The 57,671-nt window shown below is 37.4% G+C and carries 57 protein-coding genes (2 of these 57 cut by a window edge); 17 read left to right on the forward strand and 40 right to left on the reverse strand.

The genetic code is table 11. The annotated features are described in order from the left end of the window. From WC707_05450 to WC707_05470, 5 genes are all read right to left on the reverse strand, one after another. Positions 1–2,687, reverse strand: partial view of a tail fiber domain-containing protein gene (locus tag WC707_05450; GenBank protein MFA6066596.1) — the 5' portion only. The gene continues 43 nt to the left of window position 1, outside the view; the window shows 2,687 of its 2,730 coding nt (coding positions 1–2,687); its start codon is at positions 2,685–2,687; its stop codon lies beyond the left edge, outside the window. Between the two features lie 88 nt (positions 2,688–2,775). Further along, positions 2,776–5,466, reverse strand: coding sequence for a tail fiber domain-containing protein (locus WC707_05455; protein ID MFA6066597.1), 2,691 nt, complete (start codon positions 5,464–5,466; stop codon positions 2,776–2,778). Positions 5,467–5,561: 95 nt separating this feature from the next. Beyond that, positions 5,562–8,165 carry a tail fiber domain-containing protein gene (locus WC707_05460; GenBank protein ID MFA6066598.1) on the reverse strand — a complete coding sequence of 868 codons (2,604 nt, stop codon included), beginning with the start codon at positions 8,163–8,165 and terminating at the stop codon, positions 5,562–5,564. Positions 8,166–8,260: 95 nt separating this feature from the next. Further along, the gene (locus WC707_05465; GenBank protein ID MFA6066599.1) at positions 8,261–10,681 is read right to left on the reverse strand and encodes a tail fiber domain-containing protein; all 2,421 of its coding nucleotides are present in this window, start codon (positions 10,679–10,681) and stop codon (positions 8,261–8,263) included. A gap of 20 nt (positions 10,682–10,701) precedes the next feature. Beyond that, entirely contained in the window at positions 10,702–11,565 is an 864-nt protein-coding gene (locus WC707_05470; GenBank protein ID MFA6066600.1) for a thioredoxin family protein, read from the reverse strand. Between the two features lie 359 nt (positions 11,566–11,924). On the opposite strand from WC707_05470, the gene WC707_05475 reads away from it, so the two are divergent. Then, a complete protein-coding gene (locus tag WC707_05475; protein MFA6066601.1) occupies positions 11,925–14,405 on the forward strand; it encodes a ribonucleoside-diphosphate reductase subunit alpha in 2,481 nt (826 codons plus the stop codon). Between the two features lie 20 nt (positions 14,406–14,425). Then, positions 14,426–15,445 (forward strand): ribonucleotide-diphosphate reductase subunit beta, encoded by a 1,020-nt coding sequence (locus WC707_05480; GenBank protein ID MFA6066602.1) that lies wholly within the window; start codon positions 14,426–14,428, stop codon positions 15,443–15,445. 38 nt (positions 15,446–15,483) lie between these two features. Here the strand turns inward: WC707_05480 and WC707_05485 are convergent, their stop codons facing one another. The 5 genes from WC707_05485 to WC707_05505 all read right to left on the reverse strand — a co-directional run bounded on the left by WC707_05485 (position 15,484) and on the right by WC707_05505 (position 16,844). Next, positions 15,484–15,702 carry a hypothetical protein gene (locus tag WC707_05485; GenBank protein MFA6066603.1) on the reverse strand — a complete coding sequence of 73 codons (219 nt, stop codon included), beginning with the start codon at positions 15,700–15,702 and terminating at the stop codon, positions 15,484–15,486. An 8-nt stretch (positions 15,703–15,710) separates the two neighbouring features. Further along, positions 15,711–15,923: a hypothetical protein gene (locus tag WC707_05490; protein MFA6066604.1), complete on the reverse strand. Its 213-nt coding sequence runs from the start codon at positions 15,921–15,923 to the stop codon at positions 15,711–15,713. Between the two features lie 10 nt (positions 15,924–15,933). Continuing rightward, positions 15,934–16,134, reverse strand: a complete 201-nt coding sequence (locus tag WC707_05495; protein ID MFA6066605.1) for a hypothetical protein — start codon at positions 16,132–16,134, stop codon at positions 15,934–15,936. 20 nt (positions 16,135–16,154) lie between these two features. Further along, positions 16,155–16,370: a hypothetical protein gene (locus WC707_05500; protein ID MFA6066606.1), complete on the reverse strand. Its 216-nt coding sequence runs from the start codon at positions 16,368–16,370 to the stop codon at positions 16,155–16,157. Between the two features lie 108 nt (positions 16,371–16,478). Next, on the reverse strand, positions 16,479–16,844 hold the full coding sequence (locus tag WC707_05505; protein ID MFA6066607.1) for a hypothetical protein: 366 nt from the start codon (positions 16,842–16,844) through the stop codon (positions 16,479–16,481). 147 nt (positions 16,845–16,991) lie between these two features. Between WC707_05505 and WC707_05510 the strand changes: the two genes are divergently transcribed. Continuing rightward, complete coding sequence (locus WC707_05510) at positions 16,992–17,603, forward strand: hypothetical protein (GenBank protein MFA6066608.1); 612 nt, start codon at positions 16,992–16,994, stop codon at positions 17,601–17,603. Positions 17,604–17,621: 18 nt separating this feature from the next. On the opposite strand, the gene WC707_05515 is transcribed toward WC707_05510, so the two are convergent. Continuing rightward, positions 17,622–18,239, reverse strand: coding sequence for an OmpA family protein (locus WC707_05515; protein ID MFA6066609.1), 618 nt, complete (start codon positions 18,237–18,239; stop codon positions 17,622–17,624). 146 nt (positions 18,240–18,385) lie between these two features. Between WC707_05515 and WC707_05520 the strand changes: the two genes are divergently transcribed. Genes WC707_05520 through WC707_05530 form a run of 3 tightly spaced genes read left to right on the forward strand, consistent with a single transcriptional unit; the run spans position 18,386 to position 22,240 of the window. Then, on the forward strand, positions 18,386–19,900 hold the full coding sequence (locus WC707_05520) for an Rne/Rng family ribonuclease (protein MFA6066610.1): 1,515 nt from the start codon (positions 18,386–18,388) through the stop codon (positions 19,898–19,900). 6 nt (positions 19,901–19,906) lie between these two features. Then, positions 19,907–21,061: a hypothetical protein gene (locus WC707_05525; GenBank protein ID MFA6066611.1), complete on the forward strand. Its 1,155-nt coding sequence runs from the start codon at positions 19,907–19,909 to the stop codon at positions 21,059–21,061. Between the two features lie 30 nt (positions 21,062–21,091). Beyond that, positions 21,092–22,240 (forward strand): hypothetical protein, encoded by a 1,149-nt coding sequence (locus WC707_05530; GenBank protein MFA6066612.1) that lies wholly within the window; start codon positions 21,092–21,094, stop codon positions 22,238–22,240. 7 nt (positions 22,241–22,247) lie between these two features. Here WC707_05530 and WC707_05535 read toward each other — a convergent pair whose 3' ends face one another. From WC707_05535 to WC707_05605, 15 genes are all read right to left on the reverse strand, one after another. Further along, a complete protein-coding gene (locus WC707_05535) occupies positions 22,248–22,799 on the reverse strand; it encodes a GNAT family N-acetyltransferase (protein ID MFA6066613.1) in 552 nt (183 codons plus the stop codon). Continuing rightward, positions 22,792–23,544 carry a tRNA pseudouridine(38-40) synthase TruA gene (truA, locus tag WC707_05540; GenBank protein ID MFA6066614.1) on the reverse strand — a complete coding sequence of 251 codons (753 nt, stop codon included), beginning with the start codon at positions 23,542–23,544 and terminating at the stop codon, positions 22,792–22,794. The genes WC707_05535 and truA overlap by 8 nt, the downstream gene beginning before the upstream one ends. A 41-nt stretch (positions 23,545–23,585) precedes the next feature. Then, a complete protein-coding gene (locus WC707_05545) occupies positions 23,586–23,909 on the reverse strand; it encodes a hypothetical protein (GenBank protein MFA6066615.1) in 324 nt (107 codons plus the stop codon). Beyond that, on the reverse strand, positions 23,893–24,558 hold the full coding sequence (locus WC707_05550) for a hypothetical protein (protein ID MFA6066616.1): 666 nt from the start codon (positions 24,556–24,558) through the stop codon (positions 23,893–23,895). Before WC707_05550 ends, WC707_05545 begins: the two co-directional genes overlap by 17 nt. Positions 24,559–24,673: 115 nt before the next feature. Further along, on the reverse strand, positions 24,674–25,081 hold the full coding sequence (locus tag WC707_05555; protein ID MFA6066617.1) for a hypothetical protein: 408 nt from the start codon (positions 25,079–25,081) through the stop codon (positions 24,674–24,676). A gap of 70 nt (positions 25,082–25,151) precedes the next feature. Further along, on the reverse strand, positions 25,152–26,948 hold the full coding sequence (gene typA, locus WC707_05560; protein ID MFA6066618.1) for a translational GTPase TypA: 1,797 nt from the start codon (positions 26,946–26,948) through the stop codon (positions 25,152–25,154). Positions 26,949–26,962: 14 nt separating this feature from the next. Further along, complete coding sequence (locus WC707_05565) at positions 26,963–27,475, reverse strand: hypothetical protein (protein MFA6066619.1); 513 nt, start codon at positions 27,473–27,475, stop codon at positions 26,963–26,965. 67 nt (positions 27,476–27,542) lie between these two features. Further along, a complete protein-coding gene (gene rpsR / locus WC707_05570) occupies positions 27,543–27,827 on the reverse strand; it encodes a 30S ribosomal protein S18 (GenBank protein MFA6066620.1) in 285 nt (94 codons plus the stop codon). Between the two features lie 2 nt (positions 27,828–27,829). Continuing rightward, the gene (gene rpsF, locus WC707_05575) at positions 27,830–28,312 is read right to left on the reverse strand and encodes a 30S ribosomal protein S6 (protein MFA6066621.1); all 483 of its coding nucleotides are present in this window, start codon (positions 28,310–28,312) and stop codon (positions 27,830–27,832) included. 169 nt (positions 28,313–28,481) lie between these two features. Then, complete coding sequence (locus WC707_05580) at positions 28,482–29,447, reverse strand: AAA family ATPase (protein MFA6066622.1); 966 nt, start codon at positions 29,445–29,447, stop codon at positions 28,482–28,484. A 230-nt stretch (positions 29,448–29,677) separates the two neighbouring features. After that, positions 29,678–30,256 carry a hypothetical protein gene (locus tag WC707_05585; protein MFA6066623.1) on the reverse strand — a complete coding sequence of 193 codons (579 nt, stop codon included), beginning with the start codon at positions 30,254–30,256 and terminating at the stop codon, positions 29,678–29,680. A 25-nt stretch (positions 30,257–30,281) separates the two neighbouring features. Further along, the gene (locus WC707_05590) at positions 30,282–30,872 is read right to left on the reverse strand and encodes a hypothetical protein (protein ID MFA6066624.1); all 591 of its coding nucleotides are present in this window, start codon (positions 30,870–30,872) and stop codon (positions 30,282–30,284) included. Between the two features lie 38 nt (positions 30,873–30,910). Beyond that, positions 30,911–31,540: a hypothetical protein gene (locus WC707_05595; GenBank protein ID MFA6066625.1), complete on the reverse strand. Its 630-nt coding sequence runs from the start codon at positions 31,538–31,540 to the stop codon at positions 30,911–30,913. A 235-nt stretch (positions 31,541–31,775) separates the two neighbouring features. Continuing rightward, positions 31,776–32,237, reverse strand: a complete 462-nt coding sequence (locus WC707_05600; protein MFA6066626.1) for a hypothetical protein — start codon at positions 32,235–32,237, stop codon at positions 31,776–31,778. 155 nt (positions 32,238–32,392) lie between these two features. Further along, complete coding sequence (locus WC707_05605) at positions 32,393–33,127, reverse strand: hypothetical protein (protein ID MFA6066627.1); 735 nt, start codon at positions 33,125–33,127, stop codon at positions 32,393–32,395. Between the two features lie 128 nt (positions 33,128–33,255). Between WC707_05605 and WC707_05610 the strand changes: the two genes are divergently transcribed. Next, a complete protein-coding gene (locus tag WC707_05610; protein ID MFA6066628.1) occupies positions 33,256–34,542 on the forward strand; it encodes an Nramp family divalent metal transporter in 1,287 nt (428 codons plus the stop codon). On the opposite strand, the gene WC707_05615 is transcribed toward WC707_05610, so the two are convergent. From WC707_05615 to WC707_05645, 7 genes are all read right to left on the reverse strand, one after another. Further along, positions 34,517–35,383 carry a hypothetical protein gene (locus WC707_05615; protein ID MFA6066629.1) on the reverse strand — a complete coding sequence of 289 codons (867 nt, stop codon included), beginning with the start codon at positions 35,381–35,383 and terminating at the stop codon, positions 34,517–34,519. The two genes, WC707_05610 and WC707_05615, sit on opposite strands and share 26 nt — an antisense overlap. A gap of 119 nt (positions 35,384–35,502) precedes the next feature. Then, the gene (locus WC707_05620) at positions 35,503–36,480 is read right to left on the reverse strand and encodes a hypothetical protein (GenBank protein ID MFA6066630.1); all 978 of its coding nucleotides are present in this window, start codon (positions 36,478–36,480) and stop codon (positions 35,503–35,505) included. Positions 36,481–36,563: 83 nt separating this feature from the next. Then, complete coding sequence (locus WC707_05625; protein MFA6066631.1) at positions 36,564–37,634, reverse strand: hypothetical protein; 1,071 nt, start codon at positions 37,632–37,634, stop codon at positions 36,564–36,566. Between the two features lie 47 nt (positions 37,635–37,681). Then, the gene (locus WC707_05630; protein MFA6066632.1) at positions 37,682–38,731 is read right to left on the reverse strand and encodes a hypothetical protein; all 1,050 of its coding nucleotides are present in this window, start codon (positions 38,729–38,731) and stop codon (positions 37,682–37,684) included. Positions 38,732–39,151: 420 nt separating this feature from the next. After that, a complete protein-coding gene (locus WC707_05635) occupies positions 39,152–40,114 on the reverse strand; it encodes a hypothetical protein (GenBank protein MFA6066633.1) in 963 nt (320 codons plus the stop codon). A gap of 205 nt (positions 40,115–40,319) precedes the next feature. Then, entirely contained in the window at positions 40,320–41,342 is a 1,023-nt protein-coding gene (locus WC707_05640; protein MFA6066634.1) for a hypothetical protein, read from the reverse strand. A gap of 87 nt (positions 41,343–41,429) precedes the next feature. Continuing rightward, positions 41,430–42,104 carry a S24 family peptidase gene (locus WC707_05645; GenBank protein MFA6066635.1) on the reverse strand — a complete coding sequence of 225 codons (675 nt, stop codon included), beginning with the start codon at positions 42,102–42,104 and terminating at the stop codon, positions 41,430–41,432. Between the two features lie 112 nt (positions 42,105–42,216). On the opposite strand from WC707_05645, the gene WC707_05650 reads away from it, so the two are divergent. The 4 genes from WC707_05650 (at position 42,217) to WC707_05665 (ending at position 45,089) form a co-directional block, all read left to right on the forward strand. After that, the gene (locus WC707_05650; GenBank protein ID MFA6066636.1) at positions 42,217–42,894 is read left to right on the forward strand and encodes a ribonuclease HII; all 678 of its coding nucleotides are present in this window, start codon (positions 42,217–42,219) and stop codon (positions 42,892–42,894) included. Further along, positions 42,885–43,487 (forward strand): hypothetical protein, encoded by a 603-nt coding sequence (locus WC707_05655; protein MFA6066637.1) that lies wholly within the window; start codon positions 42,885–42,887, stop codon positions 43,485–43,487. The genes WC707_05650 and WC707_05655 overlap by 10 nt, the downstream gene beginning before the upstream one ends. A gap of 81 nt (positions 43,488–43,568) precedes the next feature. Further along, positions 43,569–44,381: a pentapeptide repeat-containing protein gene (locus tag WC707_05660; protein MFA6066638.1), complete on the forward strand. Its 813-nt coding sequence runs from the start codon at positions 43,569–43,571 to the stop codon at positions 44,379–44,381. A gap of 27 nt (positions 44,382–44,408) precedes the next feature. Then, the gene (locus WC707_05665) at positions 44,409–45,089 is read left to right on the forward strand and encodes a pentapeptide repeat-containing protein (GenBank protein ID MFA6066639.1); all 681 of its coding nucleotides are present in this window, start codon (positions 44,409–44,411) and stop codon (positions 45,087–45,089) included. A gap of 7 nt (positions 45,090–45,096) precedes the next feature. Here WC707_05665 and WC707_05670 read toward each other — a convergent pair whose 3' ends face one another. The 5 genes from WC707_05670 to WC707_05690 all read right to left on the reverse strand — a co-directional run bounded on the left by WC707_05670 (position 45,097) and on the right by WC707_05690 (position 49,813). Next, positions 45,097–46,347 carry an oligosaccharide flippase family protein gene (locus WC707_05670; protein ID MFA6066640.1) on the reverse strand — a complete coding sequence of 417 codons (1,251 nt, stop codon included), beginning with the start codon at positions 46,345–46,347 and terminating at the stop codon, positions 45,097–45,099. Between the two features lie 21 nt (positions 46,348–46,368). Next, positions 46,369–46,665, reverse strand: a complete 297-nt coding sequence (locus tag WC707_05675) for a hypothetical protein (protein ID MFA6066641.1) — start codon at positions 46,663–46,665, stop codon at positions 46,369–46,371. 2 nt (positions 46,666–46,667) lie between these two features. Next, complete coding sequence (locus WC707_05680; GenBank protein ID MFA6066642.1) at positions 46,668–47,873, reverse strand: glycosyltransferase family 2 protein; 1,206 nt, start codon at positions 47,871–47,873, stop codon at positions 46,668–46,670. Between the two features lies 1 nt (position 47,874). Continuing rightward, positions 47,875–49,035: a nucleotide sugar dehydrogenase gene (locus tag WC707_05685; GenBank protein ID MFA6066643.1), complete on the reverse strand. Its 1,161-nt coding sequence runs from the start codon at positions 49,033–49,035 to the stop codon at positions 47,875–47,877. A 79-nt stretch (positions 49,036–49,114) separates the two neighbouring features. After that, positions 49,115–49,813, reverse strand: coding sequence for an SGNH/GDSL hydrolase family protein (locus WC707_05690; protein ID MFA6066644.1), 699 nt, complete (start codon positions 49,811–49,813; stop codon positions 49,115–49,117). Between the two features lie 187 nt (positions 49,814–50,000). On the opposite strand from WC707_05690, the gene WC707_05695 reads away from it, so the two are divergent. After that, positions 50,001–50,798 (forward strand): FkbM family methyltransferase, encoded by a 798-nt coding sequence (locus tag WC707_05695; GenBank protein ID MFA6066645.1) that lies wholly within the window; start codon positions 50,001–50,003, stop codon positions 50,796–50,798. On the opposite strand, the gene WC707_05700 is transcribed toward WC707_05695, so the two are convergent. Continuing rightward, positions 50,795–51,577: a hypothetical protein gene (locus WC707_05700; GenBank protein MFA6066646.1), complete on the reverse strand. Its 783-nt coding sequence runs from the start codon at positions 51,575–51,577 to the stop codon at positions 50,795–50,797. The genes WC707_05695 and WC707_05700 overlap by 4 nt on opposite strands. A 29-nt stretch (positions 51,578–51,606) precedes the next feature. On the opposite strand from WC707_05700, the gene WC707_05705 reads away from it, so the two are divergent. From WC707_05705 to WC707_05725, 5 genes are all read left to right on the forward strand, one after another. Then, positions 51,607–53,043 (forward strand): NAD-dependent epimerase/dehydratase family protein, encoded by a 1,437-nt coding sequence (locus WC707_05705; GenBank protein MFA6066647.1) that lies wholly within the window; start codon positions 51,607–51,609, stop codon positions 53,041–53,043. A 63-nt stretch (positions 53,044–53,106) separates the two neighbouring features. Next, entirely contained in the window at positions 53,107–54,465 is a 1,359-nt protein-coding gene (locus tag WC707_05710; GenBank protein MFA6066648.1) for a UDP-glucose/GDP-mannose dehydrogenase family protein, read from the forward strand. Further along, complete coding sequence (locus tag WC707_05715; GenBank protein ID MFA6066649.1) at positions 54,459–55,322, forward strand: hypothetical protein; 864 nt, start codon at positions 54,459–54,461, stop codon at positions 55,320–55,322. Before WC707_05710 ends, WC707_05715 begins: the two co-directional genes overlap by 7 nt. A gap of 6 nt (positions 55,323–55,328) precedes the next feature. After that, on the forward strand, positions 55,329–56,432 hold the full coding sequence (locus WC707_05720) for a GDP-mannose 4,6-dehydratase (protein ID MFA6066650.1): 1,104 nt from the start codon (positions 55,329–55,331) through the stop codon (positions 56,430–56,432). A gap of 22 nt (positions 56,433–56,454) precedes the next feature. Beyond that, positions 56,455–57,387 carry an NAD-dependent epimerase/dehydratase family protein gene (locus WC707_05725; protein ID MFA6066651.1) on the forward strand — a complete coding sequence of 311 codons (933 nt, stop codon included), beginning with the start codon at positions 56,455–56,457 and terminating at the stop codon, positions 57,385–57,387. On the opposite strand, the gene WC707_05730 is transcribed toward WC707_05725, so the two are convergent. Continuing rightward, positions 57,341–57,671 carry the 3' portion of a hypothetical protein gene (locus WC707_05730; protein ID MFA6066652.1) on the reverse strand. The gene runs 587 nt beyond the window's last position, so 331 of the gene's 918 nt are visible here — the last part of the coding sequence; its start codon lies off the right edge, out of view — the gene reads right to left on this strand; it ends in the stop codon at positions 57,341–57,343. The genes WC707_05725 and WC707_05730 overlap by 47 nt on opposite strands.

Genomic DNA, 57,671 nt, shown 5'->3' on the forward strand with positions numbered 1-57,671 from the left:
TACTCTATTTTCTTTTCATGTTTTTTCATTTCTTCCACGATGAATGGTAAAAATTCGCTATACAGCAATGAGTAAGGCTTTTCATCTTGATATACAACCATGTCGGGATTTAACTTATCGACGTCTTCAGAAATCCAGCCGAATGATATATGTTCTTTTGGATCTTGACCAATAAAATTAAATTGCTTGCCATCAAGTTTATAAATCCAAGAGCTATCGGATAAGCCAGTAATATTTTCTTTGTAGTTTCGTGAAGATGGGACGGTAACAAGTTGTGCACCGCTTATACTTAGTGCGGTCCCAACACCTACCGGAATACTTTGCATAAATATACCGCCCGTGGCATTTACATTGAATGTATTAATACCATTGCTAGATGCCGCTATGCCAGCTGCCCACACAAATGCGCCATCTAGATCGGCAGTAGCATTAGTTCCCGCAGCAAAAGAGTTTGCACCAGCAGCAGTATTTTTGAGCCCGCCAGGAACAACAGATTGAATGCCTGATGCAATATTTGATGATCCGCCTCCTATAAAACTATAATCACCAGACCCTGTATTATTAGTACCGCCACCTATGGTAGAATTTGTACCGCTAGCACTATTGTTTGCTCCGCCACCAACAAAGCTGAATGTCCCGGAACTAGTATTGCCTTGACCGCCACCAATGGTGCCAGTATTGCCAGAAACCGCATTATTGCCACCACCGCCGATAACAGAACCATTGCCGCTCGTGAAATTACTATCACCGCCAGAGATTGTTGCAAAGCGGCTGTTGATAAAATTGTCACCCCCGCCGCCAATAACGCTGTAAGCATTCGCTACTTGGTTGTGTTGACCACCACCTAAAACTGCGTATCTTGTGCCTAGACTTATTGAGTTAATTTCCCCACCACCGATAATACTGAGTGATCCTAAAGCTGTATTATTGTTACCACCACTAATAACAGAATAATCGCCAGAGGATGTGTTGTTTTGTCCACCGGCAATAGTGCTTGTATTACCAGAAGCTGTGTTTGTAACGCCGCCACCTATGGTAGAACTTGTACCGCTAGCACTATTGTTTGCTCCGCCACCAACAGAGCTGAATGTTCCGGAGCTAGTATTGCCTTGACCGCCAACTATAGCGCCAGTATTGCCAGAAACGATATTGTTGCCACCGCCACCAATAAATGAACCGATAGTTGAGGCATCATTATTGAGACCGCCACCGACAACGCTGTATGTACCAGCTCCGGTATTATTGAGACCGCCGACAACTACTGAATTTGCGGCAGTTACAATATTACTGTTGCCACCGCCTACAACTGACTCAAGACCAGAGGCGATATTATTTTGTCCGCCACCAATAAAGGTGTGATCGGCTGATGATGCATTGGTAGCACCACCACTAATTACAGCGGCTCTTCCGGTAATGATATTGGTATCTCCGCCACCAATAAATGCTGCATCAGAAACTGCATTTATTAAGTTATGAGTACCGCCACCTATGACAGTATCTGCGCTTAATGTATTATTAATTTCACCACCGCCGACGAAGCTAAAATTACCTGCGCCGGTGTTGTTCGAACCACCGCCAACAACTGATCCCGTATTGGTAATATTATTATTTGTGCCAGCGCCAATAAAACTGAATGTTTGAGAGATAGTATTATTTTGTCCGCCGCTGATAGTACTTCTATCTCCGCCAGCTGTTATAAGATTACCTTGTCCACCACTGATGACGCTCGCATCACCTGATCCAGTATTAGAAATGCCTCCGCCTATTGCGGTAGCAACGCCATTAGCAGTATTGTTTTGGCCGCCACTGATGACAGTGCGCGATCCAGAGGCAACTTGTGCAGCGTCCGTTCTTGTTGTTTGCCAATCAACGGCGTTATTGCCACGAATATTGCCGCCGGCACTACCATTATCTGGGATATTGCCAATAAGGCCGCCGGTTCCTGATGGAGAAATAACAAAAAAAGTATTATCATCTTCTACTTTTAAGGCAATATAATTTTGTGGGCTGGTAGTAAAGTCAGAAAGTGTCATGCGAGAGTTTTCTATAACATCGCTATTGTTGCCTGTGTAACGAGCTATTTCAAAATTATTGCCGGGATTAATATTTGCAGCACTGCCTGCAGGACCAGTTGCGCCCGTCGCGCCTGTTGGACCCGTATTATTAAGTGATAAATTAGAGTTTGCCGCATTTAAAAAACCGTTTACGGTTAAGTTGCCGTCAATAATAACATTGTCTTCAACAAGTATATTGCTTGCGGTTAAGAGACCGAGAAAATGAGCATCATCAAGCACTGTTAGATGTGATGTGATGAGTCTATTTTTGACAATAACATTGTTGAATGTTTTTTTTGTTGCACGAGTTGCGTCTTGATCTACTGCATGTATTTCTGCATCATAGTCTGAGAACATTGGGAGTAATTCTGCGTATTGATTAGGGGCTTTGTTGTTATGTAAAAAATCGAGCGCTTCTTTAACTGCCTTTTGTAAGAGCTTTTCGCTGATTGGTTGGTCAGAATTTTTAAGATGTTTGAAAATTTTTTCTAGAGCAGGTGCATTATAATTGTCTGCTCGGACGAGTTCACGCAGTGTATTAAAATTGTCTTGAACATCAGTATTTAATTGATAAAAATTATCCGCCCGCGCCATTAATGCATGAAGTAGTAAGATTAATAATTTTTTTTTCATTAAATCTCCTGTATAGTGACGATGTTTTTTTGCAACAAAGAGGGGATGGTCAACCATCCCCTCTTTGTTGTCGTTACTACTCTAACAATTATTTAATTTTGCTTTCAAGAGCCTTGATTTTTTGCATTAAAGTTTGTATTTCTTTTGTTTGAGATTGCTTAAGATCGTTAAGTTTATGCTGATAATTTTGTATGTCTTGTACTCGTAACTGCTGTAAGCTTTTTATAGTATTTTCATGTTTTTTCATTTCTTCGACGATGAATGGTAAAAATTCGCTATACAGTAGTGAATAAGGTTGTCCATCTTGATATATAACCATATCGCGATTTAATTTATCAACGTCTTCAGAAATCCATCCGAATGATATATGTTCTTTGGGATCTTGACCTTTAAAGTTAAATTGCTTGCCATCAAGTTTATAAATCCAAGAACTATCGGAGAGGCCAGTAATATTTTCTTTATAGTTTCGTGAAGATGGGACGGTAACAAATTGTGCACCGCTTATACTCAATGCAGTCCCAACACCTACTGGAATACTTTGCATAAATATACCGCCCGTGGCATTGACGTTGAATGTATTAATACCATTGCTAGATGCTGCTACGCCAGCTGCCCATACAAATGCACCATCTACATCGGCAGTAGCGTTAGTTCCTGCAGCAAAAGAGTTTGCACCAGCAGCAGTATTATTGAGACCCCCAGGAATAGAGCTGAAAGTACCTGATGCAATGTTATGTTGTCCGGCACCAATAAAACTAAGGGTTCCGGATCCAGTATTTGAGGCTCCGCCACCAATCACCGAACTCGCACCGCTAATTTGATTATTTGTTCCGGCACCAATAAACGCATTGGTCCCTCCGACAGTATTATTAGTACCGCCGACGATAGATGCTTCACTAACAGATGCAATATTATGTGTTCCGCCACCGATAACGCTGAGTGATCCGGACCCTGTGTTGTTTGTTCCACCACCAATAAACGCGGTTGCGCCAATCGCATTGTTGATTTGACCGCCACCGATAAAAGATTGTGCACCTGAAGCAGTATTAGCTAATCCACCAACAATTACCGCTTCATTAGCGGAGGCAATATTGTTGTTACCACCACCTATAAAAATCGAGGTACTTGAGCCGGTATTGGAAGAACCGCCAGCAATGGTAGCATTTGTGTTGGTAGCATTATTAAGTGTACCACCTCCAATAGTAGAGTTTGTTCCAGATGCGGTATTGGTTGAGCCGCCAGCAACAGTGGCATTACCACTTGATGCAATATTATGTACTCCACCACCAACAAAGCTGAAGTTGCCTGAGCCGGTATTATTTTGTCCACCGCCAATAGTAGAGTCTAATCCAGATACGGTATTTGTTGAGCCACCACCAATCGTGCCTGTATTACCAGAGGCGGTGTTATTGTCGCCGCCGCCGATAAAATTACCGATACTTGTGGCAGAGTTATTAAGACCTCCAACAATAATAGCATTTGTTGCGGTGGCTTGGTTTGTATCGCCGCCGCCAATAAAAGACAAGCTTCCGGAAGCTGTGTTAGTGACACCTCCAACAATTGCGGAATTCGCGCCTACTGCATTATTGCCATTGCCGCCACCAATAACAGAAGCTAAGCCAAAAGCTTGATTGCTAGTGCCGCCACCAATAGTAGCATACACATTTGATGCGACATTATTATCGCCACCACTAATAGTGGAGCTTAAGTTGCTAGCAATGTTTGAATTGCCGCCACCAACAGTGGAACTTACGCCAATCGCCTGATTATCAACACCACCACCAACAAAACTTTGAGATCCGCTTGCGGTATTATTATCGCCGCCACTAATAACAGAATTTATTCCAGAAGCAACTTGTGTTGGGTCAGTTCTTGTTGTCTGCCAGTCAACAGCGTTTGCTCCACGAACGTTACCGCCAGATATGAGATTATCTGGAACATTGCCTATAAGAGCCCCAGTTCCTGACTGAGAAAGAACCAAGGAAGTATCAGTATCTTCAACTGTTAAGGCTACATAGCGTTGCGGGCTGGTAGTAAACTCAGAAAGGGTTATGCGAGAATTTTCTATAATTACGCTACTATTACCCGTGTAACGTGCTATTTCAAAATTATTGCCGGGAATAATATTATTGGCAGGGCCTGTTGCACCCGTTGCGCCCGTCGCTCCTGTTGCTCCTGTAGGGCCTGTTGCACCCGTTGTGCCCGTCGCTCCTGTTGCTCCTGTAGAACCCGTTGCGCCTGTTGGTCCAGTATTATTAAGTGATACATTAGAGTTTGGTGCGTTTAAAAAACCGTTTACGGTTAAGTTGCCGTCAATAATAACATTATCTTCGACCAAGATATTGCTTGCGGTTAACAGGCCAAGAAAATGGGCATCATCAAGTACGGTCAAGTTTGATGTTATAAGTCTATTTTTGACAATAACATTGTTGAATGTTTTTTTTGTTGCACGAGTTGCTTCTTGGTCAACTTTATTTATTTCGGCGTCATAGTCTGAAAATACTGAAAGCAATTCTGTATGGTGATCAGGAACTTTGTTGTTATGTAAAAAATCGAGCGCTTCTTTTACTGCTTTTTGTAAGAGTTTTTCGCTGACTGGTTGGTCAGAATTTTTAAGATGTTTGAAAACTTTTTCTAGCGCAGGCGCATTATAGTTGTAGTCCCGCACAAGTTCACGCAGTGTATTAAAATTATCTTTGACATCAGCATCCAGCTGGTAAGCATTATCCGCGCGCGCCATTAACGCTGGCAGCAATAACAGTAAAAATATTTTTTTCATAGAATCTCCTACGTTCGTTTTTTGCGTGAGATAGTTTCTTCTTAAAAGAGGGTGCATATTATGCGCCCTCTTTTAAGTGTTAGTAATCTTAGAAACTATTTAATCTTGCTTTCAAGAGATTTGATTTTTTGTACTAAAGTTTGTATTTCTTTTGCTTGCTCTTGTTTAAGATCATTAAGTTTATTTTGATAATTTTGCATATCTTGTTGTAATTGTTTGCACAATTCTTGATTCTTTTTAAGTTCTTCAAGCGTTATCTGGTGTTTTTTCATCTCTTCGACAATAAATGGCAAAAATTCAACATGTTGTAATGCAAATGGTTTGCCATCATGATAAATAACGAGATTATCATTGATTTTTTCGACATCTTCCGCAAACCAACCAAAAGAAACATCTTCTACCGGATCAGTATTTATGTAATTGTATTGTTTGCCTTCTAGCTGGTATATCCAAGAGCTATCAGGAAGTTCTTTAACGTTTTCTTTAAACTCTGCACTAGAAAGAAGAAGGCCTAGTTGAGAAGTTGCTGCATTATAAGCCACCGTCGCTCCGCCTACAGCGCCTGTTAGCGATCGCATAAATATACCGCCCGAAGCTAAAATATTAAAACTATTTGCAGGATTTGCTGCAAAATCATTAAGAGAGCCATCGCACCAAACAAACATATTTGAACGGGCAGTGGCAGCATTTTGCCCTAAGGCAAAAGAACTTACACCCAAAGCGATATTTCCTTGACCTATTGCTATAGAATTAGCAGCTCCTGCTATATTATTTGTTCCAATAGCAATAGCTTGACTTTCTGACGCGATGTTGCCATTGCCAGCTATAAAAATTGAAGCGTTAGAGCCGGTATTTGAAGAACCTCCAACAATTGTTCCATTTATATTATCAACAATGTTAAAAGATCCGCCCCCAATAGTAGAATTTTGTCCTGATGCGATATTGTTATTACCACCAGCAATAGTTGCGTTTAATCCAGAGGCAATATTATGTTGGCCGGCACCGATAAAACTGAAGTTTCCTGATCCAGTATTTGATGCTCCACCACCGATGACCGCGCTTGCACCACTAATTGTATTATTTGTTCCGGCACCAATAAAAGAGTTAGTACCTCCGACAGTATTATTGGTTCCGCCGACGATGGATGCTTCACTAACGGATGCGCTATTATTAGTTCCAGCGCCGATAAAACTGAGAGATCCAACGCCCGTATTGTTTAAACCACCACCAATAAAAGAATTTGTGCCTTGCGCCGTATTATTTGTTCCGCTGACGATAGCTGATTCGTTACCAGATGCAATATTATTTTGCCCGCTACCGATAAAGCTGAGAGTTGCGCTTCCAGTATTGTTTTGACCCCCGATAATTACTGAGCCAGCGCCAATGGCGTTATTATTTAAACCACCGCCGATAAATGAATTTGGACCACTAGCTGTGTTTTGAAGGCCACCTATAATAGTTGCTCGAAAGTTTGATGCAATATTATTGTTGCCACTACCAACAAAGCTTAATGAGCCTGAGCCAGTATTAGAGGATCCGCCAACAACCGTGGCATTATCGCCGCTTGCAGTATTACTTAAGCCACCACCAACAAAGCTTTGCTGGCCAGAGCTTGTATTATTGTCTCCTCCGCAAATGACAGCTTCAATATTGCTCGCAGTATTCCCAAAGCCGCCGCCAACAAAAGCATTCTGATCTGAGGCAGTATTGCTCCCGCCACCAACAACGACAGTTTCTTGATCTAAAGCCCTATTTAATGCGCCACCACCAACAAAACTTTGAGATCCGCTTGCGGTATTATTATCGCCGCCACCAATAACACTTAACGCACCAGAAGCAACTTGTGTTGAGTCAATTCTTGACGTTTGCCAATCAACAGCGTTTGCGCCGCGGGCATTACCACCAGCAGCAGTACCATCGGGAATATTGCCTATAAGAGCTCCAGTGCCTGACCGAGAAAGAACCAAAGAAGTGTCAGTGTCTTCTACTTGTATGGCAATATAACGTTGTGGAGTTGTTGTAAACTCAGAAAGTGTCATGCGAGAGTTTTCTATAATATCACTATTGGTGCCGGTATAACGCGCTATTTCAAAATTATTGCCGGGATTAATATTTGTAGTACCACCTGTCGCGCCCGTTGCACCTGTTGGTCCTGTCGCGCCTATTGCACCCGTCGCGCCTGTTGGCCCAGTATTATTAAGTGATAAATTAGAGTTTGGTGCGTTGAAAAAACCGTCTACGGTTAAATTGCCGCCAATAATAACGTTGTCTTCAACGAGCATATTGCTTGCGGTTAAGAGGCCAAGAAAATGAGCATCATCAAGTACGGTCAAGTTTGATGTTATAAGTCTATTTTTTACAATAACGTTATTGAATGTTTTTTTTGTTGCCCGAGTTGTTTCAGCATCATAGTCTGAGAATATTGAAAGCAGGTCCGTGTATTGATCAGGAACTTTGTTGTTATGCAAAAAATCGAGCGCTTCTTTTACTGCTTGTTGTAAGAGTTTTTCGCTGACTGGTTGGTCAGAATTGTTAAGATGTTTAAAAAATTTTTCTAGAGCAGGCGCATTATAGTTGTATTCTCGCACAAGCTCACGCAGTGTATTAAAATTATCTTTAACATCAGCATCCAGTTGATAAGAGCTATCCGCGCGCACCATTAATGCAGAGAGCGATAAGATTAATAATTTTTTTTTCATTAAATCTCCCGTATGGTGACTATGTTTTTTGCGATAAAAAGATAAAGAGGGGATGGTTTCCCATCCCCTCTTTATTGTTGTTAATACCCTAACAATTATTTAATTTTGCTTTCAAGAGCTTTGACTTTTTGTATCAAGCCTTCCAAGCGTTGCATATCTTGCACTCGTGACTGCTGCAAGTTTTTTATAGTATTTTCATGCTTCTTCATTTCTTCCACAATGAATGGTAAAAATTCGGTATGTTGCAGTGCATAAGGCTTATTTTCATGATAAATAACGAGATCGTCATTTATTTTTGCAACATCTTCAGCTAACCAACCAAAAGAAACATTTTCTACCGGATCAGTATTTATGTAGTTATATTGTTTGCCGTTGAGCTTATATATCCAAGAACTATCAGGAAGCCCTTTTACGTTTTCCTTCAGGTCTTGAGTAGATGGAAGTAAGGTCAGTTGGTTTGTTGTTGTGTCATAAGTTACTGTCGTTCCTGCAGCAGCTGGTAATGTTTTCATGAAAATGCCATTTGAGGCTATTACACTGAAGCTATTTCCTACATCTGCTCCTACTGAGAGTGAGGAACTGCCATCTGAAATAACGAATTGACGAGTGTTAGTTGCGATAGCAGTTTCACCTATAGCAACAGAACTTGGGCCAGATGCTTTGTTGCTGAGGCCACCAAGAACAGCGCTGTGTAGGCCCGATGCAATATTGTTTTGCCCGCCGCCAACAAAGCTAAACGCTCCAGAACCGGTATTGCTTTGGCCACCAGCTATAGCACCGGTATTGCCAGAAACGATATTGCTGCCACCGCCACCAATAAATGAACCGATAGTTGAGGCATCATTGTTTTGCCCGCCACCAACAACGCTGTACGTACCAGAAGCAATATTACGGACTCCGCCACCTATAAAGCTGAGCAATCCAGAACCGGTATTACTTTGGCCACCAACTATAGCACCAGTATTGCCAGAAACGATATTATTGCCACCGCCACCAATAAATGAACCGATAGTTGAGGCATCATTATTGAGACCGCCACCGACAACGCTGTACGTACCAGCTCCGGTATTATTGAGACCGCCGACAACTACTGCGTTTGCAGCAGTTACAATATTACTGTTGCCACCACCTATAACTGACTCAAGGCCAGAAACGGTATTGATTTGTCCGCCACCAATAAAGGTGTGATCGGCTGATGACGCATTGGTAGCACCACCACTAATTACAGCGGCTCTTCCGGTAATTATATTGGTATCCCCGCCACCAATAAATGCTGCATCAGACACTGCATTTATTAAGTTATGAGTACCGCCACCTATGACTGTATCAGTGCTTAATGTATTATTAATTTCACCACCACCGACGAAGCTAAAATTACCTGCACCGGTGTTATTAGAACCACCGCCAACAACTGAGCCCGTATTAGTAATATTATTGTTTGTGCCAGCGCCAATAAAACTGAATGTTTGAGAGATAGTATTATTTTGTCCGCCGCTGATAGTACTTCTATCTCCGCCAGCTGTTATAAGATTACCTTGTCCACCACTGATGACGCTCGCATCACCTGATCCAGTATTAGAAATACCGCCGCCTATTGCGGTAGCAACGCCATTGGCAGTATTGTTTTGGCCGCCACTGATGACAGTGCGCGATCCAGAGGCAACTTGTGCAGCGTCCGTTCTTGTTGTTTGCCAATCAACTGCATTTGCGCCACGGGCGTTACCACCAACAGCAGTACTATCGGGAACATTGCCAATAAGACCGCCGGTGCCTGATGGAGAAATAACAAAAGAGGTATTATCATCTTCTACTTTTAAGGCAATATAATTTTGTGGGCTGGTAGTAAATTCAGAAAGCGTCATACGAGAATTTTCTATAACATTGCTACTATTGCCTGTATAGCGAGCTATTTCAAAATTATTGCCGGGATTAATATTTGCAGCACTGCCTGCAGGACCAGTTGCGCCTGTCGCGCCTGTTGGACCCGTATTATTAAGTGATAAATTAGAGTTTGCCGCATTTAAAAAGCCGTTTACGGTTAAGTTGCCGTCAATAATAACGTTGTCTTCAACGAGCATATTGCTTGCGGTTAAGAGGCCAAGAAAATGAGCATCATCAAGAACGGTTAAATTTGATGTGATGAGTCTGTTTTTGACAATAACGTTATTGAATGTTTTTTTTGTTGCACGAGTTGCTTCTTGGTCAACTTTATTTATTTCTGCATCATAGTCTGAGAATGTTGAGAGCAATTCTGTGTGGTGAGCAGGAACTTTGTTGTTATGTAAAAAATCGAGCGCTTCTTTTACTGCTTTTTCTAACAATTTTTCGCTGACTGGTTGGTCAGAATTTTTAAGGTGTTTAAAAACTTTTTCTAGCGCAGGCGCATTATAATTGTATTCCCGCACAAGTTCACGCAGTTTATTAAAATTATCTTTGACATCAGCATCCAGCTGATAAGAGTTGTCTGCTCGCGCCATTAACGCTGGCATCAGTAACAGTAAAAATATTTTCTTCATAGGATCTCCCTTTTTTGTGGTTAATTACTACATTTTTTTGCAACATGTTTTTTATGAGTTGCAGAATCTTTTATAAAATCTTCTACAATTTTTTTGAATGCGCTTTGTGGATATGCGCCTGTTTTTTTCAGCTTAATGTCACCATTTTTTACAAAAAGCGTTGCAGGTATACCATCTGGGGCATGTTTGCGTGCGAATTCGATAAATTCTTTATTTTCTATATTTATTGTTACAAATTCTGCTTGATGTTTATATTCTTGAGCAACCGCTTCAAATGCTGGGGTGAACATCGTACATGCGCCACACCATGTTGCCCATAATTTTATAATGACCGGTTTTTTCCCAGCGATCAGTTTTTTATATTCTTGCATTGTTGCAACTTCTCGCACCCCATGATCTCTTTTTTTGTTGTCTTTTTTAACTTCTTGTTTTTTTTCAATTTTTTTTGGAGCCTTTTTATCTAAAAGACGTTCTACGTTTTTTTCAAATTTTTCTTGTGATTCAGCACCAACTTGGGTGTCAACAACAACACCGTCTTTTAAAAATATAATGGTTGGTATGCCATCTTTGGCATATTTATCACTGATATGATCAAGTGCTTTTGTATCAACATCAATTTTTAAAAATTGGACTTTGTCTGTAAATTTGTGCGCAGATTTTTCAAAAACAGGCCCCATCATTTTACAAGCACCACACCATGTAGCCGAAAACATTACTACGGTTGGTTTTTTTGATGCAAGTGCCCGATCATATTCCTGTGTAGTTTTTATGAGCGTATAAGCAGTTGCTGTTGGCGCTTTTTGCTTGCGAGTTGCAAGACTATCGGTACTTGTAAGAACTGATGCTATAATCAAAAAAGACAAAAACGAATGCAAAAAAATCATATATACTCCTTAATTATGCACAGAAATGAGCATTCAAAATTATTCACATCTACACTAGCATCGCGCGTACATCTCTTGTCAAGTTATTTATTTTTTTTAATAATAATATTTTTTTCATATATTTAATAATAAAAAAATTCAAAAAGCGTTTTATAAAAAAATGCGACTTTTGTTGATTCTCGGGGGTTAACCTGTTACATTAATTTAATGCTCAATGCATTTCATGTATTATTTAAAAAATGTATAACTCCTGAATAGTCGAGCATAAATTTACACGATTTGTAGCGGGGGAATCGTTGTGGTTGTAAAAAAAACATTATATTTTTGAGATACAAAACTTATTATAAGGAATAATTACTATGGAATTACAAAATTCTTTAAGGGGTTCTAACGCTTCAATTCCATTATATGATAAGCAGCAACCACTTTTTTATGTTATAAAACGAGATGGGCTTACGGTAGAACTCAGCGATGCTAAAATGAGAACGGCATTTATGAGAGCATCTTCTGGGCATGAGCAGGATATCAATATAGATTTGTTAATAAAGGAACTTTATAAACTTATTTTTGATGGAATAACTACTCAAGAACTTGAAAAAGCCTATTGTATGGCGGCGTGTACGTTTATTGAGGTTGATCCGAGCTATGATCATGTTGCTACACAATTATTATTGCAACGATTAGTGCGTGAAGTTGTGGGTAAAAAATATCCACATGCTCAGCGTGAAAAAATGTATAGACAATCATTTATTGATGCTATTCAGTGTGGGGTAAAAAATAATTATTTTGATCAACGTATGGCAACATTTGATCTTGATAGACTTGCCGCTCATCTTGTGCCTGATCGCGATAATATGTTTGTGTACACAGGCATGTTTACCTTGTATGAACGCTATCTTCTTAAGCATGAAGGTCGCAGATTAGAAGTTCCGCAGACCTTTTGGATGCGTATAGCAATGGGTCTTGCGTTATTGGAAAAAGATAAGAATGAACGAGCGTTACAATTTTATGAAGTACTTTCAACATTGTCATATACGCCATCGACTCCAACGCTGTTTCATGCCGGATTTCCTGTTGCGCAGTTAAGTTCTTGTTATCTTAATGTTGTTGATGACGACTTGAGCAAAATATTTAAATGCATGGGTGATAATGCGCAACTATCAAAGTGGGCTGGTGGCATTGGTACGGATTGGACAAACATTCGTGGCACCGGTTCTTATATTAAAAGTATTAAAGCAACAAGCCAAGGCGTTATTCCTTATCTTAAGATAGCCAATGATATAGTCGTTGCAATTACACGCAGCGGTATTAGGCGTGGTGGAAGTTGTGCGTATCTTGAAACATGGCACATTGATATCGAAGATTTCTTGGATTTAAGAAGAAATACGGGCGACGATAGGCGTCGTACACATGATATGAACACTGCTCATTGGATCCCGGATCTTTTTATGAAACGTGTTATTCATGATGGTGTATGGACGCTATTTTCACCCCATGAAGTTCCTGATTTACATGATTTATACGGACATGCATTTGAAGCGCGTTATGAATTTTATGAACGCGAGGCTACCGAAGGACGTATAAAGCAATATCGTGTCATGTCGGCAAAGCAGTTATGGCGTAAAATGTTAACACGTCTTTTTGAAACAGGACATCCTTGGATAACATTTAAAGACGCGTGTAATATACGCTCTCCGCAGGATCATGTTGGCGTTGTTCATTGTTCAAATTTATGTACAGAAATTACTCTTAATACATCATCTGATGAAACGGCTGTATGTAATTTGGGATCCATCAATTTATCTGAACATATGATTAATGGGCAGCTGGACGAAGAAAAATTACATCGCACCATTTCTACTGCATTACGTATGCTTGATAATGTTATTGATTTAAATTTTTATCCTATTGAAGAAGCGCAAAATTCTAATACGCGTCACCGTCCTGTTGGTCTTGGGCTTATGGGTTTTCAAGACGCTCTCTTTAAAGCAAAAATCCCATTCTCCTCACAAGCTGCATTAGATTTTGCTGATTCAGTGATGGAGAAAATTTCTTATTATGCTATTTATGCATCGTCGTGTCTTGCTCAAGAACGTGGTGTTTATTCATCCTATTATGGTTCAAAATGGGATCGTGGTATTTTCCCGCTTGATACTATTGATTTATTGGAGCGTGAGCGCGGTCTGCCTATAACTGTTTCACGATTAAAACGTCTCGATTGGGATTTTTTAAAGAATTACGTTAGGCAGCATGGAATGAGAAATTCAAATATAATGGCTATTGCTCCAACGGCAAGTATTTCTACTATTGTTGGTTGCTATCCATGTATTGAACCAATTTTTAAAAATATGTATGTAAAAGCGAACGTAACGGGCGAATTTACTAACATTAATACCTATCTTGTGAAAGATCTTAAAGAATTGAATTTGTGGAATCAGGATATGCTGAACCAAATCAAATATCATGATGGCGATATTGGAGCAATAGTAGGAATCCCAGATGATCTTAAAGAAAGATATAAAACCGCTTTCGAATTAGATGCGCAATGGTTGATCGCGCTTACTGCTGTTAAGGGTAAGTGGATTGATCAATCGCAATCACATAATGTTTTTTTGAAGGGCGTTTCTGGGCAAAAATTGCACGATGTATATATGACGGCGTGGAAGAGTGGCCTTAAAACAACTTATTACTTGCGTACGTTAGGTGCAACGCAGATAGAAAAATCAACGTTGGATGCAAAAACATTTGGATATACTCAAAAAAGAAATTATGATTCCGGTACAACGGTTGCTGCATCTGCATGTTCTATAGAAAATACAGATTGCGAGTCATGCCAATAACAAATTAAGGAGCCTTTATTATGTCACGTATGATGTATACAAAAAATGGAATTATTAATGATTCTAAAACCGATCCCAATAAAATTTTACCTATGAAATATCTTTGGGCGCGGCAGCATTATAAAGATGGAGTTGCAAATAATTGGACTCCTGAAGAAATACCTATGCAACTTGATGTTGAGCAATGGAAATCATCAACCGTATTAAGTGCATCAGAACGTCGTATGATTTTGTGGAATTTAGGATTTTTTGCCACAGCGGAATCTTTAACTGCGAATAATTTGGTACTTGCGGTATATAGACATGTTACCAATCCAGAATGCCGTCAGTATTTACTGAGGCAAGCATTTGAAGAAGCGGTTCATACTGACACGTTTATTTATTGTTGTGATACATTAGGTTTGGATCCAGAAGAAATTTATACTATGTATTTGACCATTCCATCTATTAAAGAAAAAGATGAGTTTGTTGTTAATCTAACTAAATCTATTTTTGATCCACTATTTACGACAGACACTATCCAGAATGTCCAACGTTTTGTGCACGATCTTATTGGTTATTATGTGATCATGGAAGGCATTTTCTTTTATGCGGGATTTGCCATGATGCTTGCGCTTAAAAGACAAAATAAAATGACCGGTATTGGGCAACAATTTGAGTATATTATGCGGGATGAAAGTATTCATTTAGCATTTGGATGTGATCTGATTAATGCTATCACCTCAGAAAATCCAGAAATATGGACAGAGGCGTTTAAGGCAGAAATTAGTCTTTTAATTAAAAAAGCTGTTGTCTTGGAACAAATGTATGCCTATGATGCTTGCCCGCAAGGTTTTTTGGGTATTAATGCGCAGCAATTTTCCGACTATGTTGAGTATATAGCAGACCGTAGATTAGAGCGCATTGGCCTTGATAAATTGTATTTTAAAGAAAATCCATTCCCTTGGATGAGTCAGCAAACTGATTTAACTAAAGAAAAGAATTTCTTTGAAACGCGTGTTACTGAGTACCAAACGGCCGGTTCTCTTAAGTGGGATTAAAAATTAAAGCAGGCCTGTATATTTGTACAGGCCTGCTTTTACGTATCTACGTTAACTCTATTAGGCTGATCAGTAAAACCGCATTGATCGATATCGCACCGTCGTTGCCACATTTCTGACAATGGGTATTTTAATTTACATATCGCTCTGCATTGTTGTTCTTCTTGATAATTTTCTGGTTTTGAATAAGCAGAAGCGCACGCTACGCTCACCAATAGCAGTACCATATTAATATATTTTTTTGGTTTTTTTTGCATATCAAAACCTATATATTAACATCGGCCGTTGTGAACGGCTCATTGATATAACCGCATCTTTCTAAACATTTTCGTCGGCCCATTTCATCAGATGCCGATACCGTCTGCGAACAACACATCATACATTCTTGTTTATCAAGTGATTTACAAACTTTTACTACTGATGTCGCACACACGCGGGCGCCCATTAAAAATACGAGCATTATTATAATTTTTTTCATAGCCATACCCTTATTTATCAAAATATTCGCAACATTCAATATCTTCATCTTCATCTTCCTCATGCTCGTGCTCTTCAGCACACTCACATGAGTGAAACTCGGACATAATCTCTGCTAATTCTTCAAGTTGCTCTTTGAGCAACATAATATCTTTATGCAAATGTCGATTTACTTTTTCCTGACGATCATTATCAAAATTTTTTGTACACATACCATTCCCCCTTTTATTTATTAATCTTCTGAACTTTCTAAGATATCTTGCATGTCGCTAACTTTTTTTGAAAGCTTCTGATATTTCTCTTCCAGAGCTGATACGCGACTATCAATCTTTTCAAGGCGCTCATGAAGAGTTACATGCGGTACCTTTTGCTTATGCGCGGTATGAACCACGCCAACATATACAACAGTCACAAAAGCCACATAAAAAGCCTTTAGCTTATAATTCATATCAACCTCTTTAGTTGTAGCGCCTATCTAATATTAATAGTATCATGAATGCGTTAAAAAAATCAATAAAATTTCTATTATAAAACTTATCTTGATGGAGTATCGAGTTTATTTAATGGGCATTGCCGGCTTGAGAGTTGCAATTGGCTGGAGTAATTGCGGTGTTATATTACTAGTTGGAGCCATTAACACGCTACTTGCTAAGACCGGCTCTTTTTGTCCCGTTATTTTATTTACTGATATAGCTAGGCCTGTTACGTGTTTAAGTATATTATCTAGAGCGGTTTCATGTGATCTATTCATACTAATGAGTTCATTTTTTATTTTTTGAAGGTCATTCACCACGGCATCAATTTTAGTCTCTACAGATATTAATCGGCTTGAGTCATCACTCATAAGGAGCGATGAGCACGTTCCAATAGCTATATAGGCTATATAACCAATTCTTTTTTTATATTTTTTTTTGTAATTCATATATGCCCCTATCGTAATTATTATATTTAAAAATATATCATAAAATAGTTCAATTAGGCAATAATTTTATTTTTTTATAAAATCTTGATTATAGTATTATGCGCATTCTATACCTGTATTCAAATTACAAAGATATGAGGGATTACGATGAAAAAAGTGCATGTCATAATAATAATGAGTTGTTTATTGTTGTCACAACATATAGAATCGGGCCAGCGATGGGATTTTCCTATAGGAATCCATGTTGTGGCGGGTTATTTTTTTGGAGCTGCTACTACGGGATTAATTTTTCGTTGGTATGCTGGATATACACGGCGAAAATTGGAAGAAAAGCATGCTCGGTTGATGGCTGATCAGCAATCACATAATAGAGCTTTAGCGCAGTTACTTGAGCAAGAAAGAGATAAAAACGTGCTGGTGCATAAAGAAAAAAGTAAGATACACCAAGATCTCATAAACAAAGAGTTGTTACTTGAGCAGTCATGTCGTCTCAAAAAATGTTGCGAATTACAGAATGAAACATTGCGTAAAGATATTCAAAGCATGCATCCATTGGTGCAAGTTCTTGGTGTTCTGGCTCCAATATTTGACTATCGAATTAATGATGCATATAAAATCGTAGACAAGAATAACAGTGAGTGTTCTCCGGAGGCAATACCAAACGCCATTAAAGAGATTATGAAAGAACGTGATGAGCTTATGATAGGTTGTTTAACCACCACGCAAAAGGCCCAGTCCTTATGGCTGAGCCCTTATTAATTAAATATCTAATGTTTTTTAAACTTTTGGACTAAGAACGTGCATTTCAACACGGCGGTTTGGAGCCTGCTGTTCACGCGTTCCACCTTGAACAACGCACATTTCATTGCCGCGACCAACAACTTTAAGTTTATTGGCAGGAATGCCATGCTTGATTAAGTAATTATATAAATGCTGAGCTCGTTTGTGTGAAAGTGCCATATTGTATGCTGGAGAACCTGCAGAATCACATGCATGCCCCTCGATCACTATAATTTTACCTTCTGCCGCAATGGAGCGAATGTTTTCAAGATTATAGGAAAGTGCTGATTGTTGATCTTGACGAATAACATATTGGTCAAAATCAAAATATATTGTTTTTAAAATATGATTGTCATTTTCTAACAAACTATTGTCTGCTATATCAGAAAATTTTAGATCTCCGCCCTCTTGAATATATGAAGAATATGGATCAACCTCTTCTTCAAAAACAAAAGCATCAATATCATCGACAAAAAGGCTCTTGCCGTCTCCATCCTGATAGTCAACTTTAATCTCGCATGTTTTATTTTCAGATATGCATGATTTTTTCTTTTTTAATCCGCATGAGGGAAGCAAGAAAAGGACAATTGTCAAAAAAAATAATCCATTTTTCATAAAATATCTCCGTTTGGGCCTACTAAAACGCATGAATAGTAGCACATTTTTTGCAAATGTTCCACTTAATTATCGCAGAAGGGCTACATTGTGTTATACTAAAAAAATATAATAGCTTAAAGGCTTAAAAAATATTTGGACTTATTATGAAAAAAATTCTTATCAATGACAGTTTGTGGCAAACGAGGATCGCTATAACTCGCGATGATCTCTTGCAAAATATCTATTTCGGTGCCCATGCGACGCATACTTTGGAGCGAAGCTATATAAAGGGGATTGTCACCAAAATATTACCGGGGATTCAGACAGCCTTTGTGGATATCGGACAGGAGCGGTCTGGGTTTTTACATATCTCTGAAATCGATCGTGAGCTGGCGATACAGCGCATGGCTGGTCCTGATCAATTAGAGGATATAGAAGAAGATGATTCTCAAGAACGCGGGGAATTTACGCGCAAAGAGCTTGATATTAGTAAAATTCTGAGCGAAGGCGAAGAAATTCTTGTACAAGTCAGCAAGGAGCCTGTTTATGAAAAAGGGGCCAAACTGACAACCTGCTTTACGCTTCCTGGAAGATTTATTGTACTCATGCCCAACATTCCAAGAATAGGCATCTCTAAAAAGATAGAAGAGCGCGAAGAGCGCCAACGATTGCGAGAGCTCTTGTTGAATAATTTACCAGAAGGCATGGGAGCAATTATTAGAACAACTTCTGAAAATCAGGGGGCCAAAGAAATTTTGCAAGACGTTGAATATCTTACGGGTGTTTGGGAAAATTTGCAGCAAAAATTCAAACAAGCTAAACCATGCGAAGTCTTGCATGAAGATATAGATTTAGTTTTGCAAGCAGTAAGAGACCATCTTGATAATGACGTTGAGCTTGTTGTGTGTGATAAGGCCGATACTCAAAATCGTATTTATAAATTTGTTAAGAGTATAGCGCCGGAACATACTCAAAAAATCCGACTATATGAAGGACAGTCGCCGCTGTTCGAAAAATATGATATAGAAAAACAGATTAAGCAGGCATTGCAGAAAAAAGTTATTCTCAAGTCTGGTGGATCATTAGTAATAGAAGCTACTGAGGCGATGACCGTTATTGACGTTAATACTGGTCGATATATTGGTGCAACTAATTTAGAAGAAACTATTTTAAAGACTAATTTAGAGGCGGCAGAGGAAATTGTCAGACAATTGCGGCTCCGTAATATTGGCGGGCTCATTGTTATCGACTTTATTGATATGGCAAGTGGCCACAATAAACAAAAACTATTTAGATTTATAGAAAAAACACTTAAAGAGCGTGATAAATTCCAGTCAGTTGTTTTACGTGTTTCAGAATTCGGTCTTGTGCAAATGACACGTAAGCGATCTGGAAAAACATTAACGCAGCAGATGATGGAAACATGCGCAGAATGCCGTGGGTTGGGCTATGTTAAGTCGGTAAAAACAGAATCTTATGAAATATTGCGCACGTTGAAGCGCGATTTGGTAGAAAATAAAATCGGCGATGATATTACTCTTTCTGTTCATTCAAAAATATTAGAGTATATTACATCGGTTGAGTATAATTCTATTTTAGATTTGGAAAAAACATATGGATGCAAAATTACATTGCTGAGCGAAAATCAATGTTCCATGGGCCTTTATTCTATAGAGTAATTTTGTATGTACTATAAAAAAGTAATAATTCTTTTATTTGTATGTACAGGCGGCAATATTTTATATGGTTCTGGAGAGCGTTCTTTTTTTGAAACGTATCGTTATAAGCAAACAATATTAGAAGCAAAAATTAATGCAATTTTTTCTCCTAAATTTATAATTTGTTCTGCATTAGGGCTTTCTGCAATTGCTGCCCTGACCTTTAGTCCTTCTGCAGATGTAAAACAATATTTTTTAGGTGGAGCTTTAGTAAATACATGGTTGCATTATTACGCATTTCCTGTGGTTAATTATTTTTCTAAGTACCAAGTATTATATCACGATATATCGCAAAAAATTGTTGATGCGGCAGAAGCCACTTGTCTTGTTCCTGTTGATAAAGCATTGTTTGAGAAGATGAAACAAAAAGCATGTGAAAGTAGCGAGCGTTTAGGCGTATACAGAGAGGATCTTTTTACGTTAAGTGATGCAGCCGATACAAGCGCAAAAAAATCCAACTTAGTAATATCAATGCTGAGTAAAAAGCTTGTTGATAAGCGTACCCCTGTACTCGATGTTATCAAAGAAACGCTGTATCAGGCAGATATAAAACCTTTACCAGATAGACTAGTATACATAACTGAAAAAGATGTCGTGCAATTTCTTCCTTATCTTAAACATCATGAAATCTTAGAACTATCACAACAAGAAGCCCAGCTGCCGGAACCCCCAATACGAACAGTTAACACTCTTTTGGATGCATTTGCGCCATCCCCGCAACATGTGGAAGCAGATAAACGTAGTGACGTTCGAAGGGCAAATATTGGTGATATAATTGAAGCTTATACTTATTATGATGATCTATTAAAAAAGAAGTACATTACGTGTGATAATATTAGTACCAATAATAATATTTACAGACCTAGGTTTTTTGGCTTTACTCACCCCAAGTATAATATTTTTTATAAATCTTTTGGTCCACCATTTCAATTCAGTGGTCATTACCAGACTTCTGAAGAACAAGAAATTATGAAAGCCTATTGTTTTTACAATGATACAAAATATAATGGTCAATCTACAGAATTGTCTCATGATTTTTTTTCCCCCACAGTAGACCATGGGCGGAATGTCAGGGTTTTAACTGATTATTACAATAGGAAAAAAATAATTCACGAAGTATGATTTTTAACTAAAATCGAGAGTAGAATGGGTATGAGCTATAAGCAAAATATAATAATATTTTTTTTATATATATATTCTTGTAGTCTTCTATGCGGTGGGTATGGTTTTTGTAAAGATATACCAAGGGAACATGTAAGTCGTAATTTTAGATGTCCATCTTCCGAACAATATCGTGATGCGTGGATGGTGATAGAAAAGCTTCCAACGCATCATAGTTTTTCTCACAATATAGTTATGCTTCCCCTTGTTCCAATTTCTGTGATTTGTTATTTTGCTTCAAATTCATATAGCGCCCGAGCAGTTTCATTGGCAGCAGCGCTGACCCCAGTATCTTTTTATGGGGCATCACTCGTTCGTTTTTATAATCAACAATATCATCATATGCCGCAAGAAATAATTGATGCAGCTGATGATATTGATCTTATTCCTGTCGATAAAGAATTATTTTTTAAAATAGTTGATAGGGCCAATAACAATAGAATTGGCGGTGCGTTGCGTACAAGCTTATTTCAGCCTAGTAATAGAGCTCAGCGCAAAGAACACTATTTAATTGCAGCACTGCTCAAACGAAAACTTAAGTTGAAAACCGGTGACCCTGTTATGGATATTGTAAATAATATACTTGATAACGCCGATATGACATGCGCAGCACATAAAGGTGTTATACCAGTAACAGAAAAAGATATTGTTGCATTACTCCCCTATCTTAAATGTGATGACATTACTGAGCTACTTCAAAAAGAAAGGTCGGCCGGTGTTGTTGATAGTATTCGTGCGGTGATCGAAGCCTATAATCATTTTACGGGCATGTTGCTGTGGGGATGGATTCGATGCAATAAACCTGTTTGTGACAAGAATATACTCGGTGGAACAATATTTTTTTATCGACCAAGATATTTCGATGGTTTTTTGAGAAATTCGCGAAGTTATTATGCTCACTATGGTCCAAGATTCCGTGAAGTAATTGATGGCACCGAGTCTTGCATTGATGGTGATGCAAAAAGAATTTATTTGTTTGAAAAAGATTCAAAATATAGGCACTTATGCCCACCAGCATCGAACGTTTCTGATGTAATTGTTGGTGGCAATAACAATGTTGCTCCTGGCAGCTTATGCACCATTGGTGGCGTAGACAACAACACTCAGGCGTGCAGAAGATATTTATTAACGCATCACTGATGAGCGCTTATCGAGTTTTTTCGAAGCGAACAAATTCTTCGTCGCGCCAAATTTCTACAAAACCGTGTTTTTTGTAGAGCGATTGAGCTCGTATGTTAGAAACGCGTGTGATAAGTTGAATGACCGTGCAGCCACGATTAAACAGATCCTGTATGCCATAATCAAGAAGCTTGGATGCATAACCAGATTTTCTATGTTCTTCATCAACAACAAGAAAAAGAATAAAACCCATATAAAAAGATTTTTGATAATACGCAGTAAATCCAACAGGCTTATTATCGACTCGGTAGACCATGAGCGATAAATTATTGTTATGTTCAGGGCTTTGTGATGATGCTTTATTATCAAGCATGTATTCCGCAGAAAAATCAGTAGAGTATTCGCTCACCAGCCAGTGCCAATTTTTTTTAAACAGTTGTAAAATAAATGCGCGGTCACTGGTGGGGTTATACGTACAAATACCATCGTGAGCTGTGTGGGTATAATAATAATTGCCGATCAGTATGGCGAGAGTAAAACTGAGACCTATTATTCCAGTCCAGACAAGTTTTTTATTCATGAGTGTCCATTGTGTATATAATTTTTCTTAACATAAGCCCATGTGCCGGTGCAGTAGGGAGCGTATGAAGAGGATGTTTTTGTTCAAGTACTTCTGTAACTTTTTCTACGGGAATATCGGTGGAAGCAACATTAATTGCGGCTCCTACCATTCGACGAATCATGTAACGCAAAAAACCGGGACCTTTAACTATAATACGATACATAGAATATCTTTTCATGTAAGAAAACGTTAAAGAATTTACCGTTCTTATGGTGCATTCCATATCATCGCCTGTGCAAAATGAGCGAAAATCATGCGTGCCGGCAAATACTTGCAAAGCGTCATGTAATTTTTGATTATCGAGAGGGCGATAATAATATAAGCCATATGGCGCAAACCATGGTAATGGTCGTTGCGTAAAAATGTGATAATAATATGTCTTTTCAAGAACGTTGCGTTGCGGATGAAATATCTCTGGTGCAAAATCGAGCGATCTTATAAGAATATCCGGTGGAAGGCACCCATTCCAGGCGCGCATCATAATCGTAGGTTCTATCGTAATTTCTGTTTTAAAAACAGCAACCTGACCCATGGCATGCACACCTGCATCAGTTCGTGAAGCCCCAACAAGTGTAATATCATGACCGAACGTTTTTTTAAAACGCGCCTGCAGCATGCCGGCCACAGATACAGCATCTTTTTGTTGCTGCCATCCATGATACGCTGTTCCCGAATATGCGATAATAAGTTTGTAATACGACATAATATTTCCCTGTATTTTTTTATTATATCTTATTTTGCTTATTATGCACTTTCTTTGAATTTTTTCTTCAAGCTTATAAATAGCTCATATGCAGATATAGGATTGGCGGGGAGCACTGGGGTTCTTATAGCGTAACTCGCTTGGCTTCCAGCGGTTTTTTCTTTGCTTGCTTTTATAGAACTTTCCATATCAGTATAAATAATTGTCTTTATACCATTTTCAGCAATCGCCCATTTTTTTACCCCATTTGCTATAGCAATTTTTGGTTGCTCAGAAGTTCGCGCATATTGCGCTTTAAGAATAATAGTAGGCGACACTGAGCATATGAGAGCTATAAGAATATATTTTTTATTGTGCTGTATCATGAGATTCTTTGGGCTCTTTTGGTTCTTTTTTTAAAAAATTATTAAGAAATTCTTGGTCTTCTAAAAACGATCTGTGATATAAATATATTTCTGCGCAATTGTATATAGCCATTGCTCTGTCATTTTGATCGCGCAAATCTTTGTCAGAATATGTTGCTCTATCCCATGAAAAAAACTGTCCCCAGGTTCTTTCAGGTTTCTCTAGAGCGGTACCATGAGCAGACGCTTTAACTGTTTCTAATTGTTCGCGATCAAGTTTTCCATCTTTATCTTGAGCTTTTTCTGCTATTGATTGGCATAATGCGTGATTCGTTATTTTAATTATCTCAACTTTATTTGGTGTACGTTTTTTAGGAACAGCTTGAATAATAGGTTGAGAAGAATCTTGATCGGTAGGTTCAGGAATGGCTTGAGGTTTTTCTTCGATATCATTTGCATAGCGCCAAACATATGGAAAATCAGTGGGATCTATTTGTTCAAATGGAGAAAGTTTTTTGGGCTTTTTGACGGGCGCTGTTTGAAATGCGCTTTCTGCGGTATTTTCGGTCGTTCCTGGATTTGTTGATTGTAGAAGCTGATCTACCGTATTGCTATCTTCTTCTGCTGATATATAAAGCGCTAAACATGATAATAAAAGTATTTTTTTCATGTATTTTTTATCCTAATTTTTTATACTACAAAAAACATTCTACACAATGTTACAAGCAATATTTACAATGTCAAAGACTATGCAGTTATTGGGATAAAAAATAACGAAAATGCGTTTACAGTGATTCTTTTGCAATGAGCGTTGGAACTAATATTTCATGATTTTCTACAAGACGTACAAAATCTAAATATATAGTAGCACAATTATAAATTGCCATTGCTTTATTATCTTCAAAAAAAGCAGCCATGGATTGATCTATCCAATCTATATGTTCTCCAGCATCCTTGAGAACGGCAAGCTTTCTAAAATTTTCTAATTTTTCACGATTAATTACTTTATCGCCATATTCATTTTCATCTTTTGTTTTATCTATGAGTGCTACGCATAACGGGTGATTCATGACTTCTATTACTTGAAGTTCTGTTGGTTTATGCATAAAGTAAGGGAAATCTTTGACTGATTCTGCTGCTGATACGTGCGATACGCACAAAATTGTGTTTAATAAAAGTATTATTTTTTTCATAATTTTTGCTTTGTTTATTTTGACGCAATAAGGGCGGGTTAAAACCCGCCCTTATTTATATACAAGTGTTTTATTTTCTGAGAGATGCACGAAGAATTTTCTTGCGCAGTCTGATACTGAGTGGAGTTACCTCGATAAGTTCATCAGGCATAATCCATTCCATGCAAACTTCTAATCCCATCATACGCGGTGGTTCAATTTTGACTAAATCGTCAGAACCAGAGGCACGCATATTGGTAAGTTTTTTTTGTCTACATGGGTTAACGTCCATGTCATCATCGCGGCTGTTTTCACCGATAATGAGGCCTTCATAGATAGCGTCAGTAGGTTTGATGAATAATGTACCGCGTTCTTGCAACGTATTGAGTGCAAAGTTGGTCGCAGGACCATTTTCCATAGAAACTAATGCACCTTTGGTACGCATGGTAATTTCGCCTTTGTATGGCTGATATCCATGATAACTGAATGTCGCAATACCACTACCGCGTGTATCTGTTAAGAACTGATTTCTAAATCCTAACAATCCACGAGATGGAACTTCGAATTCTATTCTTACGCGACCGTTATCATAGTGAACCATGTTTTTCATCTCAGCGCGTTTTCTGCCCAGAGATTCCATGACGATGCCTTGATGCTCAGATTGAACGTCAATAACAAGATATTCAATCGGTTCGCATTTTACGCCATCGATCATCTTATAAATAACTTCTGGCGCAGAAAGTTGCAGCTCAAAGCCTTCACGGCGCATGTTTTCTACCAAGATGCCAAGGTGTAACTGACCACGACCTGATACTTTAAAAATGTCAGGAGAATCGGTTGGCTCAACACGAAGTGCCACATTTGTCTTCAACTCTTTTTCTAAACGCTCTTTAATTTGACGTGATGTTAATAATTTGCCTTCGCGTCCGTTAAAAGGCGAATCATTAACGGAAATATACATAGAGAGCGTTGGTTCGTCAATTTTAACATATGGATATGGCAATGGATTGCCGACATCACATAATGTTGTACCAATAGCGACAGGTTCATTAAAGCCGGTTACCGCAACAATGTCACCAAATTGAGCTTCTTGTGCTTCAACTTTGGATAACCCAACAAATTTATATATTTTTGTTATCTTTATTGGCTTGCTCACCAGAGAATCTCTGCAGCAAACAACTTGACCACCTACTTGCATAGATCCACTAAAAACACGACCAATTGCTATTGGCCCTAAAAAGTCTGAGTGATCCAAGCTTGTTGTGAGCATCTGTAATCCGTTTTCTTTTTCAACGGGTGCAGGGATATTTTTGATAATTGCATCAAATAATAATGACATATCTTGTGTTTGCACATCAGGATTGTCAGTTGCAAATCCAAGGCGAGATGAGCCGTACAAAATAGGGAAATCTAATTGATTTTCATGCGTTGCCAAATCTAAAAAGAGATCGTGGATAAGTTCTTCGGTTCTCTTAATATCTGCATCTTTACGATCAATTTTATTAATAAATACTATAGGTTTTAGATTAAGTTGTAATGCTTTAAATAAAACGAATCGTGTTCCTGGTAATACACCTTCTGCTGCATCAACCAGCAACAAAAATCCTTCGACCATTTGCAGAGTACGTTCTACTTCACCGCCAAAATCACTGTGGCCAGGAGTATCAACGATATTGATTTCGTAACCATTGTAACGAATACCAGTATTTTTTGCCAAAATAGTGATACCGCGTTCACGTTCAAGATCATTTGAATCCATAACGCGCTCTCCAACGAGCGTGTCGACTGTACCAGATTGGCGTAAAAGTGTATCGACCAAAGTTGTTTTACCATGGTCAACGTGTGCGATAATCGCAATATTTCTTAAATTTGAACGTTCTTTATTCATAATTTTTTTCTTTATTATTCTTGTATTGACGACACTGATGGTGAACTATTTTTTTTGCCGAGCAGTAAGATTTGCTTTATATGTTCGAATTCTTGGTCGGCTTGTATTTTAATCTGAGCGTAAGCAATAAGATCTTTGTAATCAAAACCAAGAGCGATTAAATCTTGCAGTATGACAAGTGCACCTGCTGTAATGAGCGTCCATTTGCTGTATGGGTTTGAAAATAGCCAACGAGCTTTGACTGCTGATCCGTCCCTTGTGATGGTATCAAAAAGTATGCCGGCTAAGAGCATGGTAAGAGCGTTTCTTACGCGAGATCGCATGCTTTCGCTCATTTTTTTCATTCGGAGCTCAGCTTGCTGACTAATGTTTATTTTTGCTTCAAGTTCTTGGTATGCTTGCATTTGTTCCGGTGTAATACCAGCTTTTTGATAAGCAGCGTTGAGTTCATTCTCTTGATCATCGCAACGAATTACAGATGACATTAAACAGAGACTTAAGCAAAAAAAGAGTTTTGTGTTTTTCATAAACAATCCTATTTTATATAAAAAGGGCCCATCACGGGCCCTTTTTATGGTACTTCACTTTATGCCATTAATTGGACGCCGAATATGGTAATAAAACCATAACGCGAGCTTTTTTAATTTCTCCGGTCAAGTCGCGTTGATGTAACGCGCAATTGCCAGAAATTCTAGATGCTAAAATTTTGCCTCGTTCAGTCAAAAAGTGCTTGAGGAGGGAAGCATTTTTGTAGTCAAGAAGTGCTGCTTGTTCTTTGTTGGAACAGAAGCGGCAATGTTTTGACACGCCAAATGAACTTCTACGTGCTTTTTTTCTCAATAAACGAGCGCTTATTTTTAATTTTACTTTTTTTGCCATAATTATAACCCTTCAAAGTTTTTGCTACCAGATTCTATATCACCAAGCGCGTCATTATTGTGACGGCTGCGGCCAGGTTTACCCATAAGGCCGGTCATTTTATTTTCTTTTAAGAATGAATCAACATCGCGAGATGGAGTTTCTTCTAAAGATTCTGGGCGTTGATATTCAAGAGAATCACGTTCTTCAAGGTGAACAATCATGTGTCTCATGACGAGATCAGCAAATTTGACAGCGCAGGCTACGCGAACGGCATCAATAATCTCTTTGTGGCGTTCATCTGAACATTCAAAGCGCATTAAAAAGTATACGCCGTAGTCATTTTTTCTGACTGGGTAGGCTAAATAATATTTGCCCCAACGGTCAAATGATGTTGGCTGTGCGCCTTTGTCGGTCAGAGTTTTTGATAGATATGACTCTATCCCGGTTGTTTCATCGGCGGTTATCTCTGGAACCGTTAAAAGTAGAACTTCGTATCGAAGCATAAAATGATCCTTTAATACTAAATGGAAGTGAATAAACACTATACAAAAAAACTATTTTTTGTATTTAGCAACATATGCTTTATTAATTATAAATTCTAGCAGTAAAATAAAAAAAAGATAGAGGGCGTCTATCTTTTTTTTTGAAATACTCTTAATTTCGCCCTATATCTTATAGTTCGCTTTTTTTATTTTTATATGCCTCAAGACTTGCTAATAAATGCTTTTCAGTGACTGCCTTTGCATTTTCTCGAGCGGCTATAATGGCAGCATTATTAATTAAGAATTTTAAGTCGGCGCCGCTACATCCTTCGGTTTGAGCAGCAAGTATTGATGATATATTTTTCCCTTTATAAACCTTTGTTGTTAGATAATGCTTGATAATATCTTCGCGTCCAGCATTATCTGGAAGGGGTATTAAAACGTGGTAGTCGAGTCTGCCTGGTCTTAATAGCGCGGGATCAATTGCCTCTCTTATATTGGTAGCGGCTATAAGAAATATAGATGAATCTTTGTGAAAGCCATCAAGTTCTTTTAATAGTTGCGTTACTTGTTCATCGGTTCCGGAAGCTTTTTCACCAGCACGTTTTCTTGCTGCGACTTCTATTTCGTCAATAAAAATGACAGCTTTTTTGACTGAACGAGCCTCATTAAATATGCTTTCGATCAGTGCTGCTGATTCCCCCTGATACCTGGCCATAAGATCAGATCCTGCTATGGCAATAAAGCCATAGCCCGCTGCTTGAGTAATCGCTCGTGCTATCGTCGTTTTTCCTGTTCCAGAGGGACCGTATAATAATAATCCCTTTGGCATGTCTGCGCCGAGATCAGTATATTTTTTGGGATTTTTTAAGAAATCAACCAAATCGGCAATTTCTTGTGGCACGCCATTAGGTAAATTGTTTTTAAGAGCCCAATCAGGCCTTACCCACTTAGTCTTACTGTGATTGTCGGGCATTTGCTCGGCGCGCGCACGTTTTGCATAATTGATATTAGACCATGTGCAATATCCAGCTGCAATCGCTGTCGTGGTAGCCGACAGGCCCATTATTTTTTTTGCAAACATCATGCTATAGCTATAAGAGCTGATGGATAATAACGTTGCTAATAAATATACATTTTTTTGTTTTATTTTCATAAAATCTCCATTTGTTTTTCATTGTATTTAGTTATAATTATACATCATTAATCCTATTTGTCAATAAAATCAAGCAGGGTAAAATAAGCAGCCATTTGTGGGGTTTAAGGGTGTAAAATAGCACTCTAAAATGCCTTAGGGGGCGCGTTTTTTAGCAGAGGGCGTCTGTCTTTTTTTTGAAATACTCTTAATCAACCCTGTTTTCTGGAGGCCAATATGGGTTGATGGAATTAGCTTGCCGGAGCTTGAGTAGCGAGCTCTAATTGCTGCTCGTCAATTTTAGCTATTTCTTTAGTGAGATAGTTCGGATAGTCGATTCCCCGGCGCATGTCTTCCAGGCCCTGACGTGCCATGTTTATGCCGCAATATAAATAACAGAAGCTTATGGCTGTTGCGCCGCAAAATACTAAGCCAACTGTCGTTATAGTCTGATAAGTTGAATTTGGATCTGTGCGGCTTGCATTATAAGCGATATTGCATAGGGATGGTATGCTTATAATGGTGTTAATGCTTTTTTTTGTGCCGAATGTTATTAGGGCTAATCCTGTATAAGTTTTTAAAGGGGCGATTGCTGTTGTCTTGTCGAATTTAAATTTTTTGTTCTTATTGGTCCATGTTGTTCGTTCTTTATCAAGTATGGCTCTTGTCTTTGTAAGGCTGTCTCTCGTCGCTTGAATCTTGTTTTCATGTGAACGAGACCCATCTTCAAACTGTCTCATGATATATGCAAAGCCGACGGCTTTATTATGCGCTTGTAGAGATGTTGCCACTAATATGGATGCTATTAATGTGTTATAAAATATTTTCATAGCATTTTTTTCGATTTTTATAAGTTTACTTGGTAGAACGTGATGCAGGTGTCTCATTATAAGCTTTTTTTGCCAATTGATATGAAGCATATACGCTGCCAAAAGTCGCGAGTCCAAGGGCTGCTGCGCGGGCAGATGACCGTCTGACTGCTTTTTGGGTCTCTATTTTATTGAGAGCATGCCCTTGTAATTCTGATAATGCCTTTTTGGTATAACGGCTTATTGTTTGTTGGCTTGCTTCAAGCTGTTTCATATAATCTTTGTGTTCTTCTATCGAATCAAAAAGATATTTCTTGGATTGCTCTGTATGTATTATTTGATTGCACTTTGTCTGAGCAATATGTAGATCTGTCCAGATTTTGTAAGCAGCCTTATAATTTTGAATAGTATGTACTGCGTTCTTTATATCAGGCGCCATATTCTTAGAAAATTCACTCATGGCTAGTTTTCCAAAGAATAATCCAGTTAGTCCGGCTCCAGTTGCTCCTGCGCTATAGGTGGCAAAAAGACCCGCATTCTTAAGGGTATCGTTTGTTGCTACCTGAGTATCTTGGGCTTGTATTTGAGTTGCCAATACAAGAAATGCTGCTGTTGCTATTATTTGTTTTATTTTCATATAATATTCCTGTTTTTTAATAATATATAACTATAATATTATTGTAAATTATTAATGCTATTTGTCAAACAGTTTATTTCTTCGAGTTCATCTATGCAATGCTGTTTTTCTAATTTGAGGGCTTCTAGTTTTTTTACAACATTGTTTAACAATCTTTTATTATAAGATTTATAGTCAAAGCTATGCTGTATATTGTCGAGTCCGCCGCTTGCAAGGTTGTGTCCAATAGACGTTAAAAATGAATAAACGACAGTTGTCAAAGCCATGCCAAAAATTGTCGCAGTTCCTGAATAGAAACATTCAAGCGGGCTTTGCTGAGTTGTCAAAATAGATAGTGTTGTTTCTGCCGCAGATGAAATATTTCGTAGTAATAAAGCATGGGCATGCACCAATGCATATAACCCTAAGCAAATTTTAGGTACGGCTGTAATGGTCCTTGTGCTCAAATTAAGCTTTCCGCCTAAAGCGATCTCTAGTTCTAAATTAAGTTTTTCAGCCTCTAGGCTCATTTTTTGAGCAGCAAAGCGTTTTGCTATATTGGGATATTGCTGATTAAAAATATCTTCTTTGGTAAAAACGGCCTGTATTTTTTTTGGCGCTTGTTCTATAGCCTGCGTATATGAACCAATGAGTATTGATGCTGCTAATATGTTATAAAATATTTTCATAAAATCTCCATTTTTATTATTAATTATACTTAATTATAAATATATATTATTAATTATATTTGTCAATAAATATACAGCGTCAGGATGGGCTGCTATTTATGGGCTTTAGAGGGGTAAAATGGGCCCCAGGACCAGCGTTTTTTGTGTTGTGTGTTTTTATACGTGGCAATAGAGGCGATGGTAGTGTTTTATACCATTGCCTCTATTGGTAAAATTAAGGAACAATTAGTTTTAATTAAGATTTTTTATCTAACGCATCTTGTAACCCTCGATTACTGCTTCTGGCGGAAAAGGTCCGTTTTATATCGTTTAGGCCATTGTTCGTTAACGACGTGCCTACGCTATTACATTTATGAGCGATAGTGCCTGTTGTAAGGATTCCGCCAATTATCAAGGGCGATAGAACTGCTGCAGTCACTACACCCTTTGCAGTATCTTCCATTGATTGGTTTGTGACGGCATGAGCTATTTGCCATGTTGTGTTGAGGCATGCGTATACTGTTCCAACCTCAATTGCGTGAGAGCCTAGCTTAAAAAGAAGCCCGCCATAAATTTTGAAAGGAGCGAGTAATGCTCTTCTGGCAACTGTTGCTCTCGTTTCTTGTGCCGAAACTTTGGCATCAGTATTCTTTAGATCCATTGCTTGCAAAGATGATCCAATTAAGAGGGCTGTGGTTAATAAATTATACATTTTCATAAAATCTCCATTGTTTGTTTGTTAATTATACTTACTTAAGTCTAATTATACGCGATTAATTCTATTTGTCAACAAATGCAGGTTGTTATTTATGAGCTTTAGAGGGGCAAAAATGGGCCTCAAATATGCCCTGGGATCAACGTTTTTGATGAAATTTAGCGTGTTGGTGGTATGGCGGGAATAGGGGTGCTATTCTGGTGCGCTGCGTAGGTTTTATAGGCAAAATAAGGGATGCTGGCACCGGTGGCTATCATAACGAACCCCTTAAAACATGCATAATATAGTTGTTTTTTTATTTCACTATGATTTTTGATAAGGCTGTCTATGGTATGACTGCCGTTAGATTTGCCATGGGCATCTTTGGTGAGGATCAGGTTGGCAATATCTTCTACGGTATTGTATAAAGCGGCCGCTAAAAGGCCTGTATTATGATCTCTATTAATGGCTGGTTTATTAAGGCCTGCATGAATCGCATGTTCAATAGTATGATTATTTCTATATTCATGAAATATATTTGCCAATTTTAAGATGCAATAATTACCGATAATGCCACTGAGTGGGCCGCCGGCTAGGGGAATTATTTTAGTTTTTAAGGCGTTAAATACTTCTTCACTAAAATATACTCGGGATTGATTTCGTGGGTTGAGTGGCAAAGACATTGTTGTTGTATGGCCAAATGCGCGAGCTGGAATGTAACGACCAAGCTCATGACATAAATTACCTATTCGTACGACTGAATAACCCAGGGCAATGTTTTTCGTCCCCGATACAGTTTTTTTGTAATAATTAAGCTTTTTATTTTGTATGCCATCTTGTGCATTGCTTTCGCATACTATTGAGCTTGTTTTAATAGCTATAAGCGCTAATAATGCTACATGTACAATTTTCATGAAATATCTTTTGTTTTTATTTTTTATATATTAAGTATATTTTATTATATATATATTTTTCTATTTGTCTATAAATACGATAAAAAAAGCCGTGGCACATTTTTGAAAATAGGGAGTATACTAGCAACATGAACACTTTATATGCTTTTAAAGCACGGTACATTACATTTTTGTCTTATTGTAGGCGGTTTTTAGCCTTTGTTGGCCCTGGTTATCTTGTTGCCGTTGGCTATATGGATCCGGGAAATTGGGTGACGGGACTGGCTGGTGGGTCGCGTTATGGGTATACGCTTTTATCAGTAATTTTTATTTCTAATATCATGGCTATACTCTTGCAATACTGTGCCTTAAAGCTGGGTGTTGTTACCGGTAAAAATCTTGCTCGTATATGTCGTGACCGTTATTCTCGTATAACGGGGATTGTATTATGGCTTTTGGCGGAGCTTGCGGTTATAGCGACGGATCTTGCAGAGGTTATAGGTTCTGCTCTGGGCCTGCAGCTTCTTTTTGGCATCCCTCTCATATGGGGCGTTTGTATAACGGCAGGTGATGTGTTATTGCTGTTAGCGCTTGCACACCGCCACAAAAGAACTGTCGAAGTAATAGTGGCCGCATTGATAGCGATCATTTTTGGATGTTTTGCCACTATTATATATCTTGCGCATCCAGACTGGTTTGCTGTGGTGCAGGGGCTTGTTCCATCAACTGCCATTATAAAAAATCCTGATATGCTCTATCTTGCAATCGGCATTTTGGGTGCAACGGTTATGCCACATAACTTGTATTTGCATTCCGCGTTAGTGAAAGACGGTGATAATCATGATTATAATAATACAACAAAAAAAGAGTCCATTTTTTATTACACCATAGATTTGTGTATTGCGCTGACGTGTGCCTTTTTTGTTAATGCGGCAATTTTAATAGTAGCTGCGTCTGTTTTTTATTATAACGGTATGCATCAAGTTGCAGAAATACAGGATGCATACGCCTTATTTACGCCGTTGCTGCATACAGGGCTTGCAAGCTTTGTGTTTGCTATAGCACTGCTTATTTCTGGTCAAAATTCTACATTAACTGGTACGCTTGCAGGGCAGATTATTATGGAAGGTTTTACCAATTTTTCTATGCCCGCATGGCTTCGGCGTTTATTAGGCCGTTGTATTGCTATTATCCCCGCATTATTTGGTATTGTTTTTTACGGCGAACATTGTTTATCTCAGATGATGATTTTTAGTCAAATTATTTTAAGCTTGCAGTTGCCTTTTGCTATTTTTCCGCTTATTCGTGCAACGAGCGATAAGCGAATAATGGATGGATTTGCAAACTCGCGCATACTTACTTTTGTTGTTTATAGTATTGGAATTATTATTGTTCTACTGAACGCCTTACTTATTCGAGGGCTCTTGTTTTTATAAGAGCAGGGCATATTTTTTTGCACACGCCTTTTATTGCAAAATAAGTTTCAAGCGTTTTTTTACTTTTGTTTTCATGTTCTTCTTGTGATGCAAATTTATGTATAAAAAATTCACTGTCATCTTTTCCCATAGCGAATAAGCAGGTTCCTTGTTTATTAAAATGAAGATGTTCTGCTTTAAAAGGGGGAGTTACTGTTTCTGTGGTCAATTTTGTTATATCATACTGTGGGATATGGTGTATTTCTAATTGATGGTCATTTGATGTGCTGAATGCGAGAGTTGTGCCATCAGAAGTGATCGCCCCTTTTTGAGTTTCTTGCGATATATTAAAACTGCACAATTTTTTATGGCCATTATTTTCTGTAAGGTCATAAATAGTAAAATATGGTGCAGCATAAAATCTGTTATTGCTTATTTTTATGCACAGTACTTTGGAGTGGTCTAAAGATAATGCGCAAGATAATCTATTAGAAATGACGCCTTTTGTCATGGTATTTTCAAGTACAATCGATTTGCCCGTTGCATTGCTACGATATACGAGCTGTTGGCGCTGTTCTGCCCCAAATTGACCCAAGCTGTTGTAATTTTCATAGGCGAGTGTCCCCGTTTTGCATGTGAATTGTATGGGTTTGTGGGGGGTATGTTTGATTTTTGATAATTTTGTGCATCGGTTTATGCATTCTTGATCATTTTCTTTGCCATTGAATGGTAAATATTGGGCTATTTCATTATGCATGTCTTTTGGAAGCTGTCCAATATGCATCGCGTTCATATTAGATGTTAATATGAGCGTTATTATGCTAAAAAGTGGAAATAGTTTTATGTGTTTTTTGTTGCGCATGTGTATGCCTTAATTATGTTGTAAGTATTAGGGGCCCCATGAGGAGCCCCTAAAGTTGTTTGCTTATGATCGCATATTAATGTTTTTTGTAAATATTTTTTTCAGAAGTACTTGTTATTTTAATTTCGCTTTCTCTTTTTAAGCATTCCCCCTACTATCTTGGTATAATTCGTATTTTTACATATGCCTCTTATATGAAAAAATTCAGCAAGTGATACGTCGCTTTTACGCGCATCTTTTTGTATATGACCAGCTTTTGATACTTGGAGAGTTTCTATCTCTGTGCAGTTTGATCCCAACAGGCATATATGTGTTCCCTGCTTGTTGAAATACATATGTTGAGGCTTAAAAGATGCTGTTCTGTATATCTTCGCTATGCTTTTGTCTATATTATTTTGCTTTTTAACTATTATATCTATATATTCTTCACTTTTTTTTTCGCGGATAACAGCGTACATGGTCCCCTTTGAATTAACTGCTATTACGTTGGACTTGCTTTGTTGCATATGACATCGACCTAGGTTTTTTACATTTTCTCCCACATTAAAAATGTCTACTGCATCAACCGTTTTAAAATTATCCACGGATTTAGTCAGGCATACTATTTTTGAATAATCTGGTGATATTGCAAAAAATAACTTGTCCTGTTCATGTGGATTTTTAGATGTGTACTCATTTTTAAGTACTATTATGCCATTTGTATTGTGAGGGAAGTAATGTATTTCTTCTTCATTTTTTATCTCTGATGAAGGATTGTTTGGGTTTATAACCTCTATTTTTCTTATTTTACAGATTGTTCCTGGCGGACATGGGCGCGCTAACCATTTTGCGGTCTTATTGTTTTGAGTCTGTTGATCCTTTATTGAGGGTTTTTCTTGTGATAAACTTTTGCATCGTTGTTCAAATTCAGGGATGCTTTCTCTGCTGTTTTTTCCCGCAAATAAATAGCTAGCAATCTCATTTTGTATATCAGTAGGAAGATGCGTAATGGGGAAAATATCGTTTTGAGTAATGCCTGTTTCCATTGCGCTGGTATTATAGTGTAATAAGAGTGCTAAAATTAAACATGCTAAATGTGTTTGTTTTGTGTGAATCATAGTGTATTAACCTGTTTTTTTGGTGATGCTTAATTGTTAAGGGTTGGGTTGATTTTTGTAAATATTTTTTTCAGAAGTACTTGTTATTTTAATTTCGCTTTCTCTTTCTTAAGCGTTCCCCCTACTATCTTGGTATAATTCGTATTTTTACATATGCCTCTTATATGGAAAAATTCAGCAAGTGATACGTCGCTTTTACGCGCATCTTTTTGTATATGACCAGCTTCTGATACTTGGAGAGTTTCTATCTCTGTGCAATTTGATCCCAACAGGCATATATGTGTTCCCTGCTTGTTGAAATACATATGTTGCACCGCAAAAAGTTTTACTCTTGGTGTTGATATTGATGTTTTGTACATGAATGCGCCAGCATGTTTCTTCCAAGATGTTTTTGAAATTATATCTATATGTTCTTTTAGTTGTGAGTCTTGATGTGATTTTCTTTTTGCTAAGGTTAGTTTTTTTTTGATCACAGCAAATGCATTGCCGTGTGAATTTACTGCTAGTGCATTTGAATCCTTTTTCTCTCCAAAAAATTCAAACTTCAAGATGATATTTGCGGGGTTCGATAGGTCAGCGAGCTGTATGATGCTGTGTTCCTGTTGTGTTTGTTCCGTGTTTCTATTGAGGCGCAGTATGTCTCCCTTTATATATTGACACATGATTGTTACCTTTAAATAATCTGGAGACATACTAAAGGATAATCGATTTTGGTTGTGAGGAGCGTCGGAGCAGCTGTATTTGTGGCTTAAAAGGCGTAGGTAGTATTTTGAACCAGATGGTATGAAGCCTATTTCTTCTAAATAGCATGTTTGAGATGGGTCACTGCTTGAAGTTTTATCCGCCGTAGATATCGATTTTATGATTTTTCCTGATGGAAATTTACACTCTAGCGTTCTAGGGAATGCATCTTGTTGTATAGTTTTTTGTTGTAATAATGATGCGATGCATCGTTGTTCAAATTGAGGAATACTTTCTCTGCTGTTCTTGCTCACGAATAAATAGCTAGCAATCTCATTTTGTATATCAGTAGGAAGATGCGTAATGGGAAAAATATTGCTTTGAGTAATGTCTGTTTCCATTGTGCCGGTATTATAATGTAATAAGAGTGCTAACATTAAACACGCTAAATGTGTTTGTTTTTTGTGAATCATAGTGTATTAACCTGTTGTTTTGTGAAAATACTATTTATCAAAGATATCTAATTTGTAATTGGCTTTTTCGCGCGTACAAAATTCATTCTAAAGTACGCATCAAGTGACATATCGTTGTTTGGATTTTCTGGTGGAGTTAATTCGAACGTTTCAATATCTGTAACCTTGTTTTCTGAATCATATTCTCCTACAAGAGCTACAGCTGTGCCTTGTTGATTGAATTGTATCTGTTGAGCTTTAAAATTTTTTGCTCTTTCTGTGCGTTGTAACTCTGCGTGACCGGAAGCAAAAGAGCTGATAATCATAAATTCTTTAGTTGTTGTATGTTTTTTACGCCGTTTCTTGGCTGGTTTAGCATGATTTCTTTTTTTTAGAATAAAAACATTTTGAGTATATTTTTTTGTTGTGACAAAAGCATATTTATCCCCATTTGAAGCAATGCCCATTAATTCATATGACTCATATGGTATAAAATGGTGCTTTATAGCTTCATTCTTTGATGTATCAAAAACTCGCATATATTCATTGGCTGGATTATTGTCCAGAAAACGCACGCAGGCTAAAATTTTTGAATAATCTGGTGATACGAAGAACGACGCCGGCTTCCTATCCGTGATGTTTCCATTTATTTTTTTAAAAGAACACTGAGCGCTACAAAGTTTAACAGGTAGTCTGCTTGCTGCTTGTGCTGTTGGTATATAGGTTATGGCTTGTGTATCCAGGCATGATACTGGAGTTTCTTCATCTTCATCTGAATCTGAGTTTGGGTCAGTAACCATAATACTTCGTGTTTTTATAATAGTTCCTGATGGATGTGCATATGACATACTGTGCTGTATGTTGTGCCCGTTTTTTGTAATCTTTTCAACGGGTTTTTGCCGTGATAAATCTTTGCAGCGCTCTTCAAAGTCTTTTCTAGTTTCTCTGAATCCTGCGAATAAATAGCTAGCAATGTGATACCTTACTTCTTCGGGCAAATCATCAAGATGTAGTGGGGCATTGGCCGCCATATCGGTCGTTTCCATTGCGCTGGCATTATGATGTAATAAGAGTGCTAACATTAAACATGCTAAATGTGTTTGTTTTTTGTGAATCATAGAGTATTAACCTGCTGTCTTGTGAGGTGGTGTAATTATAAGATGGCAATGCCGATCCATAGCTGTTATCAGCTGTTTTATGATGCCATATAATTTTTTTTTGTAAAGACAAGTTTATACCCTTTAAAGGGTTGATTCAGTCGATGTTTCAAGCATATTTTTGCATGCGCCGCATTGATTCTTATCGTAAATAATATTTTTTTGTGTTTTGTTTTTAAAATATATAAAAAAAATAATAGTAACTTTAATAGTATTTAAATATTTTGAGTAAAAATTATAAATATGTAAATGTTGCTGTTTTTTTATCAGCTTTATTAAAACTGTGTTTATGTAAAAATGTTTTTTTAGTAATAAATAAAAAGGGGATCCTCACGGACCCCCTTTGTGGTTGTTTACTTGTAATTACATATTAGCGATTTATTATAATAGATAACTTAAATATCCTACAAGCATGCCTGTTGCGGTTATGTCTATTGTATTGCGTATGAGTCGATTAGTTCCTGTGCTATTATTAATTTTTTCTCTGATGTTTTTTGCGGAAGGTTGAAATTTTGCAAGATCGATTCCAGTTATATTAATTTTTTTGCTATAAGGCAAGTTGTGTTTGCGATAAATAGCTTGTATTGCTGCAATCTTTTTAAATCGCTCTATGTCATAATCAAGAATATCTAGATGAGCTTGATGCTGACTATCAACTTCTAATAAATATGCACTGTTGTGTCCATTTTCTACGAGAGAGCAATATACTTCTCGTGCATCATTGATTGAAAGTTGGGGATCAGCGTGATTGTGCATGATAATAACAGGAATGTTGGGCGATATTTTTTTTGCAGATGTAACGGCTTGTTTTCCAAATGGATTATAAGTTGGAAATGCGACTATTTTTGCAGCCAATGGCAACCAGGCGCGTGTAAAAGGAAGATATGTTATTATTTTGGTCAATATTGTTGATTCGATTGTGTGTAATATGGCGCTATCTCCTGATCCCAATACTGATTCTAAAACAAGGCTGTGGACATTTTTTTCTTGTTCCTCATGTGACATTTTACCGAGCCAGTTAAGAAGCGTTGCTGTGCCTTGCGATATACCATAAAAATAATGTTTGTTGTTTTTATAGGGAGGTTCATGTAATTGTTTTTCGAAATCTTGAATGCAATTACCTTGCCCAAGATCAATATACATAGGGTTCTTAAGTGTGGTAAACCTAATGGTCGCATGTGATGGTGTATTGACGATTTGATTTTGTTCAAATGAATCTCCGCCAAGTCCATTTTGCCCCGGAAGAATAATAGAGAAAGATTCAGCGCTGTTCACCATTGCCTTTGATGTATATGAAGTTAACAACTGAGCTGTAATGATGATAATAAATAATTTTTTTAGCATGTTTAGTCTTTCTTTAATTGGTTAATAGTATTAAGAATGCCTTCTTTGGGCCCTTGTGCTTTGTCAGCCGCTTATAATTGCATTGTAACGTTTTTTTGTAAAGATAGATTAGGTGCGTTAGATCGTAATAGTAAGGTTGTCTTTTTAACTAATAAGGGGTCCGTGAGGACCCCTGTGTGATTATTTACTTGTAATTACATGATTATTAGTTTTTATAACGATATGCCAAATAGCCTACAAGCATGCCTGTTGCTGTTATGTCTATTGTGTTGCGTATCCATCGCTTTTTCCATGTGCTGTCATAAATTTTTTTTCTGACTTCTTGTGCCGAAGGTTTAAAGCCTTCGAGCTCAATTTTGTCTATGCCCTCTATTTCTCTATAAGGCAATTTGTGTTTGCGATAAATCGCTTGCAGCGAAAGGATGCTCTTCTCTATATTTTTATCATAATGAAGGATACTTACGTGTGCTGGTTCAGTGCATTCAATCTCAAATAAGTATGCACCTTTGTGTCCATTTTCTCGGAGAGAGCAATATACTTCCCGCGCATCATTGATTGAAAGTTGAGGATCAGCGTGATTATGCATTATGATAACAGGAATGTTGGGCGATATTTTTTTTGCAGATGTAACGGCTTGTTTCCCAAATGGATTATAGGTTGGAAATGCTATTTTTGCAGCCAATGGCAACCAGGCGCGTGCAAAGGGGAAATATGTGGTACTTGTTGCTAGTGATAGAATAAAGCGTACTGTATAAGGCATTTGTTCATTTTTTAGAGATGCTGCTGATTCGATTGTGTGTAATATGGCACTGTCTCCTGATCCTAATACTGATTCTAAAACAAGGCAGTGAGCATTTTTTTCTTGCTCCTCATGTGACATTTTGCCGAGCCAGTTAAAAAGTGTTGCGGTGCCTTGCGATATGCCATAAAAATAATGTTTGTTGTTTTTATAGGGAGGTTCATGTAATTGTTTTTCGAAATCTTGAATGCAATTATCCTGTCCAAGATCAATTTTATACCAAGGGCTTGCAAGTGTTGTAAATCTAACGGTTGCATCTTTTGATGTATTGACGATATGATAATTTTCGAATGCAAATCCCCCGCGTCCAGGCGTCTCTCCTAGTCCTGGCAAAATTATAGAATAAGATTTTCCTTTGACCATTGCTTTTGATGAATATGTAGATAGTAGCTGGGCTGTAATTGTGATAATAAGTAATTTTTTTAGCATGTTTAGTATTTCACCTGATGGAGATCTCAATATAAAGGGGTCCGTGAGGACCCCTAGTAGTTGTTGTTAAAGTAGCTGTTTTATAGCTTATTCAACAAAATTTTGATGACGAGCAATAACTCGGCCAATAATTCTGAAGTGGTCTTTTCCACGGATAAGAGCTATTGGTGCTTGCTTGAAGTTAACTGACTCAAGAACGATAAAATCGTCTGTGTAGGTAACTTTCATGATCGCTTTAACGTGTGGATCATTGCCGAATTCCACTGCAGCAATATCACCTGAGCGTGTCCAAATTTCTGGAGAAACGATTAAGAGATCCCCTTTTTCAAAAGTTGGAGCGAGTAAGTTGTTGTTAAGTTGTAGTGCAAACATCGCAGCGTCGTTGCAGTTCAAGACTGGAAGGAATATATCTTTGCAGCCACTGGTTACTTGCATTAGCTGATTGTTATATGGTGACGGATTTGATGGTATATCTGCAACCACAGGAACGATTTGAACCTGTAATTGAACATCAGATTGTTCCGGCATATTAACGCTGCTGCTGATTTCGTCAGTTCTTTGACGGCGTTGAGCAAACAAATCTATCGGAGTAATTTCGAAGGCATTGGCTAATTTGCGCAATGAATCTTCGTTCCAACGGCGTGTACCGTTTTTTATGTGAGTTAAGTAACTTTCGGACATTCCTGTTTTTTCGGCAAGAATTTTTGTTGTCCATCCTTTTTCGCGTAAAAGTTCTTTTACTCGTAAAGCTGTTGATGACATAATAGAGCTCCTCTCTTTAGTTTTTTACAAAAAAATATGATAGTATATTTACTACACTGCATTATTTCTAATTGTACTCAATTACCGATTCTTGTCAAATGGAAACAATTACATGGTAACGATCAAGCGATTGCCAGATTTTAAAAAAAATAGTTACGAAGAGGCTGCCTGGGCGCGTAATGGCGTTATTGCGGGGGTCGATGAAGTTGGCCGTGGATGCCTGGCGGGGCCTGTTGTGGCTGCAGCCGTTATCCTCAAGCCCAAAAAAACACACCCTCTTGTAAAAGATTCCAAGCTTTTGGATGCTGCAGAGCTTCAAAAAGCGTATTCTTGGATTATTAAGAATAGCTGGTACGGAACGGCTATCATTAATAACAATCTCATAGATAAGATAAACATATATCAGGCAACGTTAACCTGTATGCGTCGCGCGGCACATCAGCTTTTGGCGACAGCGCCACGCGCTCCAGAGCTATTTGTGGTTGACGCCATGCCTCTTGTTTTAGGCAATTTTCAAGGTGATATTATTCATTTTATTTATGGCGAAAAGAAGTCTAGTTCTATTGCAGCAGCCTCGATTGTGGCGAAAGTAACCAGGGATGCCATTATGCAGCGGCACGACAGCACCTTTCCTGGGTATAATTTGGCTCGTCACAAGGGGTATAGTACTCCATCCCATAAAAAAATACTTATAGAAAGCCCTCAAAGCTTGATCCATAGAGTAACCTTTATTGATCATTTTGTTGATTGTGGGCAAGAAGATACTCAAGAAAGCCTCTTATGCTTATAAATGAGATAAACATACTTCAGCCATTCGCAGAAATCATAGAAAGCTCTCTTCATACCTGGAAGGCTCACAGCTGGAAATGGTCCCATTTTCCATCATATGGGTCACTGGTTACCCTTAAACAGGGGTCAAAAACGATTTTTGGCATCGTTTATGGCATCAATACGGGATCGTCTGATCCTGCCCGTACCCCCTTCCCTTATCAAAAAACAGAACAAGAACTGCTCAAAGACCAGCCACAAATCTTTGAATTTTTGAAAACGACGTTTGATTGCTTAACTGTTGGGTTTATAGAAAACGGCACATTGTCGTACCAGTGCGCGCTCCAGCCGCCAAAAATCCATGCTTTTGTGCAATATGCATCTCCGGAAGAAACAGCTCAATTTTTCGCCAAAGAGCATTATATGCCCATTATTTTCAACTTTGGCCACTTGGTTATTAATATTGATGAGCTTTTGTTGGCTGTTCTTAAAAATCGATCTTTGCAGGGGCAGCTATCTGAAAATAAGGTTAAAAGCTTTGTGGGTACCTATTCTTTATTAACCAACAATGACTACCGCCGCCTCAAAATATTCCTCCAACGCCTATCTTGTTAAAAATTGGACAAATTGCATTATTTATGTAATATTAAGATAAAGTAAAAGTAATATAAATACGCTTATTAATGGAGAAAAATTATGAAATTATCACATAAAATATTAATTTTTGCCTTAATGGCTGCAGGCAGTTCTTTTCCGGCTTTCGCCTGGAACCAAGATCACGTTGATGCGTTAGAAAAAACTGGTTCGTGCACAACGTGGTGTGATCTTCAGAAAAAAGACATGAGAGAGTTAGTTAAAAGTCTTAATGTAAGAGGTCTTGTTTTGGATGTGCGAGGCAGTAATCTTGAAGATGCAAATTTGCAGGGCAGTGATCTTAAAAAAGCTAATTTACAAGATACAAATTTAACCGGTGCGTATTTAGATGGTGCGAATTTAACAGAAGCTAATCTTGCTGGCGCAAATTTAAGTAATGCAACAGCCAGTGAAGCTACTTTTGATAGAGCTCAATTAACAGGTGCTATTTTAAAGCTTAATGCGCCATTTGCCACTTTTGTAGGGGCGATATTTAATAGTAAAACGACAATAACTGGATCTAGTTTTGCATGGGCAAATTTTTCTGATTCTAATATACATACAGCTACCATTGATGCGTACAGTGACTTTGGAAAAGCTCTTATGGCTATTAAAAAATCTCGTTCTGAAGCTCATGAGATGCCGGATGCAGCATATAAAGATGCTATTATTACAGATACCTTAATGGGAAATGTATATTCATGGCCCTATCATGCTCCAACATCTTTGATGCCTTTAGATATCTATAACAAAGATAAAGAGACTGCATTTAAAAATTTTGAAGAGCAGATTAAGCCATGGTTATGGTTTAGAAGTCAGTTGCCAGAAAGCAACAATGCGCTTCGTCGTTTGAAAGAAAAAAGAAATTCTCAGTAATTGAGTTATTGCGGGGGCAAAAAAAATATGAAATTATCACATAAAATATTAATTTTTGCCTTAATGGCTGCAGGCAGCTTTTTTTCAGCTTTTGCCACCAATAATTGGAAGCACATTGTTGGTAAAACAGGTAAGATGGCCGTGTGTAGAGGGTGTAATTTTCAGGGTGAAGATGTAAGAGCTTTTTTTGGAAGTATGAGAGAGCAAGGTTTTGTACTTGATGTGCGAGAAGCTAATTTTAAAGGCGCAAATTTAGAAGGCGTTGATCTGACAGGTTCATATATTAATGGTGCAAATTTAACAGGAGCAAATCTTAAGGATGCAAAGTTAGTTAAGGTATTTGCAGCTGGAACCATTTTTGATAACGCTCATTTAGAGGGAGCAGTTTTAGAAAATATAAATGCAACCCTGTCTTCTTTTAAGGGGGCAATATTTAGTGATGCAACAACGGTAAATAAGTGTTATTTTTTTTGGTCAGATTTTCGTAATTCAAATATTGATACAGCAACTATTGATGCTAATAGTGAGTTTAAAAAAGCTTTGTATTATTCACTTGTGATCAATAAAAAAAGTTCTATGGCCGTATATTATAAGCATCACTGCAAAAATGACACCGATTCTTTGGGGTATCAGCCATCGAGCGATTATGATAAAGAAAAAGAATTGGCCGTTAAGTATGTAAGCGGAATATTAAAACGCTCAACATAAAAGCATTTTAAGCGCGTATTTTTTTATGTAATACATTATTAAGTATCATGATGATGAAAAAATACGATACATATGCGCAGAGGATGGCGGCGACGGCGCCGGTTATTTTGTAGTGTGGTATCAGTAGATATCCTGCGAAAAATGCGATCATGCTTGTCGCTATAACTCCCGTATTTAAAAACCATATCTGTTTGTGAAATTGAAGAATAAGCGATAAAAAATACGTGCCCATAAGAAAAATATGGGCAATTATTGTTATGGCAAGTGCCGGCATAATAGTGCAATAATATGCGGGAAGCACATATGTGCCATAAGATCTGAGTATAAAAAATCCAATAGGCACACAGAGAATAAGCGCTGTCATGCTCATTAACATCATGTACTTATTATAAATGTCTTCTTGATACATGTGTGCCGCATGCTGTTGTTGTGAAAATTTTTTGAGCATATACGGAGCATATGTTGATTGTACCGGATGTAATACAACGGCGTTAAAACAACTATTAGCCATATCTACGAGTGCGTATAATCCTACTTCTTGCAGTCCGCATGTATGCGTTAAGAGCGTTCTATTCAACCATCCTATTATCCCCCCCATAACAAGCGGCGGCATGAGCGGCAGGCCTATAACTATATAATTAAGAGTTTTTTTAAGAGATCGCATAATGTTATATGTTGCAAAAAAATTATTACTAACATATACATAAAAAGCCATGCTGCATACTAGTATTGTTCCACTCGTAGAAGCCAATAAAAGGCTTTCAGGGGTTCCATATATATGTAAGGCGCCATAAGAGCAGAGAGTTGTTACTATAACCGCTAACACTTGTGTATATATTGCATAGGTTATCTGTGCGTTATAGAGCAACAATTGAACAAAAAGTTCCATAAAAAAGAGCAAAAAATTATATAAAAAACTGATTATTATAAGTTTTTTTGTTGCTTGATGGGCAAAAAAAAGTGCATTAATATATGGGCTTATGGTGAGAATAATAGCAAAAAATATCAGCAATATAGTTGAATATATAATGATAATATCATTAATCAGCGCAGCGTTTGCGTCGTTGGACTGATGGTAGAATTCTAGCGCGATAATTTGCCGTAGACTGCCGCCAATTACTATAGTAAAAAGTGAAAAAAAATTATTAAGCAGTGCAATAAGGCCAATATCACGTGGTGATATACTATGTAGAGCGTATAAGGTAATGGAAAACATGAGCCCTTTGCATAAAAATACAGCGCCTATATAAGACGCCATACTGCGAGCGATTCGGTTCATTTATTTGTTGCGTATGGAGATTGTTTGTGGAAATTTTTCGCCAGAGCGGGCAATTTCTTGCAACTTTTCAAAAATCATAACTCGTTCAGGGCTTGTTGTGATAAAGTAAGGATCTGTGTTGTTCTCAAAATGGCATTCTTTGGTGATTTTATTGTACAAACAGTGTCCAGAAATAGTATGTCCTTCTTCCCGTTTTTTTCCGGATTCGGTAATTTCTGTCCCTCTGCTTATTGTGGTTTCGCAGGTGTATGATACGGTTTTTTCGTCTTCATGTGTTTTTGTTAAAAAGGCAAACATTGCTATCTCGCTTTCATTAACCCTGTTTTAAAACGTATACAACCAAGTATACAAATTTTCAACAGCAATAATCCATGATAAAATCTTTTAATTTGCGTTGTCCCGTATAATCTTTTTTTATAATGAACGGGAACTTCGATAATCTTTAAATGCATACGTGCGGCCCCAAAAATGAGATCAAAATCGCCAAATGGGTCTTTGATACCATATAATGCAGAGCTTTCTACTATTTTTTGATAATCCTGCGCATATACTACCTTTGTGCCGCACAATGTATCTTTCATACGCTGTCCCACAATCCAAGAAAATGCTGCGCCAAAAAAATAATTGGCGAGCATATTTAAAAATTGCATCGCGCCTGCCTCCATAGGATAAACAAGTCGGCAGCCATTAACAAAATCGCCCTTGCCAGTCGTCAATGCATGGTAAAAATGTGGTAATTCTTCTGGCATTACGGTTAAATCAGCGTCTAAAATCATAAGAATATCATTTTGTGCTTTACTAAAGCCCAATCGCATGGCGTCAGCTTTTCCTCGACCTGTTTGTTGATACGCTGTGATATTTTTGTCCGGATACATTGCAATAATGCGCATAATTTCTTCCCACGTATTATCCTGTGAATTACCCTCAACAAAAATAATTTCTAACGATGTACCCATTTTTGGTATACGCATAACCGCCTGATCTATATTACCGCGTTCATTTTTGCACGGGATAATAACAGAAACTGACTGTTCTTGATCAATTGTTTGTCTATTTTTGGCAATAATAATTTGCCGTAAGCAGAGTTTATTAACTATGGGAAGTGCTGCGCATAGAGTATTAAAAAACCATGATAGGCCTGGGATGTACACGGGGCACAACATATAGCGTCTTGTGGTTATATATTCAAAATCTGCGAGTATTAAAAAGTTTTTTACGTCAGAAAAAGATAGCCGATTACTTTTCCAAAATGCGATGTCCCAGTCAATAATAACGCGCGTTTTTTCGTGCATATAATTATGCAGTGAGTTGAGCATTTGCTGTATATCTGCGTTATGCAGAGTGCCGTGTATAATTATATAGTCATATACGGCAGGGGTACCATATAATTGTGCTATATCATCAATAAATAAACTGGTCGCATGTACTGGAATAATATTTTTGTAAAATTGATGTGTTAATTGTTGGGAGTAACTTCTTTGTGCATTAATGGCTGCAGTTTTCATGTTATATCTCGAGCTGGTATTCAAACATATCACCAAAAACTTTTTGTACTTCTTTGATAACTGGTTCTGTATCAATAATGACAACTTTTTTACCCTTTTGTGCAAGCGCAGCTGCTACAACCAATTTTTGAGATTCATCGATAATGGGTACGTTGCATGCATTTTTATAAGTAACTTTTTCGAAAATGTACGTTTCTTGATGTTTATCTAAAAATTGCTTGGTCATAAAGTGGGCATGCAATTTGTTTGCGCTGTCGGTTGCTTGGGGAATAACAGGATCAATGCCAAGAGTTTGCGCATAGCTTCCTAGAGCACGATTGTCTCGTGGAAAGCACGGACCGCCAAAGCCATACCCAGGCTTTAAGCATAGATGTCCAATACGATTGTCGCCGCCTATCGCGTTAAGAATGGCATATTTATCTGCGTCAGGCGTTTTGTCTGCAATATCTGCTACCATATTGGCATAGGCAATTTTGGTAGTAATAAAACAGTTGACCGCAAGTTTTGTTATTTCTGCGCTATCAGGGCTCATGCGGCATATACGCGGTTTATTTAAACAAGTTTTTTGATAGAGTGCTTCTATTGTATCGCCAGCTTCTGGTGATCCTTCGCCAATTAATACAATATCGGGGTGTTGTAATCCATGTATAATATTGCCCTGGGCAATAAATTCAGGGTTATAACTGAGGGTAGTGTTGATGCAATCTTTAAGAAGATTTTTTCCGATTGTGCGTATGTATCCAGGAAATACGGTGCACCCTATGACAATATGTTTATTGGTTACTTTTCTTTTATTAATTTCTGATAATACGTTATTTAAATTTTTGTGATCATAGGCTTCTTTGTGCGGTGTTGAGGGGGTGTCGACCATAATATAATATATATCAGAAAATTCGAGGCCTTCGTCTAAAGAACAGCTCGCTGTAAAGCGAGTGCTATTGTGTAAGAGCGTGTTTACATGTGGTTCTAAAGAATTGAACGTTTTGTTATTAAGGCTGGCAATATATTCTTGATTGAGATCAATACCCAGTACGTCATATCCGGCTTGTTCAAAACACAGCGCTGTGCACAACCCTAGTTTGCCTATACCAATCACGGTAATTGAATTTCGTGCATGTATTATAGAGATTGCAAGAAGAGATAATAACCATATTTTGTTCATAAAAAAGCCCTCTTTTTATTCGACACCATACTATATTATGTCAGGGGCGACAAGCTTGTTTTTGGAGATCTTACATAGGTTAAATAATTTTTGATGCTAATAATAGTTCTATGAGACGTCGTCTAATATGGAAATTGTGCTGCATATTAATATGAACGGTGCCTTCGCTCAGCGCAGCATTAAATGAGCCATCATGATTGGCATATATATCATGGAGCGGCAAAAATAATATATTATTTTTTTCGCACGCTGCGCGTAATTTTTTATTTAATGCGCGAGTTATTGCAACTCTGTCTTCAATGGTACCATAATATGTATCATGTCGTGCTGGTGGCATTACCTCCATAATAATACAGCAGAGCGTATTGTTATGGTTTTTATTGCTATTAATTGCCGTAATATAACTTGTAATACGAGCATCAAGAATATCATTCAATTCTTTATGCTGTGTATCTCTTTCCCTGCCAATATAATATCGCACATCTACTTCACCAAAAACAAAAAGAGCAATATCATTTTTTTTAACTCCATAGGAAGCAACATGTAATCCATGATTGCTTACCTCTTGCATAGTTTTTGATGGGGCCCAATTAATAGAAAAAGGTATTTTTATGGTATCATCATACGTAAAAACATACTCTAATTGCCCCATATCACTAAAGCCCCATCGAGCATGACTATCTCCAAATATGTATATATGAGGTGCAGGTAATAATAAATTAAAAATAAGTAGTGCATGTATAGATAATAAATATCTTATTTTTCTGATAAAACACATCGTGTATTTCCCTAAATAATATACGTTAAAATATATTTTTTAAGATACAAGCTTGTTTAAGATCGAAGCAATAAAAAATTTTAAAAAGAAAAAAATAAGACAGTTCTTGACGGTGAGTGTATGCCATACTATGGTGCTTTATAGTTATATTATTATATTTTTTAGTTTTCATTGATGAGGGTAATGCATGTTTTTGCGATCAATTAAATGTATAGGTTTATTATTTTTTGCAGTGCATATAATGAAAGCTCAAGATTTAAAAACACTCGTGCGTGATGTTATTTCCATGAGGCAATCTGATGGAAAAATTGAAATTCCGGCTTATATACAACATATAAAATTGGATATTGGTTTATCTTATTCTGCGCCAATATCGCAATATTGGCTGACGCATGAAGATGACTTGCTCGTATTCGGATTTGAACCTAACCCTGAAGCTGTAGCGTCAATAGTGCAGGGCGCAACCAAAAGGCATAAAGATCACGGCAATCCCTTAGAGAAAAAATTTATAGGGAAAAACTTCTTCTTGATCCCTTGCGCGTTAGGCTTATCAAGTAATTCTACGATAAATTTTTTTGTCACAGAAAATGATTGCGGTTGCTCAAGTATATATTCTCCTAAATATTTTGACGTTAAACAGATTATAGATGTCCCCATTTTTGCTTTGTCAGATTTTTTCGATGTATTCCCTTTTGATACGCATCCAGTTATTGAGTATATCAAGATTGATGCCCAAGGATCTGATTTGGATATAGTTAAAAGCGCCGGGAGTTATTTAGCTGAAAGGGTTATTTATATCACCCTTGAGGCTGAAAACGCACAATATGAAAACACTGTTAATTCATGCCAAGATATAGAGAATTATATGCAGAGTATCGGTTTTGTACGGTACGTTTCTCCTCATACGAGCGATCCTACGTATTTTAATCCACGCTATTTAGATTATGTTAAACGGCATGATGTGAAAATATATCAAAAGGGTTAGAGCATATTTACTGATATCCAATGGGGTAGGGGGTTATGCCAAAATGGAATATAATATACGGTTCCTTCTGATAAGAGGCCTGCGGCATAGCTGAATGAGCTTGCCCCTGTAACCAAAACATCGGCAAGTACCATTGCAGTAAACGTCTCTTCGACCGGATCATTTATGTGAAGAACTGTGTCGTGGGCAGTGAACGCTTTGAAGCTTTCACTATCACCCTGTGAATAGAGATGGAATAACGGATTTTTAGCGGCATAGATTGTTCTTAATCGTCTAATAATGTACAAAAAAGCATTATCTGGTGTATTGGCACCAGATATGCGATTATCGTGCGAGTTGGGTCTTCTTATATGAATGGCGATATTGAAATTTTGATTATTAAAATAATTATGCGTATTTTTATTTGCTCTAAATATCTTTTTTATTTTTTTTAATGATTCGCTCGCAGCACACGCTGCTATATTTGCATCGACAAATGCTTTGTAACTAATCTGTGAGTAAGCATCATAATTTTTATTGCTTTCAAAATTATCTATAAAATTAATAAGCTGTTCTTTTTTTGCTATAAAATCATCAGCATTATCATAATTGTGTTCCATCATGTGAAATGGTGTATAAACGTATGTAAGATTATGTAATTCGGCGTATATGACAGAAGATATGATAGCTTGAAATTGAGATCCAAAACCGTCAGCTTGTTGCGGGTTGGTTATAACGTCTTCTTGCTGTCCAAGGGCAATGGTGATAAACAGGTGTATGGATAGTAATTTTTTTTTCATAAAATGTTCCTAAAAAAGAAGGCAGTTGTATGTACCGGAATAATATCTTTTTTTTAAGTTATTTAGTAATAATTTTATTTATTCATGATAATAAGGCTGGCTTTTATGCTGCATACGAAGACAACCAAGCGGTTGCTTTTTGTTATTATCTGGCGCCCATCACGAATAATAATGATTGCGGTTGGAGTAATTTTCATAATAGCGCGCTTAATATTGATCAGATGTTGCATGATGCACAACTTAAGAATATTCCTACATATGTAATTTTGCCGTCATATTATCATAATACATCTCCCTTATCTGAAGATGCCCCTTTTATTGAGGGTGCTCGTTGCGCTCTCACTTGGGCGAAATATTATGGTGCTACAATAATTCTTTATGATCGTGATACTTCAATTAACGTTAATGCCCATATGTATTATCGCGAAATACAATATGAGTATAAAAATAACAATAAAGTTGTTTTTGATAGTGATTTCGATCAAGTCGCATCATTAGGAACGGTTTTGATAAGCGGCGGCGCTGGTTTTTTGGGGAGCCATCTTGTTGGTAAGTTACTAGATAGGGGATATTGTGTTATTGCGCTTGATAATTTAAGTACATGTAATAAAGAAAATATTACCCCCTACCTTAATAATAAAAATTTTAAATTTATACATCATGATGTGAGTATACCCTGCGAATTTAATAGTCCGCTGACTCATATTATTCATGCTGCATCGTTACCAAGTCCCGAATATTATTATAATAAGCCGCGCGAAACACTTATTACAGGATTGCATGGAACAAAAAATCTTCTTGATATAGCTATTCAACATAATGCACAATTTCTTTTTACATCAACATCAGAAGTGTATGGAGATCCACGGGTACATCCACAGCCCGAAGATTATGCAGGAAATGTTGATCCTATGGGCAAACGTGCACAGTATGATCAGTCAAAGCGTGGGGGAGAAACATTAATATCTTTATATTTTAAAAAATATTATCTTGATGTACGCATAGCCAGAATTTTTAATACATATGGACCTCATATGAGTCTTAATGATGGTCGTGTGGTAACAAATTTTATTAAGGCGGTTTTTGAACAGAAGCCTTTAAAAATTTATGGTTCCGGCTTGCAAACACGTAGCTTTGCGTATGTTGATGATACGGTAGATGGTATAATCAAGCTTATGACAAGCGCACATATAACACCTCAAACTGCTATTGCTGATCGTGTAGTTAATATTGGAACGCCTGAAGAATTTACCGTTGAAGCGTTGGCACGCAAAGTTGTTGATCTTGCATCAAAATACTGTAATTATACTCCACAAATTATACATATTGAACAGCCCGATATGTATGATCCAAAGATAAGAAGGCCTGATATTTCAAGGGCAAAAGCACTTTTAAATTTTGAGCCAAGCGTGCCTCTTGATGAAGGCCTTAAAAAGACGTTTTTATTTTTTTTAACAAATCATTGATTTTTAAAGTGCTTCAAAACTATCGTAGCGAATAAAGATAAAATCTTTACCTACAGAGACGTTATGAAGCACCTATTCTTTTATTTCTTGATCATTTTTTGTAATTATAATTTTTGTACGCATCTTTATCAAAAAGTTTCAGTTATTGGAACTGGGTATGTTGGGCTTGTCACCGGAGTATGTTTAGCGCATATTGGTCATTCAGTGATATGCGCAGATATTGATAGTAAGAAAATAAATGGCCTTCAGAATGGCATAGTTCCTATTATGGAAGAACATCTTGATGAGCTTATAGCAAGCGCAGTCTGTGCTGGTAATTTGACTTTTACTGATGATATTTCTGCAGCAGTAAAAAATAGCGATATTATATTTATTGCTGTTGGTACTCCTGCTAATGCAGATGGGGAATCAAATGTAACTGCACTGTATAATGTAATGCATACAATAAGTGAAAATTTAGATGCATATAAAGTAATATGTATAAAAAGCACGGTGCCTCTAGGAGTAATTGATGCATTGTATGATTATATTGCAACACTGGGCAATAATAAAAATTGTGATCTTGTCTTTAATCCAGAATTTTTGCGAGAAGGTCAAGCGGTCAATGATTTCTTGCATCCTAATAGAATTATTATCGGCACAAAATCATTAATTGCGCAAGAAAAAATGCAGCAACTTTATTATCCATTTATAGAACGCAGCGTTCCATTTTTGGTAACAGATCCGATGAGTGCAGAGACTATAAAATATGCATGTAATGGCTTTTTGGCGACAAAAATAGCCTACATTAATGAAATAGCGCGTTTATGCGAAGTATCGGGAGCAAATATTGTTGCAGTACAACAGGGTATGATGTTGGACGAGCGTATTGGAAAGAGTTTTTTGAACCCGGGCCCGGGATTTGGAGGTTCATGTTTTCCTAAAGATTGTCTTGCTCTTGCTCATATAGGTGATTCATGCAACATAGATCTAAAAATAGTTAAGGCGTGCTTTGCTTCTAATGAATCGCATAAAAAATCTATAGTTAATAAAATATTGCATACGCTTGGTAATAATCCAGATAATAAAACGGTAACAATTTTGGGGCTTGCATTTAAGGCAGGCACCGATGATGTCCGCGACTCACCAGCAATAACAATCATAGAAAAATTGTTACCTCATCGTGTGCATATCAAGGCTTATGATCCGGTAGCCAATGCTAATATGCAGAAAATATTTCCTCATATTGAGTATTGTTCTTCAATGATGCAAGCTCTAGAAAAATCTGATCTCGTGGTTATTCTTACAGAGTGGGAAGAGTTTAAATATTTACCAATCGAGCAATGCATGTACAAGAATAACTTAATAAAAATTATTGACACCCGTAATATACTGAACGGTAAACTACGCTACAATCATGGAGAAGGTGATATAGTATGTTAGCAAAAATATGTTTAAGTATAATCTTTTTATTGTGCCAGCAGATTGCTGCTGTCATGCATAATTATATTACCGGTGCCAAATTTAGAGAATGCGCTGACTATATCATAGAAAGTTATCCATGTTCATGGAATCCAGAAGAAATAGAGCCAAAAAGTGTCATCTATATTAAATGTGATTATATCGATTATTTTTTCACCATGATCTTTCCGCGCATTAAGCATCCAATTATAATAATTTCTCATAATGGTGATTGGCCAGCGCCAAATAAGTGGGCTTCATATCTCGACGATCCCAAAATTATTATGTGGTTTGGGCAAAATTGTGATATTGCACCGCATGAAAAATTTTGTCCCATTCCCATCGGTATAGCGAATCCGATATGGAAACATGGAAACCCCTTTATTTTTGATGCCGTGTTAGATTATATAGATAATAAAAAAAATATAGACAAAAGATCGCAATTATATATCAATTTTGCATCTGATACCAATATTATTCGTTCAAAATTATGCATGTTATTTCAAGAAAAGCCATTTGTGCATTGTGCTGCAAGAATGTCATTAGTGCGTTATCTTTTTGATCTGTCTCAATATAAATTTATTCTCAGTCCATTTGGTAATGGGCTTGATTGTCATAGGACGTGGGAAGCGCTTCTTGTTGGGACAATCCCTGTCGTTAAAACTTCTACGATCGACACGTTATATAAAGATTTACCGGTTATTATTGTTCAGGATTGGGACGAAATCACAGAAGATTTTTTGGAAGAACAATATGAAAAAATAAAAAAACAGTACTTCAATAAAGAAAAGCTATTTATGGATTACTGGATTAATATTATTAATAGATACAAAAGGTGATATACAATGTTAAAGCAATTTACCGTAAAATCGATATTGTTATTAATTTTATTTTTTTGTATAACGGCTCTCCACACGAATGAAAAAACGGTATTTTTGACCGGCGCAGCGGGCTTTATCGGTAGTAATTTTTTACAATACATGTTTGATAAGTACCCATCTTATAACTTTTTGGTGCTAGATAGTCTTACGTATGCAGGCAGTTTGGATAATATTCCTGAGGTGATTAGAGAATCGCCTCGCTTTTCATTTTTTCATGGATCAGTAACTGATAAACAACTGGTTGATACGCTTATGCCGCAGGCCCATTTTGTTGTACATTTTGCCGCAGAAACACATGTTGCGCGGAGTATTTATGATTCTTCTAATTTTTTTGAAACAGACATTCTAGGTACAAAAGTGTTGTTAGATTCGCTGATACAGCATAAAAATGTTGAGCGTTTTATACATATTTCGACATCAGAGGTATGTGGTTCTGCAAAAACTACTCCTATGGATGAGGAGCATCCTATTAATCCACAATCACCTTATGCCGCTGCAAAAGCCGGTGCGGATAGATTGGTATATGCATATCAGTGTACCTATGATATTCCAACGGTCATTATACGCCCGTTTAATAATTATGGTCCGCAACAGCATCTCGAAAAAATGATTCCACGCTTTATACATAGTGCTATGTGTGGACTTCCTTTGACTATTCATGGCGATGGGTGTCAAACGCGTGATTGGTTATATGTTACTGATACCTGCAGAGCTCTTGATAAAATTTTGCATCATGGAGATTTTAACACAATTAAAAATCAGATTATTCATATTGGCACTGGTGAAGAAACTTCGGTGCTTGCAATTGCACAATGCATTCTTGGCATGTTTGATGTGCCAGAGTCGCAGATAGCCTTTATTACTGATCGCCCCGGTCAAGTTGATTGTCATATATCTTCCACAAAAAAATCACGCGATTTGCTTGATTGGCAGCCAACTGTCTCATTGGAAGAGGGCTTGCGATCAACCGTCCAGTGGTACAAAAATAATCCTGAATGGTGTTCAAAAAGAGAATCTATGAAACTTGTTCCTATTTTTACAAAACAGAATATTATAGAAATGCATTAGTTTTTTTTAAAGGAGAAGTTTTATGAAATTAAGATTATTTTTTTTACATATTTTGTTACTGTGCGCATCGTATAGCTATGCTGATCAAAAAACTTTTTTGGTATTTGGTGGAACAACAGGCTGGATTGGTCAAAAAATTGTAGCGATTATTAATGAACAAGGTCATATTGCTATTGCTGCACAATCACGCTTGGAAGATCGTCACCATATAGAACAAGAAATTTGTAACTTAAAACCAGATTTTATCATTAATGCAGCCGGTGTTGTAGGCAGACCCAATGCAGATTGGTGCGAAGATAATAAACTAGAAACGATCCGTAGCAATCTTATCGGTGCACTCAATTTAGCTGATATAGCGCATAAGTATAATATTCATATGACCAATATAGGAACGGGCTGTATCTATGAATATGATAATGCGCACCCGCTTAAGAGTGGAATAGGCTTTACCGAAGAAGATACACCAAATTTTGAAGGATCATTTTATTCTAAGACAAAGAAAATGTTAGACATTTTACTTTTGTGCTATCCGAATGTTCTTAATTTGCGATTCAGAATGCCCATTTCTTCTGATCTTCATCCAAGAAATTTTGTTACCAAAATTAGTAAGTACCAAAAAATAATAAATATTCCAAATTCCATGACGATATTAGACGATCTTTTGCCACTCATATCACAAATGGCTTTAATGAAGCTTGCTGGTAATTATAATTTTGTTAATCCAGGAGCTATATCTCATAATGAAATATTGGAGTTGTACAAACAATATATAGACCCAACATTTACGTATGTAAATTTTAGCGTAGAAGAGCAAAGTAAAGTACTCAAGGCTCTAAGATCAAACACCGAACTTGATGTGCATAAACTTCTTGCCGTATTTCCACATATTCCACATATCAAGACTTCTATTATTCGAGTTTTTGAACGCATGCAGCAGAATCATCACGAACAATAAATGTTGGTGTATATCCACTATGTGGTGTTCTATTTTTTATGTGATATAGAGGCTTTATATCAATTTTATAACCTTGATTAAATAATGCGATCAAATCAGCGGCTGAATAAGAATATAAGCAAGGATTCCCATGATTATCTTGTACGATATTCATGGGAATGTTGATCATCTTGGATCGTTCAAAGCACAGACCATATTTATGTGGCACTGGTGCGTATCGTCTTGCCCATTCACCTTCAAGCATATTTGGCGAGACAAAATGAAACGAATTAAACAGAGGAATT

The sequence above is a fragment of the Candidatus Babeliaceae bacterium genome, from assembly GCA_041660765.1.
Classification (GTDB): Bacteria; Babelota; Babeliae; order Babelales; family Babelaceae; genus JBAZVR01.

Coding starts and splice junctions, on each gene's coding strand:
- WC707_05580 (MFA6066622.1), bottom strand. CDS start 29,447: ATGAAAATAAAACAAAAAAATGTATATTTATTAGCAACGTTATTATCC.
- WC707_05645 (MFA6066635.1), bottom strand. CDS start 42,104: ATGTCATCAACAGCTTTACGAGTAAAAGAACTTTTACGCGAAAAAGGA.
- WC707_05475 (MFA6066601.1), top strand. CDS start 11,925: ATGGAATTACAAAATTCTTTAAGGGGTTCTAACGCTTCAATTCCATTA.
- WC707_05605 (MFA6066627.1), bottom strand. CDS start 33,127: ATGAAAATTGTACATGTAGCATTATTAGCGCTTATAGCTATTAAAACA.
- rpsF (MFA6066621.1), bottom strand. CDS start 28,312: ATGCTTCGATACGAAGTTCTACTTTTAACGGTTCCAGAGATAACCGCC.
- WC707_05515 (MFA6066609.1), bottom strand. CDS start 18,239: ATGAAAAATGGATTATTTTTTTTGACAATTGTCCTTTTCTTGCTTCCC.
- WC707_05495 (MFA6066605.1), bottom strand. CDS start 16,134: ATGTGTACAAAAAATTTTGATAATGATCGTCAGGAAAAAGTAAATCGA.
- typA (MFA6066618.1), bottom strand. CDS start 26,948: ATGAATAAAGAACGTTCAAATTTAAGAAATATTGCGATTATCGCACAC.
- WC707_05610 (MFA6066628.1), top strand. CDS start 33,256: ATGAACACTTTATATGCTTTTAAAGCACGGTACATTACATTTTTGTCT.
- WC707_05675 (MFA6066641.1), bottom strand. CDS start 46,665: ATGTTTGCCTTTTTAACAAAAACACATGAAGACGAAAAAACCGTATCA.
- WC707_05630 (MFA6066632.1), bottom strand. CDS start 38,731: ATGATTCACAAAAAACAAACACATTTAGCATGTTTAATGTTAGCACTC.
- WC707_05655 (MFA6066637.1), top strand. CDS start 42,885: ATGCTTATAAATGAGATAAACATACTTCAGCCATTCGCAGAAATCATA.
- WC707_05680 (MFA6066642.1), bottom strand. CDS start 47,873: ATGAAAACTGCAGCCATTAATGCACAAAGAAGTTACTCCCAACAATTA.
- WC707_05545 (MFA6066615.1), bottom strand. CDS start 23,909: ATGATACAGCACAATAAAAAATATATTCTTATAGCTCTCATATGCTCA.
- WC707_05555 (MFA6066617.1), bottom strand. CDS start 25,081: ATGAAAAAAATAATACTTTTATTAAACACAATTTTGTGCGTATCGCAC.
- WC707_05670 (MFA6066640.1), bottom strand. CDS start 46,347: ATGGCGTCTTATATAGGCGCTGTATTTTTATGCAAAGGGCTCATGTTT.
- WC707_05585 (MFA6066623.1), bottom strand. CDS start 30,256: ATGAAAATATTTTATAACACATTAATAGCATCCATATTAGTGGCAACA.
- WC707_05520 (MFA6066610.1), top strand. CDS start 18,386: ATGAAAAAAATTCTTATCAATGACAGTTTGTGGCAAACGAGGATCGCT.
- WC707_05700 (MFA6066646.1), bottom strand. CDS start 51,577: ATGAAAAAAAAATTACTATCCATACACCTGTTTATCACCATTGCCCTT.
- WC707_05640 (MFA6066634.1), bottom strand. CDS start 41,342: ATGCTAAAAAAATTACTTATTATCACAATTACAGCCCAGCTACTATCT.
- WC707_05615 (MFA6066629.1), bottom strand. CDS start 35,383: ATGCGCAACAAAAAACACATAAAACTATTTCCACTTTTTAGCATAATA.
- WC707_05505 (MFA6066607.1), bottom strand. CDS start 16,844: ATGAATTACAAAAAAAAATATAAAAAAAGAATTGGTTATATAGCCTAT.
- WC707_05715 (MFA6066649.1), top strand. CDS start 54,459: ATGTTAGCAAAAATATGTTTAAGTATAATCTTTTTATTGTGCCAGCAG.
- WC707_05595 (MFA6066625.1), bottom strand. CDS start 31,540: ATGAAAATATTTTATAACATATTAGCAGCATCAATACTCATTGGTTCA.
- WC707_05535 (MFA6066613.1), bottom strand. CDS start 22,799: ATGAATAAAAAACTTGTCTGGACTGGAATAATAGGTCTCAGTTTTACT.
- WC707_05530 (MFA6066612.1), top strand. CDS start 21,092: ATGAGCTATAAGCAAAATATAATAATATTTTTTTTATATATATATTCT.
- WC707_05465 (MFA6066599.1), bottom strand. CDS start 10,681: ATGAAGAAAATATTTTTACTGTTACTGATGCCAGCGTTAATGGCGCGA.
- WC707_05480 (MFA6066602.1), top strand. CDS start 14,426: ATGTCACGTATGATGTATACAAAAAATGGAATTATTAATGATTCTAAA.
- WC707_05665 (MFA6066639.1), top strand. CDS start 44,409: ATGAAATTATCACATAAAATATTAATTTTTGCCTTAATGGCTGCAGGC.
- WC707_05660 (MFA6066638.1), top strand. CDS start 43,569: ATGAAATTATCACATAAAATATTAATTTTTGCCTTAATGGCTGCAGGC.
- WC707_05720 (MFA6066650.1), top strand. CDS start 55,329: ATGTTAAAGCAATTTACCGTAAAATCGATATTGTTATTAATTTTATTT.
- WC707_05590 (MFA6066624.1), bottom strand. CDS start 30,872: ATGAAAATAAAACAAATAATAGCAACAGCAGCATTTCTTGTATTGGCA.
- WC707_05600 (MFA6066626.1), bottom strand. CDS start 32,237: ATGAAAATGTATAATTTATTAACCACAGCCCTCTTAATTGGATCATCT.
- WC707_05490 (MFA6066604.1), bottom strand. CDS start 15,923: ATGAAAAAAATTATAATAATGCTCGTATTTTTAATGGGCGCCCGCGTG.
- WC707_05725 (MFA6066651.1), top strand. CDS start 56,455: ATGAAATTAAGATTATTTTTTTTACATATTTTGTTACTGTGCGCATCG.
- WC707_05710 (MFA6066648.1), top strand. CDS start 53,107: ATGAAGCACCTATTCTTTTATTTCTTGATCATTTTTTGTAATTATAAT.
- WC707_05485 (MFA6066603.1), bottom strand. CDS start 15,702: ATGCAAAAAAAACCAAAAAAATATATTAATATGGTACTGCTATTGGTG.
- WC707_05620 (MFA6066630.1), bottom strand. CDS start 36,480: ATGATTCACACAAAACAAACACATTTAGCATGTTTAATTTTAGCACTC.
- WC707_05625 (MFA6066631.1), bottom strand. CDS start 37,634: ATGATTCACAAAAAACAAACACATTTAGCGTGTTTAATGTTAGCACTC.
- WC707_05455 (MFA6066597.1), bottom strand. CDS start 5,466: ATGAAAAAAATATTTTTACTGTTATTGCTGCCAGCGTTAATGGCGCGC.
- WC707_05635 (MFA6066633.1), bottom strand. CDS start 40,114: ATGCTAAAAAAATTATTTATTATCATCATTACAGCTCAGTTGTTAACT.
- WC707_05690 (MFA6066644.1), bottom strand. CDS start 49,813: ATGTGTTTTATCAGAAAAATAAGATATTTATTATCTATACATGCACTA.
- rpsR (MFA6066620.1), bottom strand. CDS start 27,827: ATGGCAAAAAAAGTAAAATTAAAAATAAGCGCTCGTTTATTGAGAAAA.
- WC707_05510 (MFA6066608.1), top strand. CDS start 16,992: ATGAAAAAAGTGCATGTCATAATAATAATGAGTTGTTTATTGTTGTCA.
- WC707_05695 (MFA6066645.1), top strand. CDS start 50,001: ATGTTTTTGCGATCAATTAAATGTATAGGTTTATTATTTTTTGCAGTG.
- WC707_05525 (MFA6066611.1), top strand. CDS start 19,907: ATGTACTATAAAAAAGTAATAATTCTTTTATTTGTATGTACAGGCGGC.
- WC707_05460 (MFA6066598.1), bottom strand. CDS start 8,165: ATGAAAAAAAAATTATTAATCTTATCGCTCTCTGCATTAATGGTGCGC.
- WC707_05500 (MFA6066606.1), bottom strand. CDS start 16,370: ATGAATTATAAGCTAAAGGCTTTTTATGTGGCTTTTGTGACTGTTGTA.
- WC707_05550 (MFA6066616.1), bottom strand. CDS start 24,558: ATGAAAAAAATACTTTTATTATCATGTTTAGCGCTTTATATATCAGCA.
- WC707_05705 (MFA6066647.1), top strand. CDS start 51,607: ATGTACCGGAATAATATCTTTTTTTTAAGTTATTTAGTAATAATTTTA.
- truA (MFA6066614.1), bottom strand. CDS start 23,544: ATGTCGTATTACAAACTTATTATCGCATATTCGGGAACAGCGTATCAT.
- WC707_05470 (MFA6066600.1), bottom strand. CDS start 11,565: ATGATTTTTTTGCATTCGTTTTTGTCTTTTTTGATTATAGCATCAGTT.
- WC707_05565 (MFA6066619.1), bottom strand. CDS start 27,475: ATGAAAAACACAAAACTCTTTTTTTGCTTAAGTCTCTGTTTAATGTCA.
- WC707_05685 (MFA6066643.1), bottom strand. CDS start 49,035: ATGAACAAAATATGGTTATTATCTCTTCTTGCAATCTCTATAATACAT.
- WC707_05650 (MFA6066636.1), top strand. CDS start 42,217: ATGGTAACGATCAAGCGATTGCCAGATTTTAAAAAAAATAGTTACGAA.